This window comes from Coprococcus sp. RTP21281st1_F1_RTP21281_210402 (assembly GCF_040915325.1).
Taxonomy (GTDB): domain Bacteria; phylum Bacillota; class Clostridia; order Lachnospirales; family Lachnospiraceae; genus Coprococcus; species Coprococcus aceti.
This window is the reverse complement of sequence record NZ_JBCPDQ010000003.1, coordinates 335,397-393,067: the sequence shown is the minus strand read 5'-3', so window position 1 is coordinate 393,067 and position 57,671 is coordinate 335,397. Positions and strand designations below refer to the sequence as shown.

Annotated in this window: 49 protein-coding genes, 3 pseudogenes and 1 CRISPR repeat array (1 of these 53 only partly in view); of the genes and pseudogenes, 47 read left to right on the top strand and 5 right to left on the bottom strand. The window is 43.4% G+C overall.

The features are described from left to right. The 11 genes and pseudogenes from AB5150_RS06075 to AB5150_RS06025 all read left to right on the top strand — a co-directional run. Positions 1-723, top strand: partial view of an FAD:protein FMN transferase gene (locus AB5150_RS06075; protein ID WP_368291486.1) — the 3' portion only. It extends 327 nt beyond the left edge of the window; 723 of the gene's 1,050 nt are visible here — the last part of the coding sequence; its start codon lies off the left edge, out of view; it ends in the stop codon at positions 721-723. 9 nt (positions 724-732) lie between these two features. Next, positions 733-1,101 carry a NusG domain II-containing protein gene (locus AB5150_RS06070; protein WP_368291485.1) on the top strand — a complete coding sequence of 123 codons (369 nt, stop codon included), beginning with the start codon at positions 733-735 and terminating at the stop codon, positions 1,099-1,101. Continuing rightward, positions 1,091-1,648 carry a Gx transporter family protein gene (locus AB5150_RS06065; RefSeq protein ID WP_022216220.1) on the top strand — a complete coding sequence of 186 codons (558 nt, stop codon included), beginning with the start codon at positions 1,091-1,093 and terminating at the stop codon, positions 1,646-1,648. Before AB5150_RS06070 ends, AB5150_RS06065 begins: the two co-directional genes overlap by 11 nt. A 219-nt stretch (positions 1,649-1,867) precedes the next feature. Further along, positions 1,868-3,193, top strand: coding sequence for an electron transport complex subunit RsxC (rsxC, locus tag AB5150_RS06060; RefSeq protein WP_368291484.1), 1,326 nt, complete (start codon positions 1,868-1,870; stop codon positions 3,191-3,193). Between the two features lie 12 nt (positions 3,194-3,205). Then, positions 3,206-4,147, top strand: a pseudogene (locus AB5150_RS06055) (RnfABCDGE type electron transport complex subunit D); the annotation flags it as partial. Between the two features lie 39 nt (positions 4,148-4,186). Beyond that, positions 4,187-4,831 (top strand): RnfABCDGE type electron transport complex subunit G, encoded by a 645-nt coding sequence (locus tag AB5150_RS06050; protein ID WP_308936786.1) that lies wholly within the window; start codon positions 4,187-4,189, stop codon positions 4,829-4,831. Continuing rightward, positions 4,831-5,523: pseudogene (gene rsxE, locus AB5150_RS06045) on the top strand (electron transport complex subunit RsxE); the annotation flags it as partial. The gene AB5150_RS06050 and the pseudogene rsxE, both read left to right, overlap by 1 nt. Positions 5,524-6,119: 596 nt before the next feature. Beyond that, on the top strand, positions 6,120-6,695 hold the full coding sequence (locus tag AB5150_RS06040; RefSeq protein WP_165852764.1) for an RnfABCDGE type electron transport complex subunit A: 576 nt from the start codon (positions 6,120-6,122) through the stop codon (positions 6,693-6,695). Positions 6,696-6,708: 13 nt separating this feature from the next. Continuing rightward, positions 6,709-7,494: an RnfABCDGE type electron transport complex subunit B gene (locus tag AB5150_RS06035; RefSeq protein ID WP_015533100.1), complete on the top strand. Its 786-nt coding sequence runs from the start codon at positions 6,709-6,711 to the stop codon at positions 7,492-7,494. 41 nt (positions 7,495-7,535) lie between these two features. Further along, on the top strand, positions 7,536-8,003 hold the full coding sequence (gene nrdR, locus AB5150_RS06030; RefSeq protein ID WP_015533101.1) for a transcriptional regulator NrdR: 468 nt from the start codon (positions 7,536-7,538) through the stop codon (positions 8,001-8,003). Further along, a complete protein-coding gene (locus AB5150_RS06025) occupies positions 8,000-8,620 on the top strand; it encodes a YigZ family protein (protein WP_015533102.1) in 621 nt (206 codons plus the stop codon). Before nrdR ends, AB5150_RS06025 begins: the two co-directional genes overlap by 4 nt. Here AB5150_RS06025 and AB5150_RS06020 read toward each other — a convergent pair. The 4 genes from AB5150_RS06020 to AB5150_RS06005 are packed head-to-tail and all read right to left on the bottom strand — an operon-like array spanning position 8,571 to position 11,652. Next, positions 8,571-9,560 (bottom strand): ABC transporter permease, encoded by a 990-nt coding sequence (locus AB5150_RS06020; RefSeq protein WP_368291483.1) that lies wholly within the window; start codon positions 9,558-9,560, stop codon positions 8,571-8,573. The genes AB5150_RS06025 and AB5150_RS06020 overlap by 50 nt on opposite strands. Before the next feature lie 18 nt (positions 9,561-9,578). After that, positions 9,579-10,694 (bottom strand): ABC transporter permease, encoded by a 1,116-nt coding sequence (locus AB5150_RS06015; RefSeq protein ID WP_368291482.1) that lies wholly within the window; start codon positions 10,692-10,694, stop codon positions 9,579-9,581. Between the two features lie 19 nt (positions 10,695-10,713). Continuing rightward, on the bottom strand, positions 10,714-11,379 hold the full coding sequence (locus AB5150_RS06010) for an ATP-binding cassette domain-containing protein (protein ID WP_055144861.1): 666 nt from the start codon (positions 11,377-11,379) through the stop codon (positions 10,714-10,716). After that, entirely contained in the window at positions 11,380-11,652 is a 273-nt protein-coding gene (locus AB5150_RS06005) for a hypothetical protein (protein WP_015533105.1), read from the bottom strand. It lies immediately after the preceding gene. 181 nt (positions 11,653-11,833) lie between these two features. On the opposite strand from AB5150_RS06005, the gene AB5150_RS06000 reads away from it, so the two are divergent. From AB5150_RS06000 to yajC, 3 genes are all read left to right on the top strand, one after another. Further along, positions 11,834-13,480, top strand: a complete 1,647-nt coding sequence (locus AB5150_RS06000) for a S1C family serine protease (protein ID WP_243440821.1) — start codon at positions 11,834-11,836, stop codon at positions 13,478-13,480. 310 nt (positions 13,481-13,790) lie between these two features. Continuing rightward, positions 13,791-14,924, top strand: coding sequence for a tRNA guanosine(34) transglycosylase Tgt (gene tgt / locus AB5150_RS05995; RefSeq protein WP_349092751.1), 1,134 nt, complete (start codon positions 13,791-13,793; stop codon positions 14,922-14,924). Between the two features lie 19 nt (positions 14,925-14,943). Further along, positions 14,944-15,318 (top strand): preprotein translocase subunit YajC, encoded by a 375-nt coding sequence (gene yajC / locus AB5150_RS05990; protein WP_015533108.1) that lies wholly within the window; start codon positions 14,944-14,946, stop codon positions 15,316-15,318. Between the two features lie 35 nt (positions 15,319-15,353). On the opposite strand, the gene AB5150_RS05985 is transcribed toward yajC, so the two are convergent. Further along, positions 15,354-16,271: a PHP domain-containing protein gene (locus tag AB5150_RS05985; RefSeq protein WP_022216212.1), complete on the bottom strand. Its 918-nt coding sequence runs from the start codon at positions 16,269-16,271 to the stop codon at positions 15,354-15,356. Positions 16,272-16,627: 356 nt separating this feature from the next. Here AB5150_RS05985 and AB5150_RS05980 point away from each other — a divergent pair, with 356 nt between their 5' ends. The 33 genes and pseudogenes from AB5150_RS05980 to AB5150_RS05820 form a co-directional block, all read left to right on the top strand. After that, positions 16,628-17,329, top strand: a complete 702-nt coding sequence (locus AB5150_RS05980) for an iron-sulfur cluster assembly scaffold protein (protein ID WP_004853825.1) — start codon at positions 16,628-16,630, stop codon at positions 17,327-17,329. A gap of 29 nt (positions 17,330-17,358) precedes the next feature. Further along, entirely contained in the window at positions 17,359-18,369 is a 1,011-nt protein-coding gene (locus AB5150_RS05975) for a GGGtGRT protein (protein ID WP_004853826.1), read from the top strand. A gap of 761 nt (positions 18,370-19,130) precedes the next feature. After that, positions 19,131-19,415, top strand: a complete 285-nt coding sequence (locus AB5150_RS05970; protein ID WP_118649047.1) for a hypothetical protein — start codon at positions 19,131-19,133, stop codon at positions 19,413-19,415. A gap of 376 nt (positions 19,416-19,791) precedes the next feature. Then, on the top strand, positions 19,792-20,115 hold the full coding sequence (locus AB5150_RS05965) for a hypothetical protein (RefSeq protein WP_055224206.1): 324 nt from the start codon (positions 19,792-19,794) through the stop codon (positions 20,113-20,115). A gap of 130 nt (positions 20,116-20,245) precedes the next feature. Further along, the gene (locus AB5150_RS05960; protein WP_055224204.1) at positions 20,246-21,217 is read left to right on the top strand and encodes a GH25 family lysozyme; all 972 of its coding nucleotides are present in this window, start codon (positions 20,246-20,248) and stop codon (positions 21,215-21,217) included. A 177-nt stretch (positions 21,218-21,394) separates the two neighbouring features. Continuing rightward, positions 21,395-22,093, top strand: coding sequence for a zinc metallopeptidase (locus AB5150_RS05955; RefSeq protein WP_015533113.1), 699 nt, complete (start codon positions 21,395-21,397; stop codon positions 22,091-22,093). A gap of 187 nt (positions 22,094-22,280) precedes the next feature. Beyond that, complete coding sequence (locus tag AB5150_RS05950; protein WP_368291479.1) at positions 22,281-30,584, top strand: leucine-rich repeat protein; 8,304 nt, start codon at positions 22,281-22,283, stop codon at positions 30,582-30,584. Between the two features lie 156 nt (positions 30,585-30,740). Then, a complete protein-coding gene (locus tag AB5150_RS05945; RefSeq protein ID WP_368291478.1) occupies positions 30,741-32,891 on the top strand; it encodes an ATP-dependent helicase in 2,151 nt (716 codons plus the stop codon). 443 nt (positions 32,892-33,334) lie between these two features. Then, positions 33,335-37,201, top strand: a complete 3,867-nt coding sequence (gene cas12a, locus AB5150_RS05940; protein WP_368291477.1) for a type V CRISPR-associated protein Cas12a/Cpf1 — start codon at positions 33,335-33,337, stop codon at positions 37,199-37,201. A 2-nt stretch (positions 37,202-37,203) separates the two neighbouring features. After that, positions 37,204-37,770, top strand: coding sequence for a type V CRISPR-associated protein Cas4 (gene cas4, locus AB5150_RS05935; protein WP_349823016.1), 567 nt, complete (start codon positions 37,204-37,206; stop codon positions 37,768-37,770). A gap of 2 nt (positions 37,771-37,772) precedes the next feature. Continuing rightward, complete coding sequence (cas1, locus tag AB5150_RS05930) at positions 37,773-38,735, top strand: type V CRISPR-associated endonuclease Cas1 (RefSeq protein WP_120123114.1); 963 nt, start codon at positions 37,773-37,775, stop codon at positions 38,733-38,735. 12 nt (positions 38,736-38,747) lie between these two features. Beyond that, positions 38,748-39,023 (top strand): CRISPR-associated endonuclease Cas2, encoded by a 276-nt coding sequence (cas2, locus tag AB5150_RS05925; RefSeq protein WP_117874291.1) that lies wholly within the window; start codon positions 38,748-38,750, stop codon positions 39,021-39,023. Between the two features lie 125 nt (positions 39,024-39,148). Beyond that, positions 39,149-39,372: direct repeats of the CRISPR family, unit length 36 nt; unit sequence GTTAAGTAACCTATAGTAATTTCTACTGTTGTAGAT. 138 nt (positions 39,373-39,510) lie between these two features. After that, the gene (locus AB5150_RS05920; RefSeq protein ID WP_238050213.1) at positions 39,511-40,071 is read left to right on the top strand and encodes a hypothetical protein; all 561 of its coding nucleotides are present in this window, start codon (positions 39,511-39,513) and stop codon (positions 40,069-40,071) included. 86 nt (positions 40,072-40,157) lie between these two features. Next, positions 40,158-40,871 (top strand): ion transporter, encoded by a 714-nt coding sequence (locus AB5150_RS05915; protein ID WP_368291475.1) that lies wholly within the window; start codon positions 40,158-40,160, stop codon positions 40,869-40,871. Between the two features lie 24 nt (positions 40,872-40,895). Continuing rightward, positions 40,896-41,345 (top strand): YaiI/YqxD family protein, encoded by a 450-nt coding sequence (locus tag AB5150_RS05910; protein ID WP_238050214.1) that lies wholly within the window; start codon positions 40,896-40,898, stop codon positions 41,343-41,345. Between the two features lie 66 nt (positions 41,346-41,411). After that, entirely contained in the window at positions 41,412-42,605 is a 1,194-nt protein-coding gene (locus AB5150_RS05905) for a bifunctional 2-polyprenyl-6-hydroxyphenol methylase/3-demethylubiquinol 3-O-methyltransferase UbiG (RefSeq protein WP_238050215.1), read from the top strand. A 20-nt stretch (positions 42,606-42,625) separates the two neighbouring features. After that, positions 42,626-43,036 (top strand): peptide deformylase, encoded by a 411-nt coding sequence (locus AB5150_RS05900; protein WP_015534796.1) that lies wholly within the window; start codon positions 42,626-42,628, stop codon positions 43,034-43,036. 8 nt (positions 43,037-43,044) lie between these two features. Beyond that, the gene (locus AB5150_RS05895; protein WP_368291474.1) at positions 43,045-43,827 is read left to right on the top strand and encodes a hypothetical protein; all 783 of its coding nucleotides are present in this window, start codon (positions 43,045-43,047) and stop codon (positions 43,825-43,827) included. Between the two features lie 153 nt (positions 43,828-43,980). Then, positions 43,981-45,258 carry an L-aspartate oxidase gene (locus AB5150_RS05890; protein WP_349823023.1) on the top strand — a complete coding sequence of 426 codons (1,278 nt, stop codon included), beginning with the start codon at positions 43,981-43,983 and terminating at the stop codon, positions 45,256-45,258. A gap of 2 nt (positions 45,259-45,260) precedes the next feature. Then, positions 45,261-46,115: a carboxylating nicotinate-nucleotide diphosphorylase gene (gene nadC / locus AB5150_RS05885; RefSeq protein WP_368291472.1), complete on the top strand. Its 855-nt coding sequence runs from the start codon at positions 45,261-45,263 to the stop codon at positions 46,113-46,115. 1 nt (position 46,116) lies between these two features. After that, entirely contained in the window at positions 46,117-46,641 is a 525-nt protein-coding gene (locus AB5150_RS05880; protein WP_022058290.1) for a transcription repressor NadR, read from the top strand. 25 nt (positions 46,642-46,666) lie between these two features. Next, on the top strand, positions 46,667-47,581 hold the full coding sequence (gene nadA, locus AB5150_RS05875) for a quinolinate synthase NadA (protein WP_368291471.1): 915 nt from the start codon (positions 46,667-46,669) through the stop codon (positions 47,579-47,581). Between the two features lie 21 nt (positions 47,582-47,602). Beyond that, a pseudogene (locus tag AB5150_RS05870) lies at positions 47,603-47,812 on the top strand (beta-galactosidase); the annotation flags it as partial. A 135-nt stretch (positions 47,813-47,947) separates the two neighbouring features. Continuing rightward, complete coding sequence (locus tag AB5150_RS05865; RefSeq protein WP_349818288.1) at positions 47,948-48,820, top strand: aldose 1-epimerase family protein; 873 nt, start codon at positions 47,948-47,950, stop codon at positions 48,818-48,820. A gap of 234 nt (positions 48,821-49,054) precedes the next feature. Further along, entirely contained in the window at positions 49,055-49,390 is a 336-nt protein-coding gene (locus AB5150_RS05860; RefSeq protein ID WP_368291470.1) for a PadR family transcriptional regulator, read from the top strand. Beyond that, entirely contained in the window at positions 49,368-49,961 is a 594-nt protein-coding gene (locus tag AB5150_RS05855; protein ID WP_368291469.1) for a DUF1700 domain-containing protein, read from the top strand. The genes AB5150_RS05860 and AB5150_RS05855 overlap by 23 nt, the downstream gene beginning before the upstream one ends. A 2-nt stretch (positions 49,962-49,963) precedes the next feature. Continuing rightward, positions 49,964-50,908 (top strand): DUF4097 family beta strand repeat-containing protein, encoded by a 945-nt coding sequence (locus AB5150_RS05850; RefSeq protein ID WP_270227268.1) that lies wholly within the window; start codon positions 49,964-49,966, stop codon positions 50,906-50,908. A 208-nt stretch (positions 50,909-51,116) separates the two neighbouring features. Beyond that, positions 51,117-52,262 carry a PrsW family glutamic-type intramembrane protease gene (locus AB5150_RS05845; protein WP_368291468.1) on the top strand — a complete coding sequence of 382 codons (1,146 nt, stop codon included), beginning with the start codon at positions 51,117-51,119 and terminating at the stop codon, positions 52,260-52,262. A gap of 30 nt (positions 52,263-52,292) precedes the next feature. Continuing rightward, on the top strand, positions 52,293-53,582 hold the full coding sequence (locus AB5150_RS05840) for a dihydroorotase (RefSeq protein ID WP_055224160.1): 1,290 nt from the start codon (positions 52,293-52,295) through the stop codon (positions 53,580-53,582). Positions 53,583-53,633: 51 nt separating this feature from the next. After that, positions 53,634-53,927: an acylphosphatase gene (locus AB5150_RS05835; RefSeq protein ID WP_015534784.1), complete on the top strand. Its 294-nt coding sequence runs from the start codon at positions 53,634-53,636 to the stop codon at positions 53,925-53,927. 29 nt (positions 53,928-53,956) lie between these two features. Beyond that, positions 53,957-54,889, top strand: coding sequence for a GTP-binding protein (locus AB5150_RS05830; protein ID WP_015534783.1), 933 nt, complete (start codon positions 53,957-53,959; stop codon positions 54,887-54,889). Between the two features lie 28 nt (positions 54,890-54,917). Further along, positions 54,918-56,738 carry a hypothetical protein gene (locus AB5150_RS05825; RefSeq protein ID WP_173794579.1) on the top strand — a complete coding sequence of 607 codons (1,821 nt, stop codon included), beginning with the start codon at positions 54,918-54,920 and terminating at the stop codon, positions 56,736-56,738. 236 nt (positions 56,739-56,974) lie between these two features. After that, positions 56,975-57,671, top strand: a 697-nt coding sequence (locus AB5150_RS05820) for a DUF4153 domain-containing protein (RefSeq protein ID WP_368291467.1), incomplete at its 3' end; no start/stop codon positions are given.

The window sequence follows — 57,671 nt, the reverse complement described above, 5'->3', positions numbered from 1 at the left end:
GACATATCGAGGGCTCATGACGATCTGCTGGATATCACCATACGGCCTTTGGCGGATGTGTGGGGGATAGAAGATGGCAGGACAGAGATTCCATCACAGGCGGATATAGACAGTGCACTGAGGATGGTGGATGTGTCAAAGGTAAGTGTGGATGGCGATACGTTAAGGATATCAGAGCCTGGTATGATGCTTGATCTGGGAGCAGTCGGCAAGGGATATGGCTGCGACATGGCAGCAGAGTATCTCAAGGGTACTGATGCGGCCGGTGCATGTGTGGCCCTGGGCGGAAGTATAGTTGTGTACGGAAGCAAGCCTGATGGTACAGCCTGGAAGGTCGGTGTCAAGGATCCGAGAGCCGGAGAGGGAACGACCATGGGTGTCATAAGCTTTGGCGATGGGGAGACGGCATTTGTATCCACATCGGGAGATTATGAAAAGTATTTTGAGCAGGATGGCAGGAGATACCACCACATACTTGATCCCCGGACTGGATATCCGGCATGGAATGGCACTATAGCGGCCACGGTAGTTTGTGATAACGGACTGACCAGTGACGCCTTGTCCACACTGTGTATGCTGATGGATAAGGATAAGGCTATGAAGACCATTCAGGAGTATGGTGCGGAGGCCGTCATCATAGATGAGGATAAGAATGTGTATGTCAGTGAAGGCCTGAAGGACCGATTCACCATAACGGCAGAAGACTATAAATTGGCAGAGTGATGTGAAGATATGGCAGGATGGTTTAGAAAAAAAGATCTGATATTGTGTGTAGTCCTTTTAGTAGCGGGAATTATATGCTGGCTTGTCATGCGGCTTGTGCTTCCGACGGGCAATACCGCGGATGTGTATATAGATGACAAACTGGTGCAGACCATAGACATGACAGTCGACGATACCTATGAGTTCAACACGGACAGGGGCAGCAACACTGTTGTGGTTGAATCTGGGAAGATCAGTGTCGGTGATGCGGACTGCCCGGATAAGGTGTGCGTGAATATGGGCTGGAAGAGCAGGAGAGGAGAGACTATAACCTGTCTTCCGCACAGGCTTGTCATAGAGATACAAGGTGGCAGGGAAAGAGATATAGATGTGCAGTAGAGATAAAAATGATCAGAAAAGTTCAGAGACGGCGGTGGATAGAATGCATGGCTGGAGTACAAAAAGGATCACATACACAGGTATGTTCGTGGCCATAGCCATGGTATTTTCCTATCTTGAATCCATGATCCCGGTGAATATAGCTGTTCCGGGAATCAAGCTGGGACTTGCAAATATGGTCACCATAGTTGTCATGTACAGGCTGAGGATATCAGATGCGTGGATAGTGTCACTGGTGAGAGTGGTGCTGTCATCGCTGTTGTTTGGCAATATGACGGTTATGGTATACAGCATGGCGGGAGCGGTGTTGTCACTTCTGGTCATGACGCTTTGCAGGAAAAAGGATCTGTTTGGTCTCCTTGGAACGAGCATACTGGGCGGAGTGAGCCACAACGCAGGGCAGATAGCAATGGCAGCACTTCTCATGAAGAGTGGCAATATCATGTTGTATATGCCGGTGCTGTGCATATCGGGAACTATAGCCGGTGTGTGCATAGGGCTGGCGGGGGCTGTGCTTGTCAGAAAGCTTCCGTCCATAGAATATTAGAATGATATCCGAATGAATTTATAAATGATCACATGTAAGATACAGAAAAGACATAAGTGTCTATATCTTATATGTGATCGTTTTTTATGCGGATAAGCAGAAGAATTTCCATATTTTAAAATGATAATATATCCCCATTTAGGTTGTTTTTGAGGGCTTAAAGCGTTATTATATAGGGAGATTTTTTTAATAAAAATATATAAGGAAAAGAGGTAGAACATGGGTTTGTTAACATTTCTGGGCGGAATTCATCCATATGAAGGCAAAGAATTGTCAATGGAAAAGCCTGTCAGAGAATACCTTCCAAAAGGTGACTGCGTGTACCCGCTGAGTCAGCATATAGGGGCACCGGCCACACCTATAGTGAAGAAGGGCGACAGAGTCCTGGTTGGTCAGAAGATTGCGGAGACCAGTGGCTTCGTGTCAGCAAATATACATTCATCCATATCGGGAAAGGTCAAGGCGATCGAGCCGAGATATGTGCCTGGTGGATCAAAGGTTGAATCAATAGTTGTAGAGAATGATGGCCTGTTTGAGGAGATCGACTTTGCAGCAAATGTAAAAGATCTGTCCACTCTGTATAGAGAGGATGTGAAGGAGATCATCAAGGAGGCCGGAATAGTAGGAATGGGCGGCGCCGGTTTCCCTGCAAATGTCAAGCTGTCCCCGAAGAACGAGGATGCGATCGACTACATAATAGTAAATGGCGCAGAGTGTGAGCCATATCTTACTTCGGATTACAGAAGGATGATGGAGGAACCGGACAAGCTGATACTGGGACTTGAGATATGTATCAATCTGTTTGATCATGCAAAGGGAATCATCGCCATAGAGGATAATAAGCCTGAGGCAATAGAACTTCTCAGGGATAAGGTAAAGGACAATGACAAGATCGAAGTCCATGTGATGAAGACCAAGTACCCTCAGGGTGCCGAGCGTCAGCTCATATATGCTAACACTGGAAGATATGTCAACTCCAAGATGCTTCCAGCGGATGCTGGATGTATAGTTCACAATGTTGATACCATCGTGTCCATATATGAGGCAGTTATAGAGGGAAGACCACTCTACACAAGGATAGTCACCATAACAGGTGATGCCATAGAGAATCCATGCAATCTTATGGTGAGGATAGGAACAAACTGTCAGGAGCTTATAGAGGCTGCGGGTGGATTTAAGGATGGTGTGGTTCCTGAGAAGGTGATCTCAGGCGGTCCTATGATGGGAAAGGCACTTTTCTCATTGGATGTTCCTGCAACCAAGGGAGTGTCGGCACTGCTGTGTATGACACATGACGAGGTGGCAGACATTGAACCGAGCAACTGTATCAGATGCGGACGCTGTGTTGATGTGTGTCCGGGACGTATTGTTCCTTCGATGCTTGCTTCACTGGCTGAGCATGGGGATACAGAGGGATTCCTGGCTCACAACGGAATGGAGTGTTGTGAGTGTGGATGCTGTTCGTATGTGTGTCCGGCGAAGAGACATCTGACACAGACCATTGCGGGAACAAGAAAATCCATCATTGCAAATAAAAAGAAGTAGGAGGTGTACACATTGGATAATACATTTAAGATTTCGTCATCTCCACATGTCAGAGATAAACGAAGTACACAGAGCATTATGCTGGATGTGATCATTGCTTTGCTTCCGGCAACCGTATTTGGAATCATCAACTTCGAGCTGAACGCTATGATACTTATACTCACATGCGTGGTCTCATGCGTGCTGTTTGAGTGGCTGTACCAGAAGATGATGAACAGAAAAGTAACCATAAGCGATCTCAGTGCAGTTGTAACAGGACTTCTTCTTGCACTGAACCTCTCACCGGATGTACCGGTGTGGATGGCGATACTCGGAAGTGCATTTGCCATTATAATAGTTAAACAGCTCTTTGGAGGACTGGGATTCAACTTCATGAATCCAGCGCTGGGCGCAAGATGTTTCCTTCTCATATCATTTGCAGGAAGAATGACATCATTCTCGTATGATGGTGTGACAACTGCTACACCTCTTGCAGTACTCAAGAACACAGGGAATCTGGCAAATGTCAATGTACTCAATATGTTTCTTGGAAATATACCGGGAACCATAGGTGAGACATCAGTTGTATGTTTACTTGTTGGTGCGGCTTATCTTCTGATCAGAAGAGTTATAAAGCCGGTTATTCCATTTACATATATAGGAACATTTGCGGTGCTCATTATGATATATGCGGTTGCATCGGGTAGAGGTTTTGATCTTACATTCCTCGCAGCACACCTGTGCGGTGGTGGTCTGATGCTTGGAGCATTCTTTATGGCAACTGACTATGTTACATCACCTATCACACCTGCGGGTAAGGTTGTGTTTGGTGTGATACTTGGTATACTCACATTCTGTTTCAGAATATACGGAGGATCAGCAGAGGGCGTATCATATGCGATCATATTCTCCAACCTGCTTGTGCCACTCATTGAGAGATGGACACAGCCGAAGAGCTTCGGAGAGGGCGCAGAGCTTGCAGCCCAGGGTGACACAGCCGGAACAAAGTCCAAGATGGATACAAAGTCGATTGTTATAGCAACTATAGCAATCATGATAATCACAGTCATAGCAGGATTTGCACTGGCTTATGTATATAAGATCACAAAGGATCCTATAGCAGTTACAGAGCAGAAAGCAAAGGAAGAGGCATACAAGGCGGTATTCGATGATGCGGATTCGTTTGACAGCTATGCTGACTTTGATGCCGATGCGGCTGCAAAGATCCTGTCAGATGCCGGATATAACGCAGATATAGATGAGATCGTGGAAGCAAAGGGCAGCGATGGTTCAGCACTTGGATATGTTGTGACTGTCACATCACATGAGGCGTATAGTGGAGACCTTCAGCTTGCCATGGGAGTCAGAGCGGATGGAACGACAAATGGAATTTCATTCCTGTCACTCTCAGAGACTGCAGGACTTGGTATGGAGGCTGACACAGACAGCTTCAAGTCGCAGTTTGCAGGAAAGAAGGTCGACAAGTTCCAGTACACCAAGTCAGGTGCAACAGTGGACGAGGAGATAGATGCCCTGTCAGGAGCTACCATCACAACAAATGCGGTTACCAATGCGGTGAATGCGGGACTTGAGTATGTGAAGTCCATAAATGGTGGTGCTGCTGATTCATCTGCAGCGTCGAACGGAGGTGACAAGTAATGGGAAAATGTACAGAGCGTTTATATAATGGTATTGTGAAAGAGAACCCGACCTTCGTACAGATGCTTGGAATGTGTCCGACACTTGCGGTTACATCATCAGCTATCAATGGCGCAGGAATGGGACTTACGACCACATGTATCCTGGTGCTCAGCAACTTCATGATCTCAGCACTCAGAAAGGTTATACCTGATAAGGTCAGAATACCATCATTTATAGTTATCATAGCTTCGTTTGTTACTATCATACAGTTTCTGCTGCAGGCGTACCTGCCATCACTCAACAGCAGCCTTGGACTGTATATACCACTTATAGTTGTAAACTGTATCATCCTTGGTCGTGCCGAGGCATATGCTTCCAAGAACAAGGTACTTCCATCTATATTTGATGGACTTGGAATGGGTCTTGGATTTACAGTTGGCCTTACACTTATAGGAATGTTCAGAGAGCTTGTCGGAAAGGGCTGTGTATTTGGATTCCAGATACTTGGAGATGGCAACTTACTTCAGAACTCATCGGGAATTATAAAGGGTATAGGCAATGCACTCAGCCTGTACACACCTATAACAATATTCGTACTTGCACCTGGTGCATTCTTCGTGCTTGCATTCATCATAGCATTTATCAACAAGAGAAATGCAAAGAAGGCAGCCGAGGCACTGGCAAATGGAGAGGAGATCCCGGCAGCATGCAGACCGGACTCATGTGCAGGCTGTATCAATGCAGCATGTTGTGGCAAGCTGGTTTCAGAGACTCCGGCTCCTGTAAAGGCAGCAGAGGCTCCGGCGAAACCTTCAGCGGATGCAAAACAGGTTAAGAAGCAGGAAGAGACACCTGCAGCGGCAGATAAGGATGCAGCAAAGAATACAGCGCCAGAGGCTGACAAGCCAGATGAGGCGAAGAAGGATGAGCCAAGACTCAGCCCATATGCACCGACCAGAGAGTCAGTCCTCGCCGACATAAAGCTTGTTCCGAATGCGACAGGAAAGATGCTTAAGGAGCATGCTGAGGAAGTTCAGCAGGAAAAGACGCCAGATGAGGAGCAACAGACTGTTACAGAGACTCAGTCAGACAGTCAGGACAATCTCCAGAATGAGAAGTCAACAGAGCAGCCAGCAGCAGAACAGGAAGTAGCAGACAAAGTGGCAGCAGAGCAGCCATCAACGGATCAGCCGACGGAAGCAGAGCAGCCAGAACACTCTGCAGAGAACGAGCCAGCAGATTCCGACATAAAGCTCAAGGAGACAATGGCTCATATAAAGAAGAAAAAAGGAAAGGGAGGTAAGAGATAATGAATATTTTATTGTTAGCCATCGGAGCGGCACTTGTAAATAATGTTATCCTCAGCCAGTTCCTCGGACTGTGTCCTTTCCTTGGAGTGTCCAAGAGTGTCAACACAGCAACCGGAATGGGAGCAGCGGTTGTGTTCGTCATGACCATAGCTTCATTTGTCACCAGCGTTGTGTATTACGGCATACTGAGAAGATTCGGACTTGAGTACCTCAACACCATAGTGTTCATCCTTGTGATCGCAGCACTTGTACAGTTTGTTGAGATGTTCCTCAAGAAGAAGGTCAAGTCATTGTATGAATCACTTGGAGTTTACCTTCCACTGATCACGACCAACTGTGCCGTGCTTGGTATCGCTCTCTCAAATGTACAGAGCGGTTACGGTATACTTGAGAGTACCATCAACGGATGTGGCTCTGCAGTCGGATTTACTATAGCCATAGTGATACTTGCAGGAATCAGAGAGAGACTTGAGCACAGCCCTATACCTGAGGCGTTCAAGGGAACCCCTATAGTTCTCATCACATCAGGTCTTATGGCGATTGCGTTCTTCGGTTTCTCAGGATTGATATAAGGAGGGTGCGGATATGACAGGAATATTGATAGCTGTGGCAGTCGTCGCAGGCGTAGGTATTGTGATAGGTATCCTTCTGGGTGTCGCAGGAGAGAAATTTAAGGTAGAAGTAGATGAGAAAGAAATAGCAGTAAGAGAGCTCCTTCCGGGAAATAACTGCGGTGGATGTGGTTATCCGGGATGTGACGGACTGGCAGCGGCCATCGCCAAAGGTGAGATGCCGCCATCAGCGTGTCCTGTTGGAGGCGAGGCAGTGGCAGCGAAGATCAGTGAGGTCATGGGCGTGGAAAACGCTGAAAATACAAGGTATGTGGCATTTGTCAAGTGTGCAGGAGACTGCGAGAAGGCGAAGGATGTATACGAGTATGTTGGACCAAGGGACTGTAAGCTGGCACAGAACAATCCAAACAGCGGTCCTAAGGCATGTACATATGGATGTACAGGTTATGGCTCATGTAAGGCAGTATGTGAGTTCGGGGCTATTGACATTATAGATGGAATTGCGGTAATTAATAAGGAGAAGTGTAAGGCATGCGGCAAATGTGTCACAGAGTGCCCGAGACACCTGATAGAACTGGTTCCATATGATGCAGAGAGACTTGTCAGATGTAATTCCCATGACAAGGGTCTTCAGGTCAAGGCAGCCTGCAGCGCAGGATGTATCGGATGTACACTGTGTGCAAGGAACTGTGAGGCTGGAGCCATCACGATAGACAGAAACCTTGCTCACATAGATCCGGAGAAGTGTACAAATTGTGGTGCATGTAAGGCCAAGTGCCCAGTAAAGATAATATCGTAAGAAGGTCCCTCCGAAGGTGGGAGATATAAGGAGAAAATTATATGAGATGTCCATTTTGCTCAGCAGATGATACAAAGGTTATCGATTCCAGACCAGCGGAGGATGGAAGTGCGATCAGAAGAAGAAGACAGTGTGACGCCTGTGGTAAGAGATTTACCACATATGAGAAGGTGGAGACCATACCTCTCATAGTCATCAAGAAGGACAAGAACAGAGAGACTTATGACCGTTCCAAGATAGAGTCAGGTGTCATAAAGTCATGCCATAAGCGTCCGGTTTCAGCGGAAGCAGTCACAAAGTGCATAGATGACATAGAGAACACCATCTTCAACATGGAAGTGAGAGAGATAGAGAGCACGACCATAGGTGAGATAGTCATGGATAAGATCAAGGATCTTGATCAGGTAGCCTATGTAAGATTTGCATCAGTGTACAGAGAGTTCAAGGATGTGAATACATTTATGGATGAGCTGGGCAAGCTGCTCACCAGCAATTCGGAGAAGCGATGATAGAGACATACAACACGATATTACAGGAGGGGCAGGACGAGATAGTCGAGAAGAAATCACGATTCATCGGCTATGCAGTCCCTGTGTCCTCGGAGGAAGAGGCATATGCCTTTGTCGAGAAGATCAGGAAGCAACACTATGATGCAAGGCACAACTGCTATGCATTTGCCATAGGCAGCGAGAATACATTGCTAAGATTCTCTGATGACGGAGAACCGCAGGGAACGGCTGGAAAACCCATCCTGGAGGTTATCACGGGGAATGCGGTGGTTAATATATGTATAGTGGTCACAAGGTATTTTGGTGGAACACTGCTCGGAACAGGTGGTCTTGTGAGAGCATACACCGAGGCAGCCAAGCTTGCACTGTCTGATGCGGGTATACATAAGATGCAGCTTATGAAGCTGGTGAAGATAACCACGAACTACAACGATTCGGGTAAGGTACAATATCTTCTCAGCAACAGTGATGCACTGATAGACAGTACGGATTACACTGCAGATGTGTGCTTCAATGTGGCGGTGCCGGCTGACAGCTATGGATGTCTGGTAAAGCAGATCACAGAGTCTACATCTGCGAGAGCATTGATAGAAGACTCAGGAGAAGAGTACAGATGATGATGAATGGCAGAGCTATAGTAAATATCTTATAGCGCCTGAATATCACTCTGAATATAAGTGCAGCAGCAAGGCTGATGACTGACACTGCGGCGATATGCAGCAGGACATTGAGACAGCCATTGGTGCCGGAATATATGATCAAGGATATAAAGCTGATAATGGCAGCGGGAATAATTCCCGCTGCTATATTTTTTACACAGAATCCGGCTTTTTTTCTGGAGGAGAGGATAGAGTAAGCCCCACAGTCCAGATCCCGGAGATAGTTCTGAAGTCCCAGGAGAGAACATACGAACAAAGTTATGTAAACCAATATTCCCACAGGAAAATTGTTTGGCGCAATATCTGTCGATGCCGTGTATTTTCCGGTGAGTCCGCTCTCGATTGTGAAAATGTCCTCATTTTCGATATATCCCTTAAATCTATCACTGATGTATTCTGACATCTGGGTCTCGTCGTATGGGACATTTGCCAGATAACGATCCTGGAGCATACATACAGACATGTCTGCCGCATATGCATACAGGAGGGCGGCAGACACGGATTCTTCGGACACAGACTGGAATGAGCTTCCATCGGTTGTATACACGGTTATGTGGCGCTTCCCGTCAGAGTGGATCATTGATTCACTGAAACCATCAGGAACCATGTACGCGGAGTCGATCCTGCCGGATGCTACATCATCCTTCATGTCTTTCAGGGATTCATAGTGCCTGAAGGTAAATCCCGTGGATGTCGATGTGAGATACGACAGGAAAGCATCCGTGTGTTCGTCAGAACTTTCAATATACACGCCGGACACGATCTCGGTGCTTTGCTTTCTGGCTGGCAGAAGGCTCACAGCGATCAGCACAGCGGGGATGACCAGCAGAACGACGATCATGGCGGGACGGCATAGTATTCTCTTTATAAGTAAGTTTATCTGTCTTATATGGTTCATAGATGTATCTCCGTAAATTTATGATAAATATATGCACAGTGTCTGCACAAGCTTATTGAGCAGCGATCCATGGCATATATCCTTTGCAAAGTTTGGAAGCATGGCTTCCGGTATGAATAAGCCGCTCACATAGGCCAGTATGACAGTGACCACAGTGAGAAGCAGTGTGCAGCCGTGTGTCCCTGCGGGAAGCAGACTTATGAGCAGTGTATATACCGCGACACATGTAGCTATGACGATTCCGAACAGTATCCCGCTCATGTGGATATTTACATGCAGTTCATCGATAAACAGTGATGCCAGGGCGAGAGCCATGTATACAGTTATATAAAGGATATACAGCCATATGAACATGGATATGAAATTGCTGACATTGCGTCTGACTTTGCCAATTCCCTGTGACCTGAGCTTTGTTATGTAAGAGGCTGGGAGGTCGAGCAGGAATGGGAAGAAAACAACGCTGCACAGCATCATCATGAGAAGGACCGCCGCACTTATGTAGAAGTCGGTGGTATTTGCTGCTCTGGTTGCATTTATCTTGTCGACGGTGAAGTTGGCAGTCCTGTCAAGAACCTTAGTCATGAACATGGCATTTACATCGTTGCTGAGCGTGTCCTGAATATCCTCGGGAAGCTCCATGTTCCTTCCTATCGCCTGAACCGAATATATGGCCGCCTGGGATATGCCAAGCATGGAGGATGTGGAGCGGAAGAGGTCATTCAGCACAAATGTATCGATGGACCGGTTGTCAGAATAGTATACCTCGACAGGTGTGTTCGTTCCGTCCATGATGTCGCTTATGATATTGTCAGGGACGTAGATCACAGCGAACAGGTCTCCGTCAGAGAGCCTTGAAAGGGCTGTATCCTTGTCTGAAAATTCTGTGAATACACATGATGAGTGGTAGCTGTCCATATCAGATATCGTGTTGTATGCCATCTGTGCGGTTTTTGAATCTGCACTCATCACGATTCCGATTGAAAGTGGTTCGGAGCGGTCATCAGAGTAGATGAAAGAGTTCGCGTTTAACGCAAGACACAGGAAAACCGTCATCATGACAAATGCTGCGACTACCATGTATATTCCATAATGAGCTATTCTTTTCAAATCAGTTCGTATAAGTCGGTAAAACATAAAACTCCTTTAGATAAAGCTATGATCTGATCAGATTGATGTAGGTTTCAGGTGAGGTGTATCCGGGTGAGATATTTCTGTCTATGGCCAGTTGGATGTGTCCATTTTTCAGTGTGTATATCTTGTTGCATATATCCAGCGCAGATGTCTCATGTGTGGCGATGATGACACTTCCTCCATGTGTTATGTAATTCTGGAGATAGCTCAGTATCCCGTTCTTGCATAGAAGATCAAGCGAGGCCAGAGGTTCATCGAGAAGAAGCAGATCCGGGTCAGACATCATCGTGATGGCAAGGCTTAGCCTCTTCTTCATTCCACCGGAGAGCTTTGAGACACGTTTGTCCAGAAATGAATCCACACCGAGAGACTGACATATGCTCATATTGTGGGAGTTCATGACTGTTTTCCTGCTTCCGGGGTGCCACAGTCTGATGTTGTCAATGGCTGTGAGTTCCGGTATGAGTGGATTGTCCTGTGGGAGCAGAGCAGCATTTGCCTGACAGTCGAAACCGAAGCACCCTGAGTCTGGCTTTATGTTTCTGGATAGTATTCCCAGCAGGGTGGATTTACCCGATCCGTTGATTCCCAGAAGGGCGATGCATTCACCCGGGGATACGGACAGTGACACATCTGTCAGAACTTTATTTTTGCCGTAGCTTTTGCTCACTGAAGAGACAGAAAACATCTAGTATTCCTCCTCTATTACCTGAAAATCAAGGTAGTCAAAATCTATATCCTCCACAAAGTTATCCGCTGTGAATCTGGTTCTGGCGTGGTGGATAAACTCATCCTTATTCTTCTTAAGCCACACCGGCTTTGCCAGGTCAAACTCGTAGCACATATCCTCAAGGGCCTTGTATACCTTGTGGGTACGCGTCATCTCGTAGTCGGATATGCATATCACGGTATCCTTCATGAGGTGGTTATCTTTTATAAGTTTTCCCCATACTCTAAACATATATTATCCTCCATAAGGGTTATTTGAGATCGTACCTGACTAGTATATAACATTTGTGCACAGAATTAAAACAATAAAGACACAAATATGACACATTTACTGCGTATAGTAACAACTGTAAGAAAGAGAAAGGTACCGATTACAGGAATTAAGATAATAAAGATGCGAAAGGATGATAGAGATGGAACAGGAAAACAAGAACCAGATGAATGGAAATAGTGGTCAGGCACCACAGCAGGATGGTCTGTATCATTACAGCTATATGAACAATAGAGGAGATTCAAGATTTGACAGACCTTCAACAAATGCTTCACAGCAGACACAGAATGTTCAGGGCGCACAGTCAGCGCAGAACAATCAGACAGCCGGTGTACATGGCTCAGCACAGAACGCTCAGACTGCCGGCGCACAGAGTTCATCGCAGAATGCTCAAACAGTCGGTACACAGAACGCTTCATATTCAGGTTTTCAGAGAAATGTAAATGGCATGGAAGCATGGTATGACAGCCAGAGAATGAATCAGGGTTATCAGAATCAGGCAGGCAATCCAATGAACAATATGGGAACAGGAAAGCCTTCAGATAACAATATGAGACAGAAGAAGGCAAAAGATAAGAAGCCAAAGAACAGGAAGAGCGGATTTGGCAAGAAGGCAGCAGGTGTGGTTGCAGCGGCTGTTGTATTCGGACTTGTGGCAGGCGTTGTATTCCAGGGGGTCAGATATGGATCGGATAAGCTTCTCGGCAAAGATTCGCAGACCACAACAGAGCAGAGTGCTGAGGGTTCAACAGAGAACAATGCACCACAGCTCAAGCAGGCATCATCAGACACGACAAGTACAGTGTACGATGTGTCAACGGTTGCCAAGAAGGTTATGCCTTCCATCGTATCGATCACAGGAACATACGTAACAACATATGATTACTGGTTCAATTCATATCAGCAGGAGTCAACAGGAGCCGGTTCAGGTATCATCATCGGCAAGGATGATCAGTACCTGTATCTTGCAACTAATTATCATGTGGTACAGAATGCTAAGTCACTGTCAGTTACATTTGTCGATGACAAGAGTGCAGATGCGGTGGTAAAGGGATACGTTGAGAACAATGATATAGCAGTTGTCACAGTTAAGCTTTCGGACATATCGGATGACACTTTGAATGAGATAAAGGAGATTCAGGTAGGTTCATCGGATGATCTTGCAGTTGGTGATCCGTGCGTGGCAATCGGAAATGCACTTGGATATGGACAGTCAGTTACAGTTGGATATATAAGCGCACTTAACAGAGAGATAAGTGCTTCAGATGAGACAGTAAAGGTACTTCAGACAGATGCAGCCATCAACCCTGGTAACAGTGGTGGTGCCCTTGTCAACATGCAGGGCGAGCTGATCGGTATCAACACAGCCAAGTATTCAGATACAAGCGTTGAGGGTATGGGCTATGCACTTCCTATATCAGATGTACAGGATATAATCAATGACCTGATAGCAGGCAAGAATGTGTCAAATGATGGAACAACATCAGGACAGGCTTACCTCGGTATATCTGCCCAGACCATCACAAGCCAGTACGCACAGCTCCTGAACATGCCTGAGGGTGTATATATCTCATCAGTTGAGCAGGGTTCAGCAGCAGAGGAGTGTGGACTCCAGTCAGGAGATATCATTTGCAGCCTTGACGGTGAGGACATAGCAGATATGGAGACATTCCACGACAAGATCGTGGCCTGCAATCCTGGCGATAAGGTATCTATCGTATACTACAGAAACAACAATGGTAACTACGAGAAGCAGACTGCTACAGCTACGCTGAAGGAGAAGCAGTGATAAGCCAGATAATTCAGTGGTGATTTAGCACGGAGCTAACAGAACTGAAAGCCTATAGATTGATATAACAGCACCTGTAAGTGAAATTACAGGTGCCGTTTTGTATGTAAGATATGTGGCTGTCAAAATTGTAATCTGCCTGCATTGTATCGGAAGTCCTCGTATTCATCCGGTATGCGGTCAAGTTCGGCGGTAAATGCCTGTGGATTGTAAATTTGCTTGCAAATATACTTTAAATGGTGCATTATAAAGAGTACGCTTAAGTATAGCGTAAGATTTGGAAAAATGAAAAAGAAAGGTTTACATAACAATGTACAAAATACTTTGTAAGGATGGAAGGGCAAAGAGAGCTGAATTTCAGACTGTTCACGGAACAGTGCAGACACCTCTGTTCATGAATGTTGGAACGGCAGCAGCCATAAAGGGAGCTGTGGCAACAACGGATCTCAAGGACATAGGATGTCAGATCGAGCTGTCAAATACATATCATCTCCATGTGAGACCTGGGGATAAGATAGTCAAGCAGATGGGCGGTTTACATAAGTTTATGTACTGGGACAGACCGATACTCACTGATTCAGGCGGATTCCAGGTATTCTCCCTGGCGGGACTTAGGAAGATCAAGGAGGAGGGGGTAACCTTCAATTCCCATGTCGATGGACGCAAGATATTCATGGGACCTGAGGAGAGCATGCAGATACAGTCGAATCTGGCATCTACAATAGCCATGGCATTTGACGAGTGTGCCCCTGCACTGGCTGACAGACAGTACGTGGAGAATTCTGTTGCGAGAACAGCCAGATGGCTTGTCAGATGTAAGAATGAGATGGAGAGACTTAACAGTCTGCCGGATACGATCAACAAGAATCAGCTATTGTTTGGAATCAATCAGGGTGCCATATACGAGGATATCAGAATAGAACACGCCAAGAGAATCAGCGAGCTTGATCTTCCGGGATATGCCATAGGAGGACTTGCAGTAGGAGAGACAGCAGAGCAGATGTACCACATACTCGATGTGACCGTTCCGTATCTGCCTGAGGACAGACCGACATACCTCATGGGTGTTGGAACCCCTGCAAATATACTTGAGGCGGTCGACAGAGGTGTTGATTTCTTCGATTGCGTATATCCATCCAGAAATGGACGACACGCCCATGTGTACACGAAGCATGGCAAGATGAATCTCAAGAATGCGAGATTTGAGACAGACGACAGACCTATAGAGGAGGGCTGCGGATGCCCTGCATGCCAGCACTATAGCAGAGCGTACATCAGACACCTGCTCAAGGCAAATGAAATGCTCGGTATGAGATTTTGCGTCTTGCATAATTTGTATTTTTATAATAATATGATGAAAGACATCAGAGAGGCTATTGAAGAAGGAAGATATCAGTCATATAAGAAATCGATGCTTGAGAGCCTTGCTGGTGGAGAAGAGTAATCAAAAAGGAGATCAGAGAATGAATTCACTTTCAACAATTTTATCATCGTCAACAGGAACACAGGCCAGTGGCGGTTCATCAGTTATGTTTATTGTTGTATATATTGCCATATTTGCTGCAATCATTTACTTCATGATGATCAGACCACAGAAGAAGCAGAAGGCCAAGACAGACCAGATGCTTTCACAGATGGAGCCTGGTGATAATATCATGACAACCAGTGGTTTCTACGGAACCATCCTTGATGTGGTTGATGATTCAACTATCATCGTAGAGTTTGGTAACAACAAGAACTGTCGTATACCGATGCACAAGAGCGCTGTCGCAGAGCTTGAGAAGCAGGGATCATCAACAGTCACAGATGATGATAAGGATAAGAAGTCAAAGATATAATAAAGGTATCATCAGAGTAAATAAAAAAGCGGTCATTATACAGTGACCGCTTTTTTTATATCCTGAAATACAGCTTCCGTGATCCGAAGACCGCCCCTTCCGGTTCCCACGGATATGTCGGGTTTGGCTGCGCCGTGGAAGTCGGAACCTCCTGATATGAGGAGCCCGTGTTTTCTGGCGATCTCTCTAAGCCTTCCGGATTCATAGGCATTGTTGGAGGAGTGGTAGACCTCAAGCCCTGAAAGGCCATATGGCTTCAGTTCTTCAAGCATGTCCTCTATCTGTTTATATCCAAATCCGTATATGAGGGGATGGGCGATGAAGGCAGCCTTGCCGTAGGTTCTTATGAGTCTTATGGCATCGGCGGCCGGTATGTCTGGTGTTGGAATGTAATATTTGCATTTCTTGCCCAGATACTTTTTGAACGCCTGGTTCATGTCCCTGCATACGCCTTCGGCTATGAGAATTCTGGCAAAATGAGCTCTTGTGACGACTGTATCAGGATTGCCATGCTGCAGCTTCTCCATGGTCATGTCTATTCCGTCGGCGCGGAATCTCTCACACATCTGCTCGTTTCGGTCGTATCTGGCCTGTTTGATGGCGGCAAGACGGGAGATGAGCTCAGGGTTCTTGTAGTCCATATAGAAGCCCAGAATGTGGATCTCCACACCGTTGTAGATGGCTGACATCTCTATGCCGGGAACTACCTCGATATGATGGTCACTGCTGTCAGAAAAGCCAGAGCAGTTGGTGGAATCACTGTTCTGGATCGGAGGAAGAGTGCTGTTCCAGTTATCTGCATATGTGATTGCATCTGCTACGCCGTCCACTGTGTCGTGGTCGGTTATGGCGATCGCTGCAAGATTCCTGTCAATGGCAAGCTGGCACACCTCTGATGGGGTGCAGGAGCCGTCGGAAGCGGTGGTGTGAAGGTGCATATCTATAAATCTCATGTTGAAAACCTCCGTTTTTATTTTTTATATCATGTATCTGAGCAGCGCCTGAAGCGGCGCATGTCTGGGGGAAATGTGCTCTGACAGAAGTATTGTATATCAGATAAATACATATGTTCAAGTGAATATTGTTACGGTCAAATGATATAAGCGGACATATGAACCCTGACAACTGTGCCTTGTTAAAAACTTTCTCAATAAGGTGCGCTGTACTTGATAAAGTACACGCAAATGCGACAAAAATTTTCAATAAGCTATGGACTTCATAACTGTTTTGTGAGAAAATACCACTGATGGTTTGAATTAGAGAATTCGGAACCGCTTTTAAGAATTCATATTTTGAAAGGAGTTTCACAATGATTTACACTAAGGAAGTTGAAAACATGTGCCCTGTAGCAAAGGGTGCAAAGCATGAGCCAGCTCCTATCCCAGAAGAAGGAAAGTGGGTTTACTCAAAGGAAATCAAAGACATCTCTGGTTTTACACATGGTGTAGGCTGGTGTGCACCACAGCAGGGTGCCTGCAAGCTTTCACTTAACGTAAAAGAGGGTGTTATCGAGGAGGCTCTTGTCGAGACTATTGGATGTTCAGGTATGACACATTCAGCAGCTATGGCAGCTGAGATTCTTCAGGGTAAGACAATCCTTGAGGCTCTCAACACTGACCTTGTGTGCGATGCTATCAATACAGCAATGAGAGAGTTATTCCTTCAGATCGTATACGGACGTACACAGAGTGCATTCTCAGATGACGGACTTGCAGTTGGTGCCGGACTTGAGGATCTTGGAAAGGGTCTTCGTTCACAGGTTGGTACAATGTATGCAACAAAGGCTAAGGGTGTTCGTTACCTTGAGATGGCAGAGGGCTATGTAACAGGAATAGCACTTGATGCAGATGACGAAGTTATCGGATATCAGTTCGTTTCTCTTGGAAAGATGACTGACTTTATCAAGAAGGGTGATGACCCTAACACAGCTTGGGAGAAGGCTTCAGGTTCATACGGACGTGTTAAGCCAGAGCAGGGCGCTGTTAAGATCATCGATCCACGTAAAGAGTAGTCGGAAATAGAGGAAAGGAGAACGAGACAATGGCATTATTTGAATCATATGAAAGAAGAATAGACCAGATAAACGCTGTACTTAACAGCTATGGAATCAGCTCAATCGAAGAAGCTGAGAAGATCACAAAGGACGCTGGACTTGACGTTTACAATCAGGTAAAGGGTATTCAGCCAATTTGTTTTGAGAATGCTTGCTGGGCATATACAGTAGGTGCAGCAATCGCAATCAAGAAGGGATGCAGAAAGGCAGCAGACGCAGCAGCAGCTATCGGCGAGGGTCTTCAGGCATTCTGTATACCAGGTTCTGTTGCAGATCATCGTAAGGTTGGTCTTGGACATGGTAACCTTGGTAAGATGTTACTTGAGGAGGAGACAGAGTGCTTCTGTTTCTTAGCAGGTCATGAGTCATTTGCAGCAGCTGAGGGTGCTATCGGTATCGCTGAGAAGGCTAACAAGGTTCGTAAAAAACCTCTTAGAGTTATCCTTAACGGTCTTGGTAAGGATGCAGCTCAGATCATCTCAAGAATCAATGGATTTACATATGTTGAGACAAAGTATGACTACAAGAAGGCTGAGCTCAATGTAGTATACGAGAAGGCATATTCAGATGGTATTCGTGCAACAGTTAAGTGCTACGGCGCTGACGATGTTCAGGAAGGTGTTGCTATCATGCACAAGGAGAACGTTGGTGTATCTATCACAGGTAACTCAACAAACCCTACACGTTTCCAGCATCCAGTTGCAGGTACATACAAGAAGGAGTGTATCGAGCAGGGTAAGAAGTACTTCTCAGTAGCATCAGGCGGTGGTACAGGACGTACACTTCACCCAGATAACATGGCAGCAGGTCCTGCTTCATACGGTATGACAGATACTCTCGGACGTATGCACAGTGATGCACAGTTCGCTGGTTCATCATCAGTTCCTGCACACGTAGAGATGATGGGACTTATCGGAATGGGTAACAACCCTATGGTTGGTGCTACAGTTGCTGTAGCTGTTTCTGTTGAGGAAGCTGCTAACGCTGGTAAGTTCTAAGTAAAAACCTAGTATTTAAACGGTTTAGAGGGCTTTTAGAGAGATCTAAAGGCTCTCTATTTTTTTGATTTTTAAATTCTTTGAAGGTTGAAATCAATTTTGATGAATACAAATTTGGCATGCTTGTATATTATGATGATGACAGCCATACATATGAAATATTGCTTTGATATTCAGCATTAGTTGGAAAACGGGAGTTGCTAAGGAATTTTACAGCAACTCTTTTGTTTTATTTTGTCAAGACTTGTTTTATATTTATTCGGTATTATAATTGCCTTACATATCAAATGGAAGGGGTGATTAAAATGGATAGAACTATAGTAGTAGAATATTTTGATGGCGAGAAGAAAGTAAAAAAAGTTATAATTTTAAAATAATCTCGCGAAAAATTGCCTTATACGCGCATTTGTGAAAATCTATTGACTTATGGTTGATTTAGGGCTAAAGTGTGGCTACCAATCGGAAGAAAAAACAGTAGGCAGCAATATAGATTGACACATAAAATATTTGACAGCACATTTAAAAAGATACTTACGCACTCCTGAGAATATAGCGTCGTTGAAAAGCCTCATAAAAACAGATATAATGGGTAGCATAGATAAGAATATTGAACTTGGAAATATAACACTTGAGGATGGGCACAGCTTTATGGCAACTCGGAAAGAGGTTGAATTAATATCCCGATTTCAGAGAAAAGGCCTATATCAATGAATTCTGAGAATTATATATAAGACATTTGAAATAAACAAGGAGGGCATGAGATGGGCATTTATTTTAATCCAAGTAATGACAGTTTTACAAAGGACAAGAATAGTGAATTGTATCTTGATAAGACAGGTCTGCTTGAATATCTGAACAGAGTTATATGTACAAATGCTAATTGTATCAGTGTCAGTCATGCCAGACGATTTGGTAAGTCCCATGCGGCATTTGATCTTGCACTTCAGAATTTTATTTTTGACAAACGTCAAAAATATTGTATAATATACTTAACAAGACAGCCGAGCGATAGATACGTCCTATCCGTCCGGCAAAAACCATTTTAAGATGAAACACCTCATAGCTTAGTCGGCTGAGGTGTTTTTCTTATTTTCTATGATTCAGAATTGTCACAATAAGTATCGCAACGGTTAATATAACCATGAATTCCTCATATGTACTCATAAGGCACCACTCCCTTCCAAGACTCGAACGGATATGGTGTAACACTCCTCGGCTGCCCGGTTAAATACATTATTCTATTTTCATACAGAAGTAATTTTGATATATATACATTTTGGAGATTCCTATATAACGTAAAACACCTCGCATTAACGCGAGGTTGGATTTAAAAAGAGATTTAAGAACACAATAATATTTTATAACCACATACCACCTTCCGGAATACATTAAACTATATCATGGACAAGGAGGTGAATACGCATGGACAGATTCGCAGTATATCTTGTAGTTGTTGCGGTTCTTTGCACTTTGATATCGGTAATAACGGAATTTACGAAAGAGGTAGGAGTGCTGAAGAAGATCCCTACCTCTTTTCAGGTTCTGATCACCAGTGTCATTGTGTGTGAGGTGGGACTTTTTGTTGGACTATCATTTTATCACATAGCATTTGTGTGGTATTATCCTGTGGCTGCGTTTTTCGGGGCATTTGTCATTGCGATTATATGTAGCCGGGGATGGGACTACCTGATATCGATATTCAAGCGGTTTTACAATGGCGGAGATAAGGAAAAGTGGCATGAATAAAGGCGTCATGACAGTGGCACATGTAATACGAGACAGATAAGTATAAGTTCGGAATAATGATCCTAAGATTGTCTCCTGATTCAATGTCTGGAATATTATATACAGACAAAAGAATTCAGGAGACAATTTTATGGCTTCTAATAAGGTTCCATTAAAGGGCTACATGGATGGTATAGATATATCAGCGTGGCAGGATACTATAGATATAACCAAGGTGCCTTGTGACTTTGTGATAGTGAAAGCTACGGAGGGCACGGACTACAAGAACAGGTATTTTGCAAAGCACTGTGACCAGGCGATGAAAGCGGGAAAACTCCTGGGGGCATTCCATTATGCAAATGGTGGCGATCCCCACAGTGAGGCTGAGTATTTCATAGCATACAGTAAGAAATATGTGGGCAAGGCGATACTTGTCCTTGACTGGGAGGGGCGGAATAATCCTCAGTTTGGCAGAAGTGACAGAGCGTGGTGCAAAGAGTGGTGTGATCATGTATACAGAAAAACCGGTGTTAAGCCCCTGATCTATATCCAGAAGAGCGCCATGGACAATGTAAAGGGCCTGGGATACAGGCTGTGGGTTGCACAGTATCCTGATTACGAGCGGACGGGATATCAGGAGCATCCATGGAATGAAGGTCAATACGAATGTGATATCAGACAGTACACATCCGTTGGAAGACTTCCGGGTTACGATGGCAATCTCGATCTGAATAAGTCATATATAGACAAGACGACATGGAAAAAATATGCCGCAAAAAAGACTGGTGGTTCACAGGAGAAAGATACTGGCAGTAACAGCGGAAAAAGTAATAATAAAAAGAAAAGCATAGAATTGATCGCAAAGGAAGTCATAGCCGGAAAATGGGGGAACGGCGATGACCGGAAGAGCAGACTGAAAAAGGCAGGATATGATTACAATAAGGTTCAGGCGAAGGTAAATGCAGTGGTCAAGGCTTCGCAGAAGAAATCGATAGATGTGATAGCCAGAGAGGTCATAGCCGGCGACTGGGGAAATGGCGATGACAGAAAGAACAGGCTGAAGAAGGCAGGGTATGATCATGTCAAGGTGCAGAATAAGGTAAATGAGATGCTTGGCAGATAGCTGCAGGTAAATGACATAAGAAAAATGGCAGGAGAACGAAGTATAAAATTAGTTCCGGCAAAAATGAAATTTATATGAAGTATCATCCATACCTGTTGACGAAGCGCAATATATACTATAGGATAGTGGAAAACAAAAGCCCCCGTCAGGGATACATGAAAGGGAAAGGTGATATATATGCCATATTATGGATTTTATTTTGACCCAACATATCTGTTGGTTCTCATAGGCGTGGTGCTCTGCATGATAGCATCGGCAAGAGTCAAGACCACATACAAGAAGTATGAGAAGGTGGGATCGCGGTCAGGCTACACAGCGGACCAGGTCGCATACATGATACTCAGGAATGCGGGGATAACGGATGTGTCAATACATCACATCTCAGGAGATCTGACTGATAATTACAATCCTAAGGAGCATACGCTCAATCTGTCGGACAGCGTGTATGGTTCCAGATCCATCGCAGCGATAGGCGTGGCAGCCCATGAGTGCGGACATGCCATACAGCATGCAAATGCATATGCACCGCTCACCATCAGGTCAGCCATCATTCCAGCGGCAAATATAGGCTCAGCCATATCATGGCCGCTCATACTTATAGGACTTCTCATTCCGAGGGTTGATTACCTTATAACACTCGGAATCATACTGTTCTCACTGGTTGTTGTCCTACAGTTTGTGACACTTCCGGTGGAGTTCAATGCATCGAGAAGAGCAATGGCGATACTGGAGGGCAGCGGATATCTCTATCCGGATGAACTCAAGGGTGCAAGAAGTGTACTCACAGCGGCAGCTATGACATATGTGGCAGCCATGGTATCAGCATCACTTCAGTTGCTCAGACTTGTATTATTGTTTGGCAACAGGAGAAGATAGCGGAATTATAACAGAAAATATAAAAATGCATAAAAAAGTCTTGTGAATTTGTTGATAGTATTTGCAACTTTGCTATGGTAAAATGGTTAAAGTGGCAAAAATCTACATATTTGCAAGACTTTTTCTGTTATTGTGCACAATTATAACAGGAAAGTCTGCATAACAATTAATTAAGGGAGGGTAATTGATGAGGAAGAGAAGGCTACGAGGAGGTATAACGGCCTTGTCGGTGCTTGCTGCTATTGGCATGGCATCGGGAATAACGGCATTTGCGGCGGATGACACACAGTCTGAAGCTGTGGATACGGGAAAGGGACTGGAGTATGTATATGAGTCGTCAGGCTCTACACCATCAGGTGTCACGCTCAACGGCAATTCGGTAATCATAAAGCAGTCGCCGAATTCCACTGACAGCGAGCAGTTATTCAATATTTACAATGACAAAGACAGGGATGGAATCCTTGATGAGGGCGAGGAAGCTTTCACATTGGATGGAAGCACGGACATACAATATGGCAATATATATGGAATCTATCATGGTAAGGGCAGTTCGCCGATCTCCATAACCATAGACGGTGCTGAACTGCCTGCTGTATATGGAGCATTTGAGAGCACTGTTGAGACTCCGGAGAACATGACTGCGGTAACTATCAGTGTGAAGGGCGACGCGGCAGTTGAAAGTCTGTATGGACTTTTCAGGACATATTGTACAGGTGGCGTATTGATAGACACGGAAGAGTCCGTGACAATAAAGTCGCTCTATGGTCTAAGATCTTCGACCATGGATGGAGACATCACGGAGAATATCAATTACAACTGTGATGGCAACACATTTGTCACACTGGCTACAGATGGATATTACACAGGAAAGGCTTATACGATAAATGGAGATGCAGTGTTCAATATGAACGGTGCCGGCATCAGTTCCGTGTATATTGTGCAGAACGGAGCTGTGCTCAGCAAGACACTGACGGCCAAGGTGACTGACTCCAAGGTAGACAATCTGTGCGGAGTTTCCCAGAGCGCAAAGGTTGATGGTGACGTGAGCCTTACATTTGACGGAATATCAGCCGTAAAGGATGGAAGCAGTGCCAGTGTATATGGTGCGTCAAGTGCGGCTATCCTTGGAAATCTGGACCTTAAGCTGAAAAGCCAGTCTGGATCAGAGATGTCTGTGTATGGCACCAATAATACAAATATAAAGGGAAATGTAAATGTCAGCGTTGATGGCTCAGGAGCAAAGTTTAACACCATATATGGAATGTATGGCGGTATGCTGGGCGGAAGGGCTGATATAGATATAAAGAACTGCGCTGCCGGTTACACAACATGTGGCATGAATTCGGTTTCGTTCAGTCAGACTCAGCCGGAGGAAGAAGGAACATATACGTATACTGTGAACATGGAGAATATCACTGGCGCCAGCGGCAGGGTATATGGAATTTCAAATTGTTCCGGTATCACTTCTGCAAGCGTTGTAATGAAGGCTGTGGCAACAACAGATACATTAAATGGCATGTATCTGAGCACAGGTGTAAAAGGTGATATAAAGGCAGAACTTTACAACTGTAATGCAGCCTATGTAAATGCTCTGGAGCTGTCAAATGTGACGGTAAATGGTTCTGTAGATGCCATAGTTTCGGGCTGCAGCATCACGAGATCTCTGAATGTAGAGCAGGGCGGAAGCATCAGTAAGGATCTTAACATAAGCGTCAGCAACGTTATCAGCAGTTCAGCACGGTTTGTATACGGCGGTAGCTGTCTGGGGAATATGACGGTCAATGTGGATGGCATGAATGATGAATCCATAGTAGACGAAAATGGTGATCCGCTTGTGAACTCGTATGAATACGCGGGCAGCGACATGTTTACCATGATGGGCAACTTTGCACTGGCAGGGGAACTCAAGGCGGATATAGCAAAGATACATTTTGCAAAATGTGGACTCGCCGGAGGTGATTACAGTTGCGGAAATATCGGAACAAAGGTTGACATAACGTTGTCAGACAGCAGTATAAATGGACTGGCGGGAAATAATATTTTCTATCTGGCAAATGAGAGCTATTCCGGTTCAACCGAGAATACAGTTCCTGTTGATATAAAGATCAACAACACAGATTTTACAAATGCAGACGGAATAAGCTTCCAGATGTATATAGGTAATAACAAGGATGCAAAAGTTACATTTGATGACAAGTGCAGTATGCCGGAGAAGTATTATATGGCTCCAAGCATGAATACCACCGGCTCATCTGTTATAACCTATGGACAGAATATATATTATGGCGGACAGAATCTTGTGATAGACAAGGATGTAACTGCTGACAATATTTACTTTGGTAACTTCACAGAGAACGGAAGCCAGGGCAATGCCGTGATCGTTATCAACAAGGGGGTAACGTTAACTGCAAAAGAGGGTATATATGCAGCAGGCGGTTCAAATATACTCCACAGTGGAATCCTCAAGGGAACATTTAAGGCGACTGATGGGTATTTGCCAAATATATTCTCAAAGGGGGGCGTAATAGAGGACTCGGCTGTAGGGGATGTTGCAAATGTAAATTATTCATTAGATGTTGTGTCCAACGAGAAGGCCGCAACGTACACCATGACAGGCAAGACGTCACAGTATATTGATCCTGATGGTACATATGTCAAGGGCGGCGCAAATGTCAAGATAACACCGACCGTGAACAAGGGATATATTCTTGACAAGGTGACTTTCAGAGGTCAGAGCGACACAGCGGAAAATTCAGCGGTTGAAGCAAATGGCGTGTACACGTTCAGCATGCCGAACGAGCCTTGTACAGTGACGATCGCAACGACAGGAAAGCAGATCGTGGTATCCAAGACAACTGTTGATCCATCGGCACTGCTTGGAAAAGAATATACAGCAGCTTCACCTCTCTATGACATGGCAGATCTTGTCATATCAAACGACGCAAGAGAGGGCGAGGTTACATACGAGATCGACGAGACAAATGGTCTTCCTGAGGGACTCTCATTGATCGATGGCAAGGTTGTCGGAACGGCAAGCAAGCTTTATGAAAATGGAAAGAATGTCATAGTACATGTGACAGGAAGAAATGGTTCAAAGGCACAGCTCTCACTGAATGTGATCGTCTCAAATGAGGAGAAGAAGCAGGACAACCAGGATGGCCGAATCGTAGTTGACGAGGATGAGAAGACTATATGTCTCAACGGAACATCAGTGGTCATCCAGGCAAAGGACGACACAGAGACAGAGATATACGTGGACGACAATCAGGATGGACAGGCAGATGGCAAGACACCTCTGTACACCGGAGATCTGTCGGAGTACACAATAACAGGTGTCGAGGACAACGCCATAAGACGAAGCATCAGGATCACCATGACGGGGGGAAATGTAAAAGCAATATACGGTGCAAAGGATTCAGAGCTTTCATATGAAGGCGGCGATGCGGTGAGTATAAATATCCGTGGTGGTAAGGCAGCAACTATGTATGTTCTGTCGAATTCAACCGTGGATGGAACCATCGCATATGAGATCGCAGAGAACACTGTAGATAAGGGCGGATTTGCAGCGGATACAACATCAAAATATACCGGTGCATTCATGAGAAACAGCAAGGATATCGTAACTATCAGAGGAACCTATGTTGTGAATAAGAAACTCACGGCAAAGGCTCTGATAATCTATGACAGTGCGGCAGTTGATGTAAATGCTCCGGTTGAGGTAACGGATTATGTGTCACTGAATGAGAGATCATCCGCAGTATTTAACGATACGCTGACCGCTGACCGGCTTGGTTATTCAAAGTATGCCAAGGCAGTTGTGAATGGAGATACGAAGCTTGCGGCTCTCAATATGACACAGTATGACACGACACTCACAATAGGCGAGGATGCGCTGTTTGATGTGGGCAAGGTCAATATGACATCAGGCTGGGCAAGAGTATATCAGAAGGGTACGCTCAAGTGTCCTTCAGACCAGTTCAGCAACACAGGTGTGTGGGTGGCAGCAGGAAAATTTGCAGATGATATAGATGCCAGCGGCTGGACAGGAGTGTATTACAGCTATGCAGGCGGCTCAACAAACATGGACAACACATCAGCAAAATTGGCTGCACAGTCATATGTAGTTGAATATGAGAATGTCAAATATGTTGCCTGCAAACAGGCGATTACAGTTAGCTATACCGATGTGCCGGGTTACACAGCCTATGTGTCGGCAAATGGCGGCGAGCCGGTACAGGGAAGCAACGGAAGTGCAAAGGTGACAGGCCCGGATTCATCTATGTCTATTGTAGTGGATTATGTGGCAGACCAGATAGACATCAGTAAGGAATACGCAGATCCGACTCTGGCGGCGGAGACCAAGTACACAGCGGCTTCACCAGCGTACGATCTCACGATCCTCAAGGTTACAGGAGATACCACAAAGGATTATGGAACTGACATGCAGTACAGACTGAAGAGCGGTTCGACACTTCCATCAGGACTTGTGCTTGAGTCGGGTAAGATAACAGGAACAGCCAAGAATGCAGGTGAAAGCACAGTAACATTTGTCATAACAGGACGAAATGGAACATCGGTTGATTTCCCAGTGGTATTCAAGGTACTGCCGGCAGGCACGGAGATACCTGATATCAACAAGCTTGGTGTATCTGTGAACACAGAGGATAAGACCATTGATCTTGGTGGAAATTCGGCAGTGATAATAGTTGATCCATCGGACAGCAGCAAGAGCTCAGTATATCTGGATGCTGATCACAACGGAGTGGCAGACGACAACAGACCACTTAGAATAGATGGAGAGGTTACATATGATCTGTCAGGCTACAGCATATCAGGCTATACGGACACAGCAAATAAATACACCGGTGACATATCGGTGACACTCAGAAGCGGAAATGTCGGCAATATATGTGCTGCGGGTTCAACTGACAGCAAGGCAGACCGAGTGACGATAGATGGAAATGTAACCATGACGATCATGGACGGTTATGTGTCAGGCACTGTAGCTGCGGCAGGAAACGCTGATGTCAAGACAGTGACCTTCACGGCAGAGGACGGAAGAGCAGGAAGCGTGGTATACGGTGCGTACAATACAAATGCGGAGAAGGTAGACTTCACATTTGCAAAGTCTGCACAGATGTACACACCGGAATCAACAAAGTCTGAGAATATGTATGTTACATCAGGTGGATCAGTATCAGGTGATGTGGATGTAAGAGTTGGTATAACTGATCATTACAATACATTTATATACGGTGCGGATTATATGAACAAGCGCTCATACTTCAATGGAGTGTCGGGAACAGTCGTATCCGGAAATGTGAACTGTGTGGTTGAGGGAAGATGGTGTGCTGAGAAATGCAACAACTTTGTCCAGCAGTCAGATGTAAAGGGAGATCTGTATGCCGAGATAAAGTCAGGAGAACTCAGAAAAAATGACGTCAACAATGAGCATAGCAAGGCATTGGTATTTAACTATGGTTACAGCATTGGAAATATATACGTTGAGGCAGGAACAGAGGGCGCTGTCACAGGTGACTTTGTACTTGCGGCAGGCGGTAAGGTCGGCAAGGTAGAGTATGTAGACGAGAATGCAAAGTCCACAGCGACTGTAAAGGGCACCGCTGACAATTACCAGGTTGAGAGTCTGGGTTCACTGTATATGTCTCTCGCCGGCAAATTAACTATAGGCGGAGACTACACACTTGACAGAGAGGTGGAGGTAAAACAGCTTGAGATCCTCAAGGATTCAAAGCTGACCATCGCCGAGGGCGCAGCTCTTACAAATACGTCGACAGCGACAGTTACCGGTGATGTTGAGAACCTTGGCACATGGAATGTGGACGGCGCTCTGACTATGACAGGATCACTGGTCAACAGAGGTGCATGGAATCTGAAAGGAAATGTTCAGGCTTCAGCAACAGTAGATAACTACGGGGATATCACAGCAGCAAATAGTGAGAGGATCACCTTGAATACAAATGCAAAGCTCATCAACAGAGCAGATGCACAGTGGACATTTGGCAACCTCACAAACAGTGCAATGATCGTAAACTATGGTAATATGAAGCAGCTTGCATATACGTCAAGCCTTGGAAGCGGAAGCATACTTACCACAGTAATCCCGGATATGGTGTACGCACTGAAAAATTACAGCGTCATTTTCTACAAGCTTGATGTGGATTATCCTGCATATTGCTTCAAGGATGGCGATGCAAAGATAGAGAAGAGTTCATCGGCAACAAGATGTCAGAAGAAGTCAGGTGTTGACGGTGACGATGCACTCTATATACAGGGTGGCAAGTCGTTCTACATCACAATAGACGGTGAGCCGATAGATGGAATGGCGGTGGATTCAGTTGTATTTGGACCGGATGACACAGCCATGACTACAAGTAACAACCGTCTCTGGAGCGGCGTCATGACATATGAGCCGGCAACAGTTACGGTAAATATGGCAAAGCAGGAGGCCGTAAATATAACTCTCGCAAAGACAGAGGATACAGTTAAGGCGCAGGTTGGAAAGACAACCACAAAGGATGAGCCATTATATGATCTGACAGCCATAGAGATCCAGAATGATGAAGCGGTGGACAACGGATATGTGTCATACTCCCTTGCAAAGGGACAGACACTTCCGGCAGGACTTGTGATATACGATGGAAAGGTATATGGAACACCAAAGACTGCAAGTGCTGAGGCACAGACAGTCAAGTTCACGGTGAGAGGACAGAATCAGACAGTGGCTGAGTTCACACTGATCATATCCAGCGTGGAGAAGGGAATACCTTCATTTACTACAGGAAAGGCGGTCGACGCATATGCCGGCAAGACCCTTGCGGATGTGGAGCTTCCAACATCGACAGCAGGAAAGTACATGTGGGCAGATGGAACACAGCAGGTAGGCAAGGCCGGAACAAGCGAGACCTACGATGCATACTTTGTTCCAGACGACACAGCAAACTATGACTGGAGCAAGATCGATGCAGCAGAGGGAACATATGAGGAACTGGAAGACGGAAGTGTGAGAATTGCAGTGAAGCTTTCAGTGTATGTGAGAAAGCAGGATCCTGTATTTACAGTTCCGGAGAATGTCACAGCTACATACGGAGACACTGTTGGCAAGATACTCCTGCCTGAGACAGCAGGTGGAATGTTCATCTGGGAGAATGCAGATGAATCTGTGGGAGAGGTTGGAACAAAGACTTTCCTTGCAACATTTGTACCTGAAGATGAGGATGTATACGCGAGAGCAGAGCATGTGGAGATAACTGTTCAGATTCTTCCTGCAAATGCAGTATTTACTCAGGCGATAGATTCACTGAGTGCTAAGGAGAATATGACTCTTGCAGACATAGAGATTCCAGAGCGCGAGGATGGAGTATACACATGGTATACAGACAGAACGACAAAGGTTGAGGATGGCAATACATACAAGCTTTGCTTCAAGCCTGCAGACACAGTAAATTATGACTGGACATCAGTTACAGGATGGAACAGGGCTTACAATGGAGTTGTATTCAATGTAAAGATCACCGTCGAGAAAGAGCCGGAGCAGCATGTACACGATTACGGCAATAAGTACAAGAGCGACAGCAGATCTCACTGGTATCAGTGCTCATGTGGAGAGAAGTCAGGCCTGGCAAACCACACATGGGACAAGGGAGCGATAACGACCAAGCCTACAGACACAGCGGCAGGTAAGAAGACATTTACCTGTACCAAGTGTGGGTACAAGCGTTATGAGTCAGTAGCTGCCCTTGGAATAGACATAGGAAATTCCAAGAACAATGTGGTCGTAAGCGGTATAGAAAAGAATGGATATACATACACAGGATCACCTATCACTGTTAAATCGCTTGCGCTCAGGAGAGGCAAAACAACACTGAAGAATGGTGTGGATTACACCGTACAGTACAAGAACAACAAGAATATCGGTACAGCGACAGTAAAGATCACTGGTAAGGGTAATTACAGAGGCTCCGTCAGCAAGACATTTGCTATCAAGGCTGGCAAGGGCAAGATATATAAAGTTGCGCAGAAGGGCGTGCCTGGCTATCTGAAATATAAGGTGACAAATGCCGCTTCAAATGGCAAGGGAACAGTGACACTTGTTGGAAGTACAAGCAAGAAGAGCGACAAGAAGTTCAAGTCACTCACGGTTGCATCCAGTGTCAAGATCGGTGGAGTGAACTTCAATGTTACGGCTGTAGGAGCGAAAGCATTTACAGGACGCAAATATCTCACCACGGTTGTGATCGGAGGAAACGTTAAGACCATAGGCGGTGCAGCATTCAGCAAGTGTGGAAAGCTTGGAAAAGTTACCATAAAGTCTACAAGGATAACGACTATCGGTAAGAATGCTTTCCAGGGTGTCAAGAGCAATGTGAAGATATATCTTCCTAAGAAGAAATATGACGCATATGCAAAGAAGCTCAAGGCGAAGGGAATGAACACTCCTAAGAAAGCGGTATACAAAAAGTCAAAATAAATGAAATGCGTTGATGTGTTGGCGGGACAGTCACAGATGATGTGGCTGTCCTGTTTTTTATGTGAAGATCGTTCTGGTGTAAAACCATGAGTGTAGTGACAGGAAAGATATAATCTGCTATACTGAACATATGTTTGTGAATATATGGAGGACTGTATGGATAATTTTATAGATGAACTGAATGAACAGCAAAAGGAGGCAGTGACCACCACAGAAGGGTATGTGCGCATAATTGCGGGAGCGGGAACCGGCAAGACAAAGGCGCTCACATACAGGTATGCGTATCTGGTGGACGAGCTTGGAATATCCACATCGAATATACTGTGTGTCACATTTACAAATAAAGCGGCGAGGGAGATGAGCAAACGTATCAGACAGATGATCGGGGACAGTGATACGGGATACATCTGCACATTTCACGGCTTCTGTGTGAAGCTTCTGAGGGAGGATATCCATGCCATCAATTATCCCCAGAACTTTGTGGTGATGGACAGCGAGGACACGGAGGATATACTCAAAACGGTGTACGAGAATGCCCATATACAGTCGAGAACATATACATTTGACATGGCGAGGAATCACATATCGACTATGAAGAACGAGATGCAGCATATCACATATCTGGCGGACATAAGCAACGACAGACTGCTGGCGGATTATGAGAAGGCTTCAGACATACCTGAAAAAGTATTTCTGGGATACCTGTACGAACAGAAGAAGGTGTATGGACTTGACTATGATGATCTCATAACCATTGCGCTCCACATCCTCAGAACCGATGCGGAGAAATGCCGCAAATGGCAGGAACGCATGATGTATGTCATGGTGGACGAGTTTCAGGATGTCAGCGGTAACCAGTATGCGCTGGCAGAGATACTCAGCGGTTATCACAGGAATCTGTTCATCGTGGGCGATCCGGATCAGACCATATATACGTGGCGCGGGGCAAGGATAGAGTACATACTGGAATTCGACAAGAACCATGAGAATACACAGACCATATTCCTCGACACGAATTATCGTTCAACTCCTGACATACTGGCGGTGTCCAACTCACTGATCGAGAAAAACAGGAACAGACTGCCCCACAGGCTTGTGGCTGTGAAGCCGTCTGAGGCACGCCCTCTGTACGTACATTCCAGGACCACCGGGGATGAAGCCCAGTGGGTGACAAATGAGATAAAAAGACTGGTTGAGGCGGGCACAAAGTACAGTGATATAGCCGTTTTGTACAGGTCACATTTCGTATCGAGAAGCATAGAGGAAGCATTTATCAAGACAAAGATCCCGTATGTCCTCTACAGTGGAACGGAGTTCTACAAACGCAAGGAGATAAAGGATGTGCTGGCATATCTCAGGATGGTGGCATACGCGGATGATCTGTCATTCCGCAGGGTGATAAATGAACCAAAGCGGAACTTTGGCAAAAAGAGAATGTCGATGCTGAAGTCGTACTGTGAGACTCACAGATGCTCACTGTACAGCGGTCTTCAGGATCTTCTGGAGGAGAAGACTGTTAAGTCGACAGGTGCTTCAGCCTTTGTCGATATCATAGAAAACTTCAGGAAGACATACAAGGAGAAAAGTCTGTCTGATCTTGTGATGGAGCTCATGGCCGCCACGGGCTACGAGGCGATGCTCAGACAGGCGGGCGAACAGGAAAGGCTGGACAACCTGGCAGAGCTGAAGCAGTCGATAGACGAATATGAGAAGACCTCCGGTGAGGAGAATACGCTGGAGGAATATCTGCAGAGCATAGCTCTCTACACGAACAATGACAGGGAGAAGGACAAGGATTCTGTGACGATGATGACCATACACACCGCAAAGGGTCTGGAGTTCCCATATGTGTTCGTGTGCGGTGTAAATGAAGGCATATTCCCAAGCAAGCACGTGGACACTGAGGCGATGCTCGAGGAGGAACGACGCATGGCATACGTGGCGTGCACCAGAGCGGAGCGCGGCCTGTACATCAGCGATGCAGAGGGTTTGAACTATGATGAGTCTTTCCGGTATCCATCCAGATTCATCTTCAATATAGAACGTGAGGCCATAGATTACGTGAACGAGCTCCCGCAACGCCTTGTCGATGACACGAAGAGCTACATAGCCGCAAATGAAAGCCGCTATATGCCGCTGGACACCGAGCTAAAGCCCGGAGACAGGGTGAGACACAAGGTGTTCGGCGAGGGCACGATAACCGGTATCAGGGGAGATATAGGGTGCTATGTGGTTAAGTTTGATAGGGTGGAGACGGAGAGGAACTTGAAGATTGGGGTGGGGCTTGAGAAGATTGGAAATCTATAAAGATTTTGATGGTGAGACGAGTATAGTATGAAGAATACTAGTGTAAATATAGAAAGTAATACTTGACACAATCAGAGGTAGAAAAGTAATATAATACTGTAGATTTGGCATATAAATGTTAGCTGTGCGGGTTAAATAACCTATAGAAATTTCTACTGTTGTAGATCCATTAGTACAATCCGTCTTGCACTTAGATGAGTATCCAAGTGTGAGTTATAGTATGTGTATATAAAAAAAGAGTAGAGGTATGTTAAGTGCCTTGAAATAAATTTCTACTGTGGTAGATTTAGTTAATGTAAAAAGTTTAACGCTGAATATGGCGTTATTCTTTTTTACTCAGATCAAATTCAAAATTACATTAACTAATAAAATTAGTGACAAACTCGTTGATGTATGTTATTATGTTATCATATTATATAGATTGATTTTAAGGGAGGAGTTATATGGTAGGTAATAAAATATCAAATTCGTTTGATTCGTTTACTGGAATCAACGCATTAAGTAAAACGTTAAGAAATGAGTTAATTCCATCAGATTATACTAAGAGACATATTGCTGAGAGTGATTTTATTGCGGCTGATACAAACAAAAATGAAGATCAGTATGTAGCAAAAGAAATGATGGATGATTATTATCGCGATTTTATAAGTAAGGTTCTAGATAATTTACATGATATAGAATGGAAAAATTTGTTTGAATTAATGCATAAAGCGAAAATAGATAAAAGTGATGCAACTTCAAAAGAGTTGATAAAAATTCAGGATATGCTTCGTAAAAAAATAGGAAAAAAATTCTCTCAAGATCCTGAATATAAAGTCATGCTCAGTGCTGGTATGATAACAAAGATTTTACCAAAATATATATTGGAGAAATATGAAACTGATAGAGAAGACAGATTAGAAGCAATAAAAAGATTTTACGGATTCACAGTTTATTTTAAAGAATTTTGGGCAAGTAGACAAAATGTATTTTCTGATAAGGCAATAGCGTCATCTATATCATATAGAATCATACACGAGAATGCCAAAATATATATGGATAACCTGGATGCTTATAATAGAATAAAACAGATTGCTTGTGAAGAAATTGAGAAGATTGAAGAAGAGGCATATGTTTTTCTGCAAGGTGACCAGTTAGATGTGGTATATACCGAAGAAGCATATGGACGATTTATATCCCAGAGTGGAATAGATTTATATAATAATATATGTGGGGTTATTAATGCTCATATGAATTTATATTGCCAGAGCAAAAAATGCTCCAGATCAAAGTTTAAAATGCAAAAATTACATAAACAGATTTTATGTAAAGCAGAAACCGGGTTTGAAATTCCATTAGGCTTTCAAGATGATGCGCAAGTGATAAATGCGATTAATTCATTTAATGCTCTAATAAAAGAAAAAAATATTATATCACGTCTCAGAACTATAGGGAAAAGCATATCTTTATATGACGTAAATAAGATATATATTTCATCTAAAGCGTTCGAGAATGTCTCTGTATACATTGATCATAAATGGGATGTGATAGCTTCAAGCTTGTATAAGTATTTCTCGGAAATTGTCAAAGGAAATAAAGACAATAGGGAAGAAAAGATTCAGAAGGAAATTAAGAAAGTAAAGAGCTGTAGTCTGGGTGATTTGCAGAGACTGGTTAATTCATATTATAAAATAGATAGCACATGTTTGGAGCATGAAGTAACTGAATTTGTTACTAAAATAATAGATGAGATAGATAACTTTCAAATTACGGATTTTAAATTTAACGACAAAATTAGCTTGATTCAAAATGAACAGATTGTCATGGATATAAAAACATATCTTGATAAATATATGAGTATTTATCGTTGGATGAAATCGTTTGTGATTGATGAGCTAGTTGATAAGGATATGGAGTTTTATTCAGAACTTGATGAACTTAATGAGGATATGTCGGAAATTGTGAATTTATATAACAAAGTGCGTAACTATGTTACACAGAAGCCTTATAGTCAGGAAAAGATAAAATTGAACTTCGGATCACCGACTCTTGCCGATGGATGGTCGAAATCAAAGGAATTTGATAACAATGCTATTATATTGATTCGTGATGAAAAAATATATTTGGCAATATTTAACCCAAGAAATAAACCAGCTAAGACTGTTATATCAGGACACGATGTTTGCAATTCTGAAACAGATTATAAGAAAATGAATTATTATTTGCTCCCTGGGGCAAGTAAGACTTTACCACATGTGTTTATTAAGTCTAGATTGTGGAATGAATCACATGGAATACCTGATGAAATACTGCGGGGATATGAGTTGGGTAAACACTTGAAATCATCGGTAAATTTTGATGTAGAATTCTGCTGGAAGCTAATTGATTATTATAAAGAATGTATAAGCTGTTATCCAAATTATAAGGCGTATAATTTTAAATTTGCTGATACAGAATCGTACAATGATATATCAGAATTCTATAGAGAAGTGGAGTGTCAGGGATATAAGATTGACTGGACATATATAAGTTCAGAAGATGTAGAACAACTTGATCGTGATGGTCAAATATATCTGTTTCAAATCTATAATAAAGACTTTGCACCGAATAGTAAAGGAATGGATAATCTTCATACGAAGTACCTCAAAAATATATTTAGCGAAGACAATCTTAAAAACATAGTTATAAAATTGAACGGAGAGGCAGAATTATTTTATAGAAAATCAAGTGTCAAGAAAAAAGTAGAACATAAAAAGGGTACGATTTTAGTCAATAAAACATATAAGGTTGAGGATAACACTGAAAACAGTAAAGAAAAAAAAGTTATTATTGAATCAGTACCAGATGATTGCTATATGGAACTTGTTGATTATTGGAGAAATGGTGGTATCGGAATTCTTTCAGACAAAGCTGTTCAATATAAGGACAAAGTATCTCATTATGAAGCTACTATGGATATAGTCAAGGATCGCAGGTATACAGTAGATAAGTTTTTTATACATTTGCCTATAACTATCAATTTCAAAGCAGATGGAAGAATTAATATAAATGAAAAGGTACTCAAGTATATAGCGGAAAATGATGAGCTTCATGTGATTGGAATTGATAGAGGAGAAAGAAATCTCCTTTATGTGTCAGTAATTAATAAAAAGGGAAAGATTGTTGAGCAGAAGTCTTTCAATATGATAGAAAGCTATGAAACTGTAACAAATATAGTTAGAAGATATAATTATAAAGACAAACTGGTCAACAAAGAAAGTGCCCGGACAGATGCGAGAAAAAATTGGAAAGAAATTGGAAAGATAAAAGAAATAAAAGAGGGATACTTGTCACAGGTAATTCATGAAATATCGAAGATGGTGTTGAAATATAATGCAATCATTGTTATGGAAGATCTAAATTATGGATTTAAACGAGGTAGGTTTAGGGTTGAACGTCAGGTATACCAGAAATTTGAGAATATGTTGATATCTAAACTGGCATACTTGGTAGATAAAAGTCGAAAAGCCGATGAACCAGGAGGTGTACTAAGAGGGTATCAGCTTACGTATATTCCAGATTCTTTAGAGAAACTTGGTAGCCAGTGTGGAATCATATTCTATGTACCTGCTGCGTATACATCTAAGATTGATCCGTTAACAGGCTTTGTAAATGTATTCAATTTTAGAGAATATTCTAATTTTGAAACAAAATTGGATTTTGTTAGATCATTAGACAGTATACGATATGATACAGAGAAGAGATTGTTTTCAATATCATTTGATTATGACAACTTTAAAACACATAATACCACTCTGGCAAAAACGAAGTGGGTTATATATTTACGAGGCGAGCGTATAAAAAAGGAACATACATCTTACGGGTGGAAGGATGATGTTTGGAATGTGGAAAGTAGAATTAAAGACTTGTTTGACAGTTCACATATGAAATACGATGATGGACATAATTTAATTGAAGATATTCTTGAATTAGAATCGAGTGTACAGAAGAAGCTGATCAATGAATTGATAGAAATAATAAGGTTGACTGTTCAACTTCGTAACAGTAAGTCAGAGAGATACGATAGGACAGAAGCTGAATACGACAGAATAGTATCGCCAGTTATGGATGAAAATGGACGGTTTTATGATTCGGAAAATTATATTTTCAATGAAGAAACAGAGTTACCAAAGGATGCAGATGCTAATGGTGCATATTGCATTGCATTAAAAGGTCTGTACAATGTCATAGCCATAAAGAATAACTGGAAAGAAGGAGAGAAATTCAACAGAAAATTGTTAAGTCTAAATAATTATAACTGGTTCGATTTTATACAAAATAGAAGGTTTTAAGAATGGATGATATCATATTAATATCAACTCTAAATGATTTTATATTTTGTCCGGTGTCAATATACTTTCATGGGCTTTATGGTTATTCAGATATACTGACGTATCAGTCGAAATCACAACTGAATGGCACTAAGGCTCATGAAACTGTTGATCATGGTAATTATTCAACAAGAAAAGAAATACTAACAGGCATAGATGTATATTCGGAGAAATATCGTATAATTGGTAAAATTGATGTATATGATTCAAGAAAAAGAATGCTGATAGAGAGAAAAAAGCATGTGAATAAGATTTATGACGGATATGTATTTCAATTATATGGGCAGTACTATTCAATGGTGGAGATGGGGTATACTGTGGATTTTTTAAAAATTCACAGCATAGATGATAATAAGAATTATAATATTGCTTTGCCAGAGAATGATTTAGATATGAAGCAGAAATTTGAAAATTTGATATGTACTATGAGAACTTTTGATATGAATGGATTTGTTCAAGACAATGCTCAGAAATGCTCTAATTGTATATATGAAGATGCTTGTGACAGGTCGGCAAGTAGAGGTGACTAAGTATGTTAAGTGCTAATGATTTCAGCAAGAAACAAATTATTTTTATGTTTCCCAAGGAAGGCGATAAACTTACGTTTTCTAATGACAATATTGTAGTAAAGGACAAAGCAGGGAAGACTAAATATCAATCAACATGTTATAGATTGTTTATGTTGTGTATAGTAGGAAATATATCAATAACAAGTGGGCTTATACAACGGAGTAAGAAGTTTGGCTTTTCGATTTGCTTAATGAGTATGACATTTAAGGTGTATGAGGTTATAGGTGCAAGAATGGAGGGAAATACCTTATTAAGAAAGCATCAATATACTTATGAAGGTACTGAGATAGGTATAAGAATTGAGAAAAACAAAATAATTAATCAATCAGAGGCGTTGAGAAAAATAAGAGTAAAGAATCAATATATTAAAGAAGGAATTGCTTTATTGGATAGTTTGTCGGACTCTTTGTGCGAAAATATGGATTATTTGACAGTGATGGGGATAGAAGGGAATGCAGCAAAAGTGTATTTCCCAAGAATGTTTGATAATGTTAATTGGAATGGTAGAAAACCCCGAATAAAGAATGATTACATAAATGTTACACTGGATATAGCATATACTATGTTATTCAATATCGTTGATGCGATGTTGCAAGTGTATGGATTTGACACTTATTATGGGGTATTCCATAAATGCTTTTATATGAGGAAATCTCTTGTATGTGATCTGATGGAGCCGATGAGGCCTATAGTGGATTATGCAATACGAAAAGCAATTAATTTAGGACAGTGCAAAAAAGAAGATTTCGATTTATATGGCAGTAGATGGTATTTGCAGATGAAATATAATGCTACATATATACAGTTTATTATGGCAGCGATACTCGATTATAAGGACGATATATTCTTATACATACAAAAATATTATAGATTTTTTATGAAAATGAAAAGTGTAGAACAGTTTCCTAGTTTCGAGTTACATTAGATGGGAGCGAATATGGTTATAGTTAGTTATGATATATCAGATGATAAACTTAGGACAAAGTTTTCAAAGTATTTATCACGATTTGGACATAGATTGCAGTATTCGGTATTTGAAATTGACAATAGTCAGAGAATAATAGAGAATATAGTTACAGATATAAGCAATAAGTTTGAAAAAAGTTTTACTCAGGAGGATAGTGTTATGATATTTAAAATGTCCTCAAATTGTGAGGTGTTAAGATTTGGGTATGCCAAAAATGACGAAAAGGATTTTATTGTTATTCAATAATGCAAACCTTGGTCTTTATAATCAATAATAAATAGGTTACTTAATATATATGGGTAAAATAAATAAAAAAATAATCAAATATGATGGTTACAAGAAAGAAAATTGTGTAAAAACACAAAAATGGGGTTAAGTAACCTATAGTAATTTCTACTGTTGTAGATTAAAACCAGCCAATTCGACCATCTTTGGTTAAGTAACCTATAGTAATTTCTACTGTTGTAGATGTTCATTTAACTGATATTCATACAGGTGTTAAGTAACCTATAGTAATTTCTACTGTTGTAGATATAGCATCCTTTTCAGAATCAAATATGTTAAGTAACCTATAGTAATTTCTACTATTAGTAGATATGGATATATAGTGGAATCGTTGGGGAATAAAACAATAGATTTCACAAGTTATAATAAAGCGTTAATGAATAATATTGCTGCATAACAAGGAGAAGTAATTGATCTTAAATGTAAATAAATTTATATAGGGGAAGCGATGGGCAAAAGAAAAAATAGAAAGTATGGCAACAAGCAAAGTGATGTCAAGAAGGATAGGGAAAAAGACATTGAACTTTACGCTGAAGCACTATATTTGGCTTTGAAAAAATATGATGAAGAAAGTAAAGCAAATTCATATAATATCATTAAAGATACAGACGAAAAAGAAAAGTCTAGACAAGTAAGAACCGCGTTAAGAATAGTTTTTCTGCCATTCTTGAGTAATAAAAAAATAATAACACAGGGGAAAATATATATAGAATTACTTGGTTGTATTGTCTCTATTGTAATTAGCTTACTTGGATGGATAATTTGGCTTGCAGGTATACTGGTGATTATAGCCAGTTCTGTAAATATAAATAATATAGGACTATTCCGTACGATAATATTTGTATTTATGGGAATAGTCTTGCTTGTAATAGGAGGAAGTACAATTTTTGCTGGTAGAAAATTTGAAGAAGAGACTGATAGTACAGATATATATGCTTATACGTCAAGCATAATTGCTTTATTGAGTTTTATATTAGCAATTATAGCATTAGTTATTTCGTATAGATAAGTTGGTATAAGACGATGTAAGAAAATAACTAAAAATGTAATGAAGAATGATACTGATATGTTGAAGCCTGGAAAGGTAAGATTTTAATGAGAAAGCGAATTTATGAGATAATAGAGATTGCGAATGATGATGACAAGTTAAGCGCACTATACGATATGTTTATGATGATTGTGATATGTGCAAGTATCATCCCTCTGTGTTTTAAAGAACAGAATAATTATTTGAACATAATTGATAAGGTTACAGTTACTATATTTGTTATTGATTATCTTTTGAGATGGTTTACAGCAGACTTTAAACTTTCGAAGTATAAGTATCGAGCCTTTGTTATTTATCCGTTTTCACCTATGGCGATTATTGATTTGTTATCTATTTTGCCATCTGTAACTATTCTGAACTCTGGGTTTAGACTATTCAAATTATTTAGGTTGATACTAACCTTCCGTATATTGAGGTTTGTGAGATATTCCAAAAGTATTAGAATAATAGTTGAAGTCCTGAAGAAAGAAAAGAGCATTTTGATGGCTGTGTGTTATTTGGCATTTGGGTACATAATAGTATCAGGACTTATTATGTTTCAGGTCGAGCCAGAAAGTTTTAATTCGCTGTTTGATGCATTATATTGGTCGACCACTGCACTTACTACTGTAGGCTACGGTGATATATACCCGGTTACTGTATTTGGAAAGCTGGTAAGTATGGTATCATCTATAGTCGGTATAGCAGTAGTGGCGTTACCGGCAGGAGTTATAACTGGTGGTTATATTGACGTGATAAAAAGTGAAAAAGATAACGATTGAGACCTGTTGTAGGAGGACTTACCCATGCACATATACATAGACGCCGACGCCTGTCCTGTAGTAGGCATAGCAGAAAACATAGCAACAAAATACAACATCCCAGTAACGCTTCTATGCGATACGAACCATGTCCTCACATCTGATTACAGTGAGGTTGTAGTAGTCGGTGCCGGAGCGGATGCGGTGGATTACAAACTGATAAGCATTTGTCACAGGGGCGACATAGTGGTTACGCAGGATTATGGCGTGGCGGCGATGGCGCTTGGCAAAGGTGCGTATGCAATTCATCAGTCGGGCAAATGGTATACAAATGAGAATATCGATCAGATGCTTATGGAGAGGCATCTGAACAAAAAAGCGAGAAGGGCATCGAGCAGGAATCATATCAAAGGGCCGAGGAAGAGGACAGAAGAGGATGACCAGAGATTTGCGGAGTCTTTTGAGAAACTGCTGCGAAAGGCAAATAATCTGTAGATACATATGAAGGTGATGAGGGATTCGAACCCTCACCACACATGAACCGAAAGAGGTCAGATTTTAATGGATAAGAAAAAATCAATTTCAACGATAGAATATTACAATACATATGCTGACAGATATTCAGAGATCACCAGAAATGCTGACATGTCGGACATTTACAAGCGATTTGAGGAACATCTCAAGCCGGGCAGCAGGATTCTTGATCTTGGCTGCGGCAGTGGCCGTGACAGCAAATATTTTCTGGACAAGGGATATGATGTCGTATCTCTGGATGCGTCTGAGGCTATGTGCAGGAAAACTCAGGAGCTGACGGGAAAAGAGGCTGTACATAAGCGCATTGAGGACATGAATTACGAAAATGAATTTGATGCTGTGTGGGCATGTGCCTCGATGCTCCATGTTGACAAGGGTGATATGATCAAGATCTTTGCGAAGGTTATGAAAGCACTTAAGATTGATGGTGTATTTTATGCTTCGTGGAAGTATGGAAAAGGTGAGCAGACGCGGGATGATGGAAGAACATTTGCCAATTATACCGAGACAAAGGTTTGTGATATGGTGTATTCGGTTTCAGGCGCGGTCCTTGAGGATGTATGGACGAGTCAGGATGTCAGGCTTGACAGGATAGGTCAGGGACATTTGTGGGTAAATGTTCTGGTGAAGAAGACCAGAGTTGTCATAACTGAGAAGGAGTTCCTGAATATTTTCTGGAAGCAATACCAGATTATTGAGAAGGATGTCCGGATCAGTTCTGAGTATGTGGATATCCACAAGAGCAACTTCTCGACATTTTCAAGCAGATACATAAATATGTTCCTGAATATCTGCAGCAATATAGACTCTCTGATTGAGATATATTGCAAGATGGTAGAGGAGGACGATTACAGGAAGAAGTACAATATACATGACAGGCTTACTCCTGTGCTTAGGAAATTCCCGGCTATCAGGCTTGACGCAGTGAGGACGATAGACACATTTGAAGATATCGAGTTGAAGCCGTTCAGCGCATTTGTGGATGGCAGGATCGCGGATTGGTGGAATGACTATAACCTGGTAAAACATGCCAGAAGCGAGAAGAATGAGAAGACGGGAAAGTACAATTTCCAGAGCGCAAATCAGAAGAATGTGCTGACTGCCCTGGCTGCGTATTTTATCGTGTGCAACCGCATATACGAGGAGATATGCGAGATCTCGGCGACGCCGAAGAAGCTGCTCAAGTCGAAATTATTCCTGTACGTGAAGAATGGTGAGTAGATAAGGAAAGGTAATAGACCATGGTAAAACAGATAGTAAGAGATCAGATGTTTCTCAGCCAGAAGTCATCTCCGATGACGACTATGGATGCGGGGATCATAGCAGATATGCAGGACACATTAGCGGCAAATCAGGCGAGGTGCGTCGGCATGGCGGGCAACATGATCGGATATAAGAAGAGGATAATCATCGTCAGTATGGGATTTGCCAATGTTGTCATGCTGAATCCGGTACTCCTGTCAAAGTCGGGGGCTTACGAGACAGAGGAGGGATGTCTGTCTCTGGACGGCACGAGAAAGGTGACAAGGTATAGAGACATAGAAGTAGAGTTTCAGGATGCATCATTTGCAAAAAAGCGTATGAAGTTCAACGGATATATAGCCCAGATAGTGCTCCATGAGATGGATCACCTTGAGGGGCGAATAATTTAGGAGAGTTTATGGAATCAAAAGACGGAACATGGATTATGTATGGCGTTTCAGAGGATGATCCGGAGTGCCTGCACACGGTGGACGAACTTATCGGATATATAGAGGAAGTGGGATTCCTGCCTCTTTTCCGCAATGAGATACCTGGATTTTCGGTGGAAGAGCGAACCACGGAGAAATACTGGTGGAGTGAAGACCCGCAGAGGGATCCTTGGGTGTGGCGTGAGATCATAGCCAGAAGAGGCGATATCGCATACGGCAAATTTTTCCACAATAAGGCGGGATTTATCTCAAAGAAATGGTTCCCCTATTTTGCAAATTATAGAAGAGCTGGATATGATTTCGATGCCAGATGGGATGATGAGCTTGCATCATTCAGGCAGAAGAAGATCATGGATCTGTTCATGGATGACCGGATAGACGAGGAGAGCGATGCGGAATTTGCAGCAGAAAAGCTGGATAGTATGTACAATACAGAACTTTTTTCATTCGATATAAAGAAGCTTGCCGGATTTGGCAAGGGCGGAGAGAAAGGCTTTGAGGGTACGATGACACAGCTCCAGATGCAGACCTATCTGTGTGCATGTGACTTCAGAAAACGGTTGAACAAGAAGGGCGCGGAATACGGATGGAATGTGGCTGTGTATTCCATGCCGGAGAAGCTGTGGGGATATGACCACGTGACGTCCGCATATGGTGAGAGCCCTGAGAAATCGTGGGAGAGGATAGTGAAGCATATGGATGATATCTACCCGATTGCCACAGAGAAACAGATAAAGAAAGTCTTAAAGTAGAGACGGTATACAGAAAACTCTAATTCAAAAGTTTACATCAAAAGTTTACACATAACATTACATATATCTTTACATATGTGTTTACATATGTTATGTTTATATGCAAGTCAGGTTATAAAGAATAGTATGATGCCTACTTGAAGAGGAGAAATGATGAACACTGTATATGATGTTATTATTGTGGGAACTGGCGCTGCAGGTTTGTTCTGTGCGTTGAATTTTCCAGAGACAAAAAAGGTCTGTATTATCACAAAAAGGCGGGCTGATGAGTCCGATTCTTTTTTGGCCCAGGGGGGCATATGTATGCTGCGGGGTGAGGAAGACTACGAAGATTATTTTGAAGACACCATGAGAGCCGGCCATTATGAGAACAATAAAAAGACAGTCGATCTGATGATCAGATCATCTAATCTTGTTATCAGAGAATTGATAAGGCTTGGAGTTAGATTTGAGAGGGATGAGAGCGGAAAGCTTGCCTTCACCAAGGAGGGAGCTCACAGCCAGCCCAGAATATTGTTCCACGAGGACATTACCGGCAAAGAGATTACATCCACTTTGCTGGAATGTGCAAAGAAGAAATCCAATATCGAGATATATGAGTATACGACTATGCTCGACATCATCTGCAATGACAATGCCTGTGGTGGCGTGGTTATAGCTGATGAGGCGAAGAACATAAGCATACTTAGATCCAACAACGTTGTATTGGCGTGTGGTGGAATCGGAGGCATATATAAGAACTCAACAAATTTTGCCCATATAACAGGTGATGCCATAGCAATTGCCTTAAAACATGGTGTAGAGGTAGAGAATCTGAATTATGTGCAGATCCACCCGACAACACTGTTTAGCCGGAATAAGGGAAGAAGGTTTCTGATATCTGAATCTGTGAGAGGCGAAGGCGCATGGCTTCTTAACAAGGCGGGAGAAAGGTTTACAGATGAACTGCAGCCTCGTGATGTAGTCAGCCATGCAATATGGAAACAGATGGAGATAGATGGAACGGAGCATGTGTGGGAAGATCTGAGACCGCTTGGAAGAGATGTGATCTTGCAGCATTTTCCACATATATACAAGCAGTGTAAGGATGAGGGATATGATGTGCTTGTTGAACCGATACCGGTTGTGCCGGCTCAGCATTACCACATGGGCGGAGTGAAGGCAGATCTTGCCGGAAGGACATCCATGGAAGGATTGTATGCGGTAGGAGAAGCTGGATGTAATGGAGTGCATGGCAGAAACAGACTGGCAAGCAATTCGTTACTTGAGTCGCTTGTATTTGCACAGAGAGCGGCAGATGATATCATGTTCAGCAGAGAGCACAGAGGCTGCGGAGAAGAGAATATAGATCTGTCTGAATATGAAGATATAGATGGTTTGTTTAGAGAATATAAGAATATAGTTTTGACAGAAACGGAAAGAAGAGGCTGAGAATGAATCAGATAACAATGAAATTGAATGCGGACAAGCTTATAATGATGGCTTTACAGGAGGATATCACAAGTGAGGATGTATCCACAAATGCGGTGATGCCAAAGGCACAGAAAGGAAAAGTAGACCTGATATGCAAGCAGGATGGAATCATTGCAGGACTTGATGTATATGCAAGAGTATTTACACTCTTAGATGACAGCACTGAGGTTGAGTTCTTCTGCAAAGATGGCGATGAGGTGAAGGCTGGCCAGCTTATGGGAATTGTGACTGGTGATATCAGGGTTCTTCTCTCTGGAGAGAGGGTTGCGCTTAATTACCTGCAGCGTATGAGTGGTATAGCTACATATACCCATGAGGTTGCAGAACTTCTTAAAGGAAGCAAGACTACTCTGCTGGATACCAGAAAGACCACGCCTAATTGCCGTATATTTGAGAAGTATGCAGTCAGAGTCGGCGGAGGCAGCAATCACAGATACAATTTGTCGGATGGAGTATTGCTTAAGGATAATCATATAGGCGCTGCGGGAAGTATAACCAATGCAGTGAGAATGGCAAAGGAGTATGCACCATTTGTTCGCAAGATAGAGGTTGAAGTTGAGACACTGGATCAGGTAAAAGAGGCTGTTGAAGCGGGAGCCGATATCATTATGCTTGACAATATGACAACGGATCAGATGAGGGCTGCGATCGATTTGATCGATGGACGTGCGGAGACAGAATGTTCAGGCAATGTTACAAAAGAGAACATAGAGAGACTGGTATCATTGGGAGTGGATTATATATCAAGCGGTGCGCTTACACACAGTTCACCTATAATGGATATATCGATGAAAAATCTTCATGCGGAGGAATAAAGTGAAGGCAAAAGAGAGAAGGGAAAGGATACTTGACATTGTGAAGAATTCAGATGTCCCTGTTCCGGCAAATAAGCTTGCGTCAGAATTCGATGTCAGTAGACAGATAATAGTGCAGGACATTGCAGTGATCAGGGCGGCTGATGATGGCATAATTGCAACTAACAGGGGTTATATATACAAGAATGAATCAAAATGTCAGAGAGAGTTTAAAGTAAAACACGGTTATGACAGGACTGAGGAAGAACTCACGATCATAGTTGATTATGGCGGTGTTGTAAAGAATGTAAGTATAAGTCATACGGTGTACAATCGTGTTACTGCAAAGATGAATATTGCTTCCAGATACGACGTGGCAAAATTTATGAAAAAATTGGAAAATAGCCAGTCGTCCCTGCTTGGAAATGCTACGAACGGATATCATTACCATCTGATAGAGGCTCCAAGTGAAGAGATCCTGGACAACATAGAGCAGAAGCTCGATGAGACAGGCTTCCTTGTTCCGTGGCAGGAGTGGGAGAAATAATACAAAATGATTTGGAGAGAATAAAATGACGATAAAAGAGATACAGGAAGAGATAATCAGACTGAAGAAAGAGAAAGATTTCTGCATACTGGCACATGCTTATCAGGGACATGAGATTCTTGAAGTTGCAGATTATATGGGAGATTCATATGGACTTAGCGTAGAGGCGAGCAAGGATTCCCGCAAAAATATAATAATGTGTGGTGTGCGTTTTATGGCGGAGACATGTAAGATATTGTCCCCTGATAAGAATGTGTACCTGCCTAACCCTGAAGCCGGATGTCCGATGGCTGAGCAGATGAATCTTGAAATGCTGGATGAGATGAAGAAGAAGTATCCGGGATATGCGGTTGTCGCCTATATAAATACGACATCTGAATTAAAAACTGCCTGTGATGTATGTGTGACATCCTCATCTGCAGTTCAGATATGCAGCAAGCTTGATAACGACAAGATTCTTTTTATTCCAGATCCGAATCTTGGAAACTATGTTCAAAAGCAGATGCCGGAAAAGGAATTTGCATTTTTTAACGGCGGATGTCCTAGACATCTTGCGGTTACCATAGATGATGCTTTGAAGGCAAAAGAGTTACATCCACATGCGGAACTTCTTGTCCATCCTGAGTGCAGACCTGATGTAGTTGCAGAGGCTGATTATGTAGGTTCAACTACAGGAATCATGGCATATGCCAGAAAGTCAGAGAAAAAAGAGTTCATCATCGGTACAGAGCACAGTATTGTGGAGCATCTTCAGTATGAGTGCCCTGACAAAATGTTCTATCCAATTTCTTCAAAGCTGATGTGCCATAATATGAAACTTACTACCCTGGTTGACATATTGAATGTATTAAAGGGCACAGGTGGCGAAGAGATAGTCCTTTCTGATGAGGTGATGGAGGGAGCTTCCCGCTGCATTAACAGAATGATCGCGCTTGGATAACGATTTGCGGATTATTATCCAGAGCAGTGGGACATATCCATGATCGATGAGGATATGGACAATATCGTAGAGCTTGGATGCAATGTCATCCGTATAGCGGAGTTTGCATGGCATATCATGGAAAAAACGGAGGGGCAGTATGACTTTTCGTTCTTCGATTATGTCATCAGCAAGGCAAAGGAGAAGGGGCTTCATGTGATACTTGGAACCCCGACAGCGACTATTGCTTAATTATATAAAATACGGTTGCTTATTAGTTCATTAAGCGACCGTATTTTTTTGTACCTGTGTTATAATGTTATAAAAGTGTATAATATTATTTGCAAATTATGATCAGCCAGACTGGCTGGAGTATAGGAGGACATGATGGGTATTGTTGAATTAAAAAATGATAAGATCGCTATAAAGGTGAATACTCACGGCGCTGAGCTTGTGAGCCTGAAGAGTATCGAGACAGACAGAGAATACATGTGGTGCGGTGATGCTGAGTATTGGGGAAGAGTTTCTCCTGTGCTGTTTCCATTTGTGGGAAAGCTTGAAGGACAGCGTTACAGACATAACGGGGTGGTTTATGAGAATATACCTCAGCACGGATTTGCAAGGGACAGCGAGTTTGTAGTGGCTGGCCAGACTGGTGATACACTGCTGTTTGTGCTTGAGAAGAATGATACATGGCAGAAGAGCTATCCGTTTGATTTCAGTCTTTGTATAGGATACAGACTTGAAGGTTCATCTGTACATGTTATGTGGACCGTTGTGAATGAGGGAACTGACACGATTCATTTTTCTATCGGTGCCCATCCTGCATTTGCGTGTGAGGGAGGCATCGGCGGTTATTCTCTGGATATGCACACAGGTAGGAACGAGATTGAATGTGGTCTTTTGACAGCAAATGGAGTTCTTGGAGATAGAACAGTTACGCACAGACTGACAGATGGAGTCTTAAAGCTGCGTGATGAGATGTTTGATGAGGATGCCCTGATCATGGATGGTAAGGGTATAAATACGATTACATTAAGGAACTCATCTGATGCGCCGGTTTTGCAGTTGAGATTTGATGTGCCGCAGATAGGCATATGGTCTCCTGCAAAGAAACATGCGCCATTTGTCTGCATAGAGCCTTGGTTTGGCAGGTGTGACCGCGAGGGATATGACGGAGATCTGGCGGACCGTGAGTATTCAAACAGTCTTGAGGCTGGCCATTCGTTCAGCAAGGAGTATGTCATCGACATACTATAATGGAAAACATATCATGTGTCAGATTAAGATATAGCAGAATATAATTTGTAAGCAGGGCGGGACATCCCATTGGTGAGATGTCCCGCCCTGTTTGTTATGTTTCATATACATTAATGTAAAATCTATGTAAAAGGTGCCTGACCCCATTGTTGTTCCTTTTTGTAGAGTGCTGAAAATACTACTTGACATATGATACTATGCGACGTATAGTATATCACGTTAGGAGGTATAGCGATGGATATACAATTAAAAAGAGGAATGCTCGATGTATGTGTGCTTGCGGCCATCAAGGATGAGGATTCCTATGGATATCAGATCATCAAAGATATGAAGCCGTATGTGACGATATCAGAGTCCACACTCTATCCTATCCTCAGAAGACTTGAGGCGGGAGCGCTGCTCACGGTACATTCCGTGGAGCACAACGGAAGACTCAGAAAGTATTATCATATTACGGATGCCGGAAGAGCCAGGATAGAAGAGTTCAAGGAAGAGTGGAAGGAACTGGAATCCATATACAGATTTATTGTGAGGGAGGAAGTCAGAGATGAACAAACAGGAATATCTTGAGTCGATAAGAAGCAGGATCAGTGCGATGCCGGCTGATGATGTGAACAGGTTTATGGATTACTATAGCGAGATGATAGATGACCGCGTGGAGGACGGCCTTTCCGAGGAGGAGGCTGTGGCAGATATGGGATCACCTGATGCAGCAGTGGAGCAGATACTTGAAGATATGCCGCTTACAAAGCTTGTGAAGGAGAAGATCAAGCCGAAGCACGAGCTCAAGGCATGGGAGGTTGTACTCATAGTTCTGGGCTCTCCGGTGTGGATACCGCTTCTCATGACGGCGGCGGTATTGCTGCTGACACTTTGGATAGTTGCATTTGCACTTCTCATATCATTCTATGCGGTGGTGCTCAGCTTTGTGGTTGTGGGAATAGGCGGATTGATATGTACCATACCTCTGTTCGTGGCCCACAGCCCTTACACAGCAGTTCTCATGCTCGGAGCAGCACTCATAGGAGTTGGTATAGCGATATTGTTTGTTGTATCGGTTAAGCCCGTTACGGTTGGTATATTTAAGGTCTGCAAGGCCAGTGTGAATGGAATAAAGAGAATGTTTGTAAAGGAGAAATAGTCATGAGTAGAACAAAGAAAGCTGTTATTGTTGCATCGGTCATGATCGTGGCAGGCATTATCACTGTGATCTCAGCACTTGCTGTAAATGGATTCAGATGGCCGAATGTGACAGTTAATCTGGCCCACATGACATCGGAGCCGGTGAACTACGTAAAGAAGACTGTTGATATAAAAGATAAATTCACTGCAATTGATGTAAAAAGCGCATCAGATGTGGATGTTGCCGTGAAGAAGGCGAGTGGAGATACAAGTTATGTGGAGTATTACGACTGCGAGAATCTGACACATCATGTAGATATATCAGATGGCGTGCTCAGGATAACCGCAGACGACAGCAGGAACGCAGCATTTAACATTTCCATTGGTGTGTATTCTGGAGCATGGCCATCCGTGACGGTGTATCTGGCTGGTACGGAGTACGATGATCTGAAGATTGTGACCAGCAGTGGTGACGTGGATATGGAATATTATCTGGCAATAGGTAATATCGATATAGAGGCCGCCAGCGGCGATGTGATCGTAAATGGTGCAAATGCAGATGCTCTGACGGTGGCGACCAGCAGTGGTGACATTAAGCTTGACAGTGTATCGTCAAAGGATACAAGAATATCAGCAAACAGTGGTGACGTCAGTCTTGGTGATGTGGTGATGGATAATATTGATCTGAAGACCTCCAGTGGCAATATCACATCTGGCAGTATAAAGGCAAAACGTATAAACGGTCGTGCGTCAAGTGGTGACGTAATGATTAGAGACTGTGATGCTTCTGAGATCAATGTCGTGACAACCAGTGGTGATGTATCGATCGGTATTGGTTCAGAAATGAAGTATGAATACAATACAAAGACATCCAGCGGTGATGTAAATGTACCGGACTCGGTTGAGGGAGCAGATGGAAAGTGCAATATCGAGACTAGTAGCGGAGATATTGATGTCACACAGTAAGTCGTAACTGAATACATTTGAAAATTGGTTCAAGGCAGGTCTTCTGAAATGGAATGACCTGCCTTGAGTTGTATTTAGGCTAAATTAAAGTTAATTAATGAAATAAAATGTCGGTAAAGGCCTCTGCTTATTGTGGATTCACGCTAAAAATGGTATCTTTAATATGTATATATATTTATACGGAAGAAAATATCAGGGAGAGTAAAGGATGAGTGCATTTGCATTGAGACTTGCAGTATTACCTTCGGTGTTACTGCTGTTATTTGTAGTCAGAAGAAATAAGAATAGCAGGGATCCAATGAGCCTACTAGTATGGCTTGCGGTTCTGGGAGCTGTCAGCACGATACCGGCAGTAGTCGTGGAGCTGGTTGGGGGCGTATTGTTATACTATATTGGATTGGAATCCGGAACGGCGGTTTATGAGCTGGTCAACTGCTTCTTTATAGTGGCGATGATCGAGGAACTGGGCAAATTCCTTGGAATGTTAATACTTACATGGAAAAATAAGAACTTTGACCACAGCTATGACGGCGTTATATATGGCGTGTGCTCGTCGCTCGGATTTGCAACACTGGAGAATATCCTGTATGTATTCCAGGGTGGAATAGGACTCGGAATTCTGAGGGCTGTGACAGCAATCCCACTTCACTGCTCATGCGGCGTTATCATGGGATATTTCTACTCAAAGGCGAGAGAGAATGCGAACAAGGGCGAGGGTGCCGCAGGCAATATGCTGATAGCGTATTTTAGCGCCATGGGAATACACGGACTGTATGATTTTGTGCTGTCGATTGATGACACCAGCGTGATCCTGTGCATACTGGTTCTGATCCTGTCGGTGGTTCTGATGTTCCTGCTCATATCCCATGCGGCAAAGAACGATCATATCATAGCGGTAAATCCTATATGGGTGAATCCGTATAACTTCAGATATATACCTATGTGTGGATATAATCAGCCAAATATGTACGGACAGAACATGCAGTACAATCAGCCAAATGTATATGGCAAGTGGCAGAACACCTTCCAGCCAAATGCATACGGCCAGACGAATCAGTACAATAATCAGCAGAGTGGCTATGGCCGGCAGCCTCGGTATGGTCAGCAGAATGGTTACGGTCAGCGGCCGGGGCAGTACAACCAGCCGGGCAGCTATACTCAACAGCCAGGACAGTACAATCAGCCGTCAAGTGGCTATGGTCAGCCACAGCGGTACGATCAGCAGAATGGCTGCAGCCAGCAGACCCAGTATGGCCGGCAGTCACAGCAGAATAATCAGTATAGCGGCTACGGTCAGCCGCCACATTACGGTCAGTCATCACAGTATGATCCGCAGAACACATACAGACAGTAATAAAATATTTATATACAGGAGAACAGGCAAATGTTATTGATAAAGAATGGAAGAGTCATTGATCCGGTCACCCATACAGACGAGGTCATGGATGTGCTCATCGACGGCAATCATATAGTTAAGACAGGATACGATCTGGAGGCAGAGGGTGCGGAGGTCATCGATGCAGATGGACTTGTAGTTGCACCAGGACTGGTAGACACACATGTACACTTCCGCGATCCGGGATTTACGTACAAGGAAGACATCGAGACAGGTGCCGCCGCCGCTGCAAGAGGAGGCTTCACGATGGTGGTATGTATGGCGAATACAAAGCCGGCGGTGGATAACCTTGAGACTCTCAAGTATATACAGGATAAAGGTGCAAAGACCGGAATACATGTAGTTCAGACAGCCACAGTCACAAAGGGCCTTGCTGGCAAGGAACTCGTGGACATGGACAGTCTTGCGGCTGCAGGTGCAGCAGGATTTACCGATGACGGAATCCCAATCATGGATGAGAAGCTTCTTCTTGAGGCTATGGAGAAGGCAAGGGATCTTGATCTTCCGGTGAGTCTTCATGAAGAGGATCCGCTGTTCATTGTACAGCCGGGAGTGAATCAAGGAAAAGTATCAGAAAAGCTTGGATACGGCGGTGCATCCCGCACAGCGGAGGATATTATGGTTGCAAGGGACTGCGTCCTTGCACTTCACACAGGTGCATCAGTGTGCATACAGCATATAAGCTCAGGCAATTCCGTGGATATAGTGAGAACTGCAAAGAAGCTTGGAGCGGACGTACATGCGGAGGCAACTCCACATCATTTCACCCTTATAGAGGATGCTGTGCTGAAGTACGGAACCATGGCGCGTATGAATCCTCCACTCAGAACCGAGAAAGACAGAAGACAGATCATAGAGGGAATACAGGATGGCACAATAGATATGATAGTGACGGATCACGCCCCGCACAGCAGTGAGGAGAAGGCGAGACCGCTTGACAAGGCGCCAAGTGGAATAACAGGGCTTGAGACATCTCTTGCCCTTGGAATATATTCCCTTGTACAGCCTGGATATATCTCACTCATGAAGCTCATGGAACTAATGAGCAGGAATCCTGCAGAATTTTACCGCATGGAACCGGGCAAGATAGCAGAGGGAGCTCCTGCGGATATAGTCATATTTGGCGAGAATGAACAGTGGACAGTGAACAGCTTTGCGTCAAAGGCATCCAACAGTCCATTTGCCGGATGGACTCTCCCGGGAAAGGTTCACTATACAATCTGTGGCGGAAATATCGTGTATGACGCAGAAAAGTACGATGCTGAACATGATGTGTAAGATGCGGGCAGCAGGATATAAAATGTAAGATATGAGAAGATCATAACAGAGATGGGACATATAGATATGGACAAGATAAGACGACATTATACATTCAGAGGAAGAGTGCAGGGAGTTGGCTTCAGATACAGGGCGAGCTATGCTGCATCCATGTACGGAGTCACCGGCTGGGTGTGCAACAGATATGATGATTCTGTTGAGATGGAGGCTCAGGGGCTGCCTGAGGCTATAGACAAGGTGATAGCAGTTCTCAGAAATGACAGATATATATTTATAGAGGATATGGATGTCAGGGAGATACCTCTGGAGAATGACAGCGGATTTCATGTGAGATCAAGCTGGTAACGCGCGTAGATAATAAGGAGAGTGGACATATGGTAAAGATAGATTTGATAACGGGCTTTCTGGGCTCAGGCAAGACGACATTTATTAAGAAGTATGTGAGCTACCTTGTTGGCAAAGGATATAATGTCGGAATCCTTGAAAATGATTATGGTGCAGTCAACGTGGACATGATGCTTCTTCAGGATGTGATGGGCGAGAACTGTCATGCTGAGATGGTGGCAGGTGGCTGCGGCGAGGACTGTCACAAGAGAAGGTTCAAGACAAAGCTCATAGCTATGGGGATGAGCGGCTATGACAGAGTCATTGTTGAGCCGTCCGGAATATTTGATGTGGATGAATTCTTTGACGTCCTCCACGAGGAGCCACTTGACAGATGGTATGAGGTGGGAAGCATCATTTCCATAGTCGATGCCGGACTTGACCGGGACATGAGCAGACAGTCCAGATATGTGCTTGCGTCTGAGGTTGCGAACTGTGGAACTCTGGTGATGAGCAAGGTTCAGGATGCATCGGAGGATGAGAAGAGGAGCACAATAGAATATATCAATGAAGTGCTCACCGAATTCCAGTGTAAGCGTCAGTTCGGCGATGATGTTCTGGAGAAGAACTGGGATGATTTCACGGATGATGACTTTGAAGGTTTTATGTCAACCGGATACAAATTAAACGACTATGTAAAATTATGGTTCAAACAAAGTGATGTGTTTAACTCGGTATATATCATGAATAAGGTTATGCCTCAGGAGCGGCTTGAGACGATAGTCAGGGATATATTTGCGGATAAGGAATGCGGAGATGTCTTTAGAATCAAGGGTTTTCTCCCTGTAAATGACACCGGATGGATAGAGCTCAACGCCACGGTAAAAAAGACCGAGGTGAGACCTATAGAGAACGGGCAGGAGATCATAATTGTGATCGGTTCGAATTTGGTGGAGGACAAAATAAAACGGTACTTTGAGTAAAGAGGCTGATGGACAGGAGCGGATTTTCATGACAGACAGGGCTAAGAAATTGAACAGAGAAGAGAAGCTTCAACTTCAGGCTGAAAAGCTGAAAGAACAGGCACAGATAGATCTTGAGGGATACGTTATGTGTCGTTCTGCACTCAGGGCGACCAGAACGGATCTTCATGAGGAGTCGGAACGGTATGACAGACTTAGGGAAGAATATGAAGAGCTGAAGAACAGACGCGCACCGTACAAGGTGCTGTTCTATAAACGCAGAAGGATCAGAAAGTGTAAAAAGCACATAAAGGAGCTGGGAAGGGCAAAGAAACGTCTGCGCAAACAGATGAAAGAACACCGTGAGGGTGTCAGACGAAGAACTGTTACCAACACATTTGCATTTGTTGCAGCGCTTGCGATGTTCGCCATGATGGCGTGGAGGATATGGCAGCTCGCACAGGGTGTGTACTATATGGCATTTTACAGAAATGGTGAGGCCCTTGAGATAACGGCTGTTGCTGTGCTCAGGCAGCTCCTGCTTGTGGCGTGCATCGTATATGGCCTGGTAGTTGTATGGCAATCCCTGCAGGTGTGGGGAATGAAGCGGGAAGGCTGGAATGGTGTAATAAGAATTAAGGTGAAACAGAAGGCCTACTGGATTATGATGATAGGCGTACCACTTCAGATAGTAAGTCATGGAGATATGCTGACAAATGCCATGATGCTCATAACGATTATCAGTCAGATGGTCATGGCGGCACTTTTGTCGACAGTCCAGTCGAGAAGGATACTTGTGAAGATATTTGCATGGTGTTATGTCGGGGGAATCTGCGTGATATGGCTGTATGGCGGAGTGTACTGCAGAAACTTCGAGATATCGGGAAATGATTCCGGAACTAGCACCTATGCGGTTGACAACAAGTCGAATTTTTTGCAGATATGGGAGATGTCGACTGAACCGGAATTCTATCATATGGGTATGTATGCCCAGAACAGGGATACCGATTATGGCATGATGATCATTCCGGGACTTGCGTATGCTGATACGATAGGCAGTGAGTCGAGGAAGATAGAGAACTGCACGTCCATGACGCCACAGGGGCTGGCAGTTACGAAGGAGTATACATTTGTCAGTGCTTACTGCAAGACGAAGAAACACAAATCTGTGATATTTGTTCTTGATACACAGACCGGGCAATATATTAAAACACTGGTTCTCAAGGACACGACACATGCCGGAGGACTTGCGTATGATACGAAGAATAATGTGCTGTGGGTTTCCTCGTATATGATTGATGAGGATGAGGACAGGAGCAGGAAGGCATCCATATCATGTCTTACGCTGGACTCCATAGAGAAATACGATGTGGCTCAGGGAAAGCCGATAAAATACAGGAACACATGTAGCGTCATGTTCCCTGCAACGTCATTTATCACGATATATGACGGACATATATATGCGGGCTACTGGCGAAAGGATAAGAACAGCTACAGCATGGCTGCCAGCTATGAGATAGTAAATGGAGGAACTGCAATATCCTCGGAGGAGGACGAGGCTTTCTATATACCAGGAAGGGTGCAGGGGCTTCAGGTGTACAAAAATGAGATAATATTCTCTATATCCTATGGTATAGATGAATCCAGGATAGAGGTATACGATACAGATACAGGCAAGCTGTCCAGTGTGAATTACGGAACAGAGACACCGAGACAGGTGGTTAAGCTCCCGCAGAAGCTGGAGCAGATATATTCGTATAATGGCAAATTATACTGCCTGTTCGAGTCTGCAAGTTTTGCCTACAGGCTGACAGCACCGGTGTGTATGGACAGGATCGTGGGGCTTGATGAGATGGCACTTGTAGAGTAGCTCAAAGTGGTTCAAGGTGAAAAAATGGAGGGTTTGGGATGAACGAACAGAATATTAACAATGGAATGAATGGAGGCCCGGGGATGCCCCCGCCGCCACCGCAAGGGTATATGAACATGAATGGAGGCCCGGGGATGCCCCCGCCGCCACCGCAAGGGTATATGAACATGAATGGAGGCCCGGGAATGCCCCCGCCGCCACCGCAAGGGTATATGAACATGAATGGAGGCCCGGGGATGCCCCCGCCGCCACCTCAGGGTTATATGAACATGAATGCCAGACCGCCGCAGAGGAGAAATCCTGCGGTGTCTCCGAACAGATTCAGGATGTTTGGTATTCCGGTACTGGTATATGCGATCATATGTGCGGCATGTCTGTACAGCAACTGGTCGAGTATATTGTCGGCTGTGCTTTCGATAGTATCAATAGTGTTTATCAGTACATGCATGGTACGATATGAGAATAACATCGGTGCAGACCGTGAGGCCATGACCACTGGAGCTGCGTTGTCGAAACAGAGTATACTGATCCCATATTATATTCTTGTGTTCATGATGTCGGTTGCCCTGAGTCTCACAGACGAGGGATATATCATATTTGGATGTAATGTGGGAATAATCGTTACAGAGATGTATGCGGTTATGACATACTTCAATGACACTGAAAAGCATGGGATATTCAAGGGAATATTCTCATTTTTCGAGATGTTCTTTGGATCGATAGGGTATGTAAACATGCCATTTGCCGACAGAAAGGCGGAGCGTGAGATAACCGGCAAAAAGAGAAATTCCAAGCTGATGTACATACTTCTTGGATGTGTGATAGCACTTCCGATACTGGTGATCGTGCTCAATCTGCTGTCTTCGGCAGATCCTGTGTTTGCAAAGGTCATAAAGGATATATTTGGCAAACTGTTCTTCTCGTGGGATATAG

Bases quoted from the DNA above. Each gene is read 5' to 3' on its own strand.
- cas4 (WP_349823016.1), top strand. From the start codon at position 37,204: ATGGATGATATCATATTAATATCAACTCTAAATGATTTTATATTTTGT.
- AB5150_RS06035 (WP_015533100.1), top strand. From the start codon at position 6,709: ATGACAGGAATATTGATAGCTGTGGCAGTCGTCGCAGGCGTAGGTATT.
- AB5150_RS05840 (WP_055224160.1), top strand. From the start codon at position 52,293: ATGTTATTGATAAAGAATGGAAGAGTCATTGATCCGGTCACCCATACA.
- AB5150_RS06020 (WP_368291483.1), bottom strand. From the start codon at position 9,560: ATGAACCATATAAGACAGATAAACTTACTTATAAAGAGAATACTATGC.
- nrdR (WP_015533101.1), top strand. From the start codon at position 7,536: ATGAGATGTCCATTTTGCTCAGCAGATGATACAAAGGTTATCGATTCC.
- AB5150_RS05960 (WP_055224204.1), top strand. From the start codon at position 20,246: ATGGCTTCTAATAAGGTTCCATTAAAGGGCTACATGGATGGTATAGAT.
- AB5150_RS06025 (WP_015533102.1), top strand. From the start codon at position 8,000: ATGATAGAGACATACAACACGATATTACAGGAGGGGCAGGACGAGATA.
- cas1 (WP_120123114.1), top strand. From the start codon at position 37,773: ATGTTAAGTGCTAATGATTTCAGCAAGAAACAAATTATTTTTATGTTT.
- AB5150_RS05865 (WP_349818288.1), top strand. From the start codon at position 47,948: ATGGGTATTGTTGAATTAAAAAATGATAAGATCGCTATAAAGGTGAAT.
- AB5150_RS05845 (WP_368291468.1), top strand. From the start codon at position 51,117: ATGAGTGCATTTGCATTGAGACTTGCAGTATTACCTTCGGTGTTACTG.
- AB5150_RS05900 (WP_015534796.1), top strand. From the start codon at position 42,626: ATGGTAAAACAGATAGTAAGAGATCAGATGTTTCTCAGCCAGAAGTCA.
- AB5150_RS05895 (WP_368291474.1), top strand. From the start codon at position 43,045: ATGGAATCAAAAGACGGAACATGGATTATGTATGGCGTTTCAGAGGAT.
- cas12a (WP_368291477.1), top strand. From the start codon at position 33,335: ATGGTAGGTAATAAAATATCAAATTCGTTTGATTCGTTTACTGGAATC.
- AB5150_RS05905 (WP_238050215.1), top strand. From the start codon at position 41,412: ATGGATAAGAAAAAATCAATTTCAACGATAGAATATTACAATACATAT.
- AB5150_RS05980 (WP_004853825.1), top strand. From the start codon at position 16,628: ATGATTTACACTAAGGAAGTTGAAAACATGTGCCCTGTAGCAAAGGGT.
- yajC (WP_015533108.1), top strand. From the start codon at position 14,944: ATGAATTCACTTTCAACAATTTTATCATCGTCAACAGGAACACAGGCC.
- AB5150_RS05860 (WP_368291470.1), top strand. From the start codon at position 49,055: ATGGATATACAATTAAAAAGAGGAATGCTCGATGTATGTGTGCTTGCG.
- AB5150_RS05945 (WP_368291478.1), top strand. From the start codon at position 30,741: ATGGATAATTTTATAGATGAACTGAATGAACAGCAAAAGGAGGCAGTG.
- AB5150_RS05830 (WP_015534783.1), top strand. From the start codon at position 53,957: ATGGTAAAGATAGATTTGATAACGGGCTTTCTGGGCTCAGGCAAGACG.
- AB5150_RS05985 (WP_022216212.1), bottom strand. From the start codon at position 16,271: ATGAGATTTATAGATATGCACCTTCACACCACCGCTTCCGACGGCTCC.
- AB5150_RS06050 (WP_308936786.1), top strand. From the start codon at position 4,187: ATGGATACAAAGTCGATTGTTATAGCAACTATAGCAATCATGATAATC.
- nadC (WP_368291472.1), top strand. From the start codon at position 45,261: ATGAATCAGATAACAATGAAATTGAATGCGGACAAGCTTATAATGATG.
- AB5150_RS05850 (WP_270227268.1), top strand. From the start codon at position 49,964: ATGAGTAGAACAAAGAAAGCTGTTATTGTTGCATCGGTCATGATCGTG.
- AB5150_RS05825 (WP_173794579.1), top strand. From the start codon at position 54,918: ATGACAGACAGGGCTAAGAAATTGAACAGAGAAGAGAAGCTTCAACTT.
- tgt (WP_349092751.1), top strand. From the start codon at position 13,791: ATGTACAAAATACTTTGTAAGGATGGAAGGGCAAAGAGAGCTGAATTT.
- AB5150_RS05950 (WP_368291479.1), top strand. From the start codon at position 22,281: ATGAGGAAGAGAAGGCTACGAGGAGGTATAACGGCCTTGTCGGTGCTT.
- AB5150_RS06005 (WP_015533105.1), bottom strand. From the start codon at position 11,652: ATGTTTAGAGTATGGGGAAAACTTATAAAAGATAACCACCTCATGAAG.
- AB5150_RS06070 (WP_368291485.1), top strand. From the start codon at position 733: ATGGCAGGATGGTTTAGAAAAAAAGATCTGATATTGTGTGTAGTCCTT.
- AB5150_RS05835 (WP_015534784.1), top strand. From the start codon at position 53,634: ATGGGACATATAGATATGGACAAGATAAGACGACATTATACATTCAGA.
- AB5150_RS06065 (WP_022216220.1), top strand. From the start codon at position 1,091: ATGTGCAGTAGAGATAAAAATGATCAGAAAAGTTCAGAGACGGCGGTG.
- nadA (WP_368291471.1), top strand. From the start codon at position 46,667: ATGACGATAAAAGAGATACAGGAAGAGATAATCAGACTGAAGAAAGAG.
- AB5150_RS05975 (WP_004853826.1), top strand. From the start codon at position 17,359: ATGGCATTATTTGAATCATATGAAAGAAGAATAGACCAGATAAACGCT.
- AB5150_RS06000 (WP_243440821.1), top strand. From the start codon at position 11,834: ATGGAACAGGAAAACAAGAACCAGATGAATGGAAATAGTGGTCAGGCA.
- cas2 (WP_117874291.1), top strand. From the start codon at position 38,748: ATGGTTATAGTTAGTTATGATATATCAGATGATAAACTTAGGACAAAG.
- rsxC (WP_368291484.1), top strand. From the start codon at position 1,868: ATGGGTTTGTTAACATTTCTGGGCGGAATTCATCCATATGAAGGCAAA.
- AB5150_RS05965 (WP_055224206.1), top strand. From the start codon at position 19,792: ATGGACAGATTCGCAGTATATCTTGTAGTTGTTGCGGTTCTTTGCACT.
- AB5150_RS05920 (WP_238050213.1), top strand. From the start codon at position 39,511: ATGGGCAAAAGAAAAAATAGAAAGTATGGCAACAAGCAAAGTGATGTC.
- AB5150_RS05910 (WP_238050214.1), top strand. From the start codon at position 40,896: ATGCACATATACATAGACGCCGACGCCTGTCCTGTAGTAGGCATAGCA.
- AB5150_RS05970 (WP_118649047.1), top strand. From the start codon at position 19,131: ATGGGCATTTATTTTAATCCAAGTAATGACAGTTTTACAAAGGACAAG.
- AB5150_RS05890 (WP_349823023.1), top strand. From the start codon at position 43,981: ATGAACACTGTATATGATGTTATTATTGTGGGAACTGGCGCTGCAGGT.
- AB5150_RS06015 (WP_368291482.1), bottom strand. From the start codon at position 10,694: ATGTTTTACCGACTTATACGAACTGATTTGAAAAGAATAGCTCATTAT.
- AB5150_RS05955 (WP_015533113.1), top strand. From the start codon at position 21,395: ATGCCATATTATGGATTTTATTTTGACCCAACATATCTGTTGGTTCTC.
- AB5150_RS05855 (WP_368291469.1), top strand. From the start codon at position 49,368: ATGAACAAACAGGAATATCTTGAGTCGATAAGAAGCAGGATCAGTGCG.
- AB5150_RS06010 (WP_055144861.1), bottom strand. From the start codon at position 11,379: ATGTTTTCTGTCTCTTCAGTGAGCAAAAGCTACGGCAAAAATAAAGTT.
- AB5150_RS05915 (WP_368291475.1), top strand. From the start codon at position 40,158: ATGAGAAAGCGAATTTATGAGATAATAGAGATTGCGAATGATGATGAC.